General features: G+C 44.4%; 39 protein-coding genes and 1 tRNA gene. 20 read left to right on the top strand and 20 right to left on the bottom strand.

Going from position 1 to position 48487, the window contains the following annotated elements; translation table 11 throughout:
- Positions 1 to 209 precede the first annotated feature (209 nt).
- The 7 genes from ileS to M0Q51_11560 all read left to right on the top strand — a co-directional run bounded on the left by ileS (position 210) and on the right by M0Q51_11560 (position 9870).
- Complete coding sequence (gene ileS / locus M0Q51_11590; protein ID MCK9400619.1) at positions 210 to 3569, top strand: isoleucine--tRNA ligase; 3360 nt, start codon at positions 210 to 212, stop codon at positions 3567 to 3569.
- Positions 3570 to 3608: 39 nt separating this feature from the next.
- Positions 3609 to 4025: a TraR/DksA family transcriptional regulator gene (locus M0Q51_11585; GenBank protein ID MCK9400618.1), complete on the top strand. Its 417-nt coding sequence runs from the start codon at positions 3609 to 3611 to the stop codon at positions 4023 to 4025.
- The gene (locus M0Q51_11580; GenBank protein ID MCK9400617.1) at positions 4022 to 4678 is read left to right on the top strand and encodes a lipoprotein signal peptidase; all 657 of its coding nucleotides are present in this window, start codon (positions 4022 to 4024) and stop codon (positions 4676 to 4678) included. The genes M0Q51_11585 and M0Q51_11580 overlap by 4 nt, the downstream gene beginning before the upstream one ends.
- Before the next feature lie 132 nt (positions 4679 to 4810).
- Complete coding sequence (locus M0Q51_11575; protein MCK9400616.1) at positions 4811 to 5638, top strand: glycogen/starch synthase; 828 nt, start codon at positions 4811 to 4813, stop codon at positions 5636 to 5638.
- Positions 5639 to 5684: 46 nt separating this feature from the next.
- A complete protein-coding gene (locus M0Q51_11570; GenBank protein ID MCK9400615.1) occupies positions 5685 to 7013 on the top strand; it encodes a DUF4270 domain-containing protein in 1329 nt (442 codons plus the stop codon).
- A gap of 101 nt (positions 7014 to 7114) precedes the next feature.
- A complete protein-coding gene (gene glmS, locus M0Q51_11565; GenBank protein ID MCK9400614.1) occupies positions 7115 to 8953 on the top strand; it encodes a glutamine--fructose-6-phosphate transaminase (isomerizing) in 1839 nt (612 codons plus the stop codon).
- A gap of 332 nt (positions 8954 to 9285) precedes the next feature.
- On the top strand, positions 9286 to 9870 hold the full coding sequence (locus M0Q51_11560) for a T9SS type A sorting domain-containing protein (GenBank protein ID MCK9400613.1): 585 nt from the start codon (positions 9286 to 9288) through the stop codon (positions 9868 to 9870).
- Between the two features lie 58 nt (positions 9871 to 9928).
- Here the strand turns inward: M0Q51_11560 and M0Q51_11555 are convergent, their stop codons facing one another.
- From M0Q51_11555 to M0Q51_11545, 3 genes are all read right to left on the bottom strand, one after another.
- Positions 9929 to 10300: a four helix bundle protein gene (locus M0Q51_11555; GenBank protein ID MCK9400612.1), complete on the bottom strand. Its 372-nt coding sequence runs from the start codon at positions 10298 to 10300 to the stop codon at positions 9929 to 9931.
- Between the two features lie 195 nt (positions 10301 to 10495).
- Positions 10496 to 11071, bottom strand: coding sequence for a superoxide dismutase (locus M0Q51_11550; GenBank protein ID MCK9400611.1), 576 nt, complete (start codon positions 11069 to 11071; stop codon positions 10496 to 10498).
- 89 nt (positions 11072 to 11160) lie between these two features.
- Complete coding sequence (locus tag M0Q51_11545) at positions 11161 to 12774, bottom strand: S41 family peptidase (GenBank protein ID MCK9400610.1); 1614 nt, start codon at positions 12772 to 12774, stop codon at positions 11161 to 11163.
- Positions 12775 to 13022: 248 nt separating this feature from the next.
- On the opposite strand from M0Q51_11545, the gene M0Q51_11540 reads away from it, so the two are divergent.
- Complete coding sequence (locus M0Q51_11540) at positions 13023 to 13697, top strand: DUF4143 domain-containing protein (protein ID MCK9400609.1); 675 nt, start codon at positions 13023 to 13025, stop codon at positions 13695 to 13697.
- A 65-nt stretch (positions 13698 to 13762) separates the two neighbouring features.
- Here the strand turns inward: M0Q51_11540 and M0Q51_11535 are convergent, their stop codons facing one another.
- From M0Q51_11535 to M0Q51_11515, 5 genes are all read right to left on the bottom strand, one after another.
- Complete coding sequence (locus M0Q51_11535) at positions 13763 to 15838, bottom strand: T9SS type A sorting domain-containing protein (protein MCK9400608.1); 2076 nt, start codon at positions 15836 to 15838, stop codon at positions 13763 to 13765.
- Between the two features lie 54 nt (positions 15839 to 15892).
- A complete protein-coding gene (porV, locus tag M0Q51_11530) occupies positions 15893 to 17080 on the bottom strand; it encodes a type IX secretion system outer membrane channel protein PorV (GenBank protein ID MCK9400607.1) in 1188 nt (395 codons plus the stop codon).
- Positions 17081 to 17473: 393 nt separating this feature from the next.
- Positions 17474 to 17752: a DUF2442 domain-containing protein gene (locus M0Q51_11525; GenBank protein ID MCK9400606.1), complete on the bottom strand. Its 279-nt coding sequence runs from the start codon at positions 17750 to 17752 to the stop codon at positions 17474 to 17476.
- Complete coding sequence (locus M0Q51_11520; GenBank protein ID MCK9400605.1) at positions 17749 to 18054, bottom strand: DUF4160 domain-containing protein; 306 nt, start codon at positions 18052 to 18054, stop codon at positions 17749 to 17751. The genes M0Q51_11525 and M0Q51_11520 overlap by 4 nt, the downstream gene beginning before the upstream one ends.
- Positions 18055 to 18253: 199 nt before the next feature.
- Positions 18254 to 18337, bottom strand: a tRNA-Leu gene (locus M0Q51_11515).
- Positions 18338 to 18475: 138 nt separating this feature from the next.
- On the opposite strand from M0Q51_11515, the gene M0Q51_11510 reads away from it, so the two are divergent.
- The 3 genes from M0Q51_11510 to pth all read left to right on the top strand — a co-directional run bounded on the left by M0Q51_11510 (position 18476) and on the right by pth (position 20713).
- The gene (locus tag M0Q51_11510; GenBank protein MCK9400604.1) at positions 18476 to 19435 is read left to right on the top strand and encodes a ribose-phosphate pyrophosphokinase; all 960 of its coding nucleotides are present in this window, start codon (positions 18476 to 18478) and stop codon (positions 19433 to 19435) included.
- Positions 19436 to 19513: 78 nt separating this feature from the next.
- Positions 19514 to 20125: a 50S ribosomal protein L25 gene (locus tag M0Q51_11505; GenBank protein MCK9400603.1), complete on the top strand. Its 612-nt coding sequence runs from the start codon at positions 19514 to 19516 to the stop codon at positions 20123 to 20125.
- A gap of 21 nt (positions 20126 to 20146) precedes the next feature.
- Entirely contained in the window at positions 20147 to 20713 is a 567-nt protein-coding gene (gene pth / locus M0Q51_11500; protein ID MCK9400602.1) for an aminoacyl-tRNA hydrolase, read from the top strand.
- Positions 20714 to 20766: 53 nt separating this feature from the next.
- Here pth and M0Q51_11495 read toward each other — a convergent pair whose 3' ends face one another.
- The 5 genes from M0Q51_11495 to M0Q51_11475 form a co-directional block, all read right to left on the bottom strand.
- Entirely contained in the window at positions 20767 to 22290 is a 1524-nt protein-coding gene (locus tag M0Q51_11495; protein ID MCK9400601.1) for a glycine--tRNA ligase, read from the bottom strand.
- 124 nt (positions 22291 to 22414) lie between these two features.
- Positions 22415 to 22825: a methylmalonyl-CoA epimerase gene (gene mce / locus M0Q51_11490; protein ID MCK9400600.1), complete on the bottom strand. Its 411-nt coding sequence runs from the start codon at positions 22823 to 22825 to the stop codon at positions 22415 to 22417.
- Positions 22826 to 22897: 72 nt separating this feature from the next.
- Positions 22898 to 23134 carry an ATP synthase F1 subunit epsilon gene (gene atpC, locus M0Q51_11485; protein ID MCK9400599.1) on the bottom strand — a complete coding sequence of 79 codons (237 nt, stop codon included), beginning with the start codon at positions 23132 to 23134 and terminating at the stop codon, positions 22898 to 22900.
- A gap of 88 nt (positions 23135 to 23222) precedes the next feature.
- Positions 23223 to 24731 carry a F0F1 ATP synthase subunit beta gene (gene atpD, locus M0Q51_11480; GenBank protein ID MCK9400598.1) on the bottom strand — a complete coding sequence of 503 codons (1509 nt, stop codon included), beginning with the start codon at positions 24729 to 24731 and terminating at the stop codon, positions 23223 to 23225.
- A gap of 55 nt (positions 24732 to 24786) precedes the next feature.
- On the bottom strand, positions 24787 to 25698 hold the full coding sequence (locus M0Q51_11475) for a proline dehydrogenase family protein (GenBank protein ID MCK9400597.1): 912 nt from the start codon (positions 25696 to 25698) through the stop codon (positions 24787 to 24789).
- A gap of 180 nt (positions 25699 to 25878) precedes the next feature.
- Between M0Q51_11475 and M0Q51_11470 the strand changes: the two genes are divergently transcribed.
- Genes M0Q51_11470 through M0Q51_11455 form a run of 4 tightly spaced genes read left to right on the top strand, consistent with a single transcriptional unit; the run spans position 25879 to position 28615 of the window.
- Positions 25879 to 26403 carry a DUF177 domain-containing protein gene (locus M0Q51_11470; GenBank protein MCK9400596.1) on the top strand — a complete coding sequence of 175 codons (525 nt, stop codon included), beginning with the start codon at positions 25879 to 25881 and terminating at the stop codon, positions 26401 to 26403.
- A 20-nt stretch (positions 26404 to 26423) separates the two neighbouring features.
- Entirely contained in the window at positions 26424 to 26612 is a 189-nt protein-coding gene (rpmF, locus tag M0Q51_11465; protein ID MCK9400595.1) for a 50S ribosomal protein L32, read from the top strand.
- A gap of 31 nt (positions 26613 to 26643) precedes the next feature.
- On the top strand, positions 26644 to 27606 hold the full coding sequence (gene plsX, locus M0Q51_11460) for a phosphate acyltransferase PlsX (protein MCK9400594.1): 963 nt from the start codon (positions 26644 to 26646) through the stop codon (positions 27604 to 27606).
- 10 nt (positions 27607 to 27616) lie between these two features.
- Positions 27617 to 28615, top strand: coding sequence for a ketoacyl-ACP synthase III (locus M0Q51_11455; GenBank protein MCK9400593.1), 999 nt, complete (start codon positions 27617 to 27619; stop codon positions 28613 to 28615).
- Positions 28616 to 28839: 224 nt separating this feature from the next.
- Here M0Q51_11455 and M0Q51_11450 read toward each other — a convergent pair whose 3' ends face one another.
- Positions 28840 to 30114, bottom strand: coding sequence for a U32 family peptidase (locus M0Q51_11450; GenBank protein MCK9400592.1), 1275 nt, complete (start codon positions 30112 to 30114; stop codon positions 28840 to 28842).
- 84 nt (positions 30115 to 30198) lie between these two features.
- Between M0Q51_11450 and M0Q51_11445 the strand changes: the two genes are divergently transcribed.
- A complete protein-coding gene (locus M0Q51_11445) occupies positions 30199 to 31656 on the top strand; it encodes an alkaline phosphatase (protein ID MCK9400591.1) in 1458 nt (485 codons plus the stop codon).
- A gap of 36 nt (positions 31657 to 31692) precedes the next feature.
- Here M0Q51_11445 and aspS read toward each other — a convergent pair whose 3' ends face one another.
- The 3 genes from aspS to M0Q51_11430 all read right to left on the bottom strand — a co-directional run bounded on the left by aspS (position 31693) and on the right by M0Q51_11430 (position 35331).
- A complete protein-coding gene (aspS, locus tag M0Q51_11440) occupies positions 31693 to 33462 on the bottom strand; it encodes an aspartate--tRNA ligase (GenBank protein MCK9400590.1) in 1770 nt (589 codons plus the stop codon).
- A gap of 182 nt (positions 33463 to 33644) precedes the next feature.
- Entirely contained in the window at positions 33645 to 34337 is a 693-nt protein-coding gene (locus M0Q51_11435) for a hypothetical protein (GenBank protein ID MCK9400589.1), read from the bottom strand.
- The gene (locus tag M0Q51_11430) at positions 34321 to 35331 is read right to left on the bottom strand and encodes a radical SAM protein (GenBank protein ID MCK9400588.1); all 1011 of its coding nucleotides are present in this window, start codon (positions 35329 to 35331) and stop codon (positions 34321 to 34323) included. The genes M0Q51_11435 and M0Q51_11430 overlap by 17 nt, the downstream gene beginning before the upstream one ends.
- A gap of 261 nt (positions 35332 to 35592) precedes the next feature.
- Here M0Q51_11430 and M0Q51_11425 point away from each other — a divergent pair, with 261 nt between their 5' ends.
- From M0Q51_11425 to M0Q51_11415, 3 genes are all read left to right on the top strand, one after another.
- A complete protein-coding gene (locus M0Q51_11425) occupies positions 35593 to 36003 on the top strand; it encodes a GxxExxY protein (GenBank protein MCK9400587.1) in 411 nt (136 codons plus the stop codon).
- Between the two features lie 183 nt (positions 36004 to 36186).
- Positions 36187 to 36786 carry a hypothetical protein gene (locus M0Q51_11420; protein ID MCK9400586.1) on the top strand — a complete coding sequence of 200 codons (600 nt, stop codon included), beginning with the start codon at positions 36187 to 36189 and terminating at the stop codon, positions 36784 to 36786.
- A gap of 353 nt (positions 36787 to 37139) precedes the next feature.
- Entirely contained in the window at positions 37140 to 38243 is a 1104-nt protein-coding gene (locus tag M0Q51_11415) for a Fic family protein (GenBank protein MCK9400585.1), read from the top strand.
- A gap of 5 nt (positions 38244 to 38248) precedes the next feature.
- On the opposite strand, the gene M0Q51_11410 is transcribed toward M0Q51_11415, so the two are convergent.
- Genes M0Q51_11410 through leuS form a run of 3 tightly spaced genes read right to left on the bottom strand, consistent with a single transcriptional unit; the run spans position 38249 to position 47905 of the window.
- Positions 38249 to 44266, bottom strand: a complete 6018-nt coding sequence (locus tag M0Q51_11410; GenBank protein ID MCK9400584.1) for an MG2 domain-containing protein — start codon at positions 44264 to 44266, stop codon at positions 38249 to 38251.
- 31 nt (positions 44267 to 44297) lie between these two features.
- Complete coding sequence (locus M0Q51_11405; protein MCK9400583.1) at positions 44298 to 45104, bottom strand: DUF3108 domain-containing protein; 807 nt, start codon at positions 45102 to 45104, stop codon at positions 44298 to 44300.
- Complete coding sequence (gene leuS / locus M0Q51_11400) at positions 45101 to 47905, bottom strand: leucine--tRNA ligase (GenBank protein MCK9400582.1); 2805 nt, start codon at positions 47903 to 47905, stop codon at positions 45101 to 45103. Before leuS ends, M0Q51_11405 begins: the two co-directional genes overlap by 4 nt.
- Positions 47906 to 48000: 95 nt before the next feature.
- Here leuS and M0Q51_11395 point away from each other — a divergent pair.
- Positions 48001 to 48487: permease-like cell division protein FtsX (locus M0Q51_11395; GenBank protein MCK9400581.1), on the top strand; the 487-nt coding region annotated here is incomplete at its 3' end.

Raw genomic sequence — 48487 nt, 5'->3', positions numbered from 1 at the left:
AGACTAATGATTGATATCAAAGTATCATAAGTTGAACGGTCTACACTGCACGGGGCAACGCTTAAATTTAGTAAGTTATTCTTTGTACGGACTATATTGTTCTATATTTAGGGACTAATGACTAATGACTTCTATGCCTCATGTTGCTATGTCAGATAGTTATAATATCTTTGCACCCTCATTTTTAAAAATTGCAATCCCAAGGCTGCATGAAACGCAAATACAAGGAATACAAGGAGCTTAACCTGACTCGCATCGGCAAGGAGATCAACGCGTACTGGGAACAGCACCGGACCTTCGAAAAAAGCCTGCAGATCAGGGAAGGCCATAAGGAATTTGTATTTTACGAAGGGCCGCCATCTGCCAATGGCAAACCAGGGATCCACCATGTGATGGCCCGTGCCATTAAGGACATTTTCTGCCGCTATAAAACCCTCAAGGGATACCTCGTTCAGCGCAAAGCAGGCTGGGATACCCATGGCCTTCCGGTGGAAATCAGCGTCGAACAGACCCTGGGTATTACCAAGGAAGATATCGGGAAAAAGATATCTGTCGAAGAATATAACCGTACCTGCAAACAAGAGGTAATGAAATACAAGGACCTCTGGGACGACCTTACCATCAAAATGGGTTATTGGGTCGATCTCGATGATCCTTACATTACCTTCGACAACAAGTATATCGAGTCGGTATGGTGGCTGCTGAAACAATTGTACGACAAAGACCTGCTGTATGAAGGCTACACTATCCAGCCTTACTCCCCTGCCGCCGGTACAGGGTTGAGCTCACATGAGTTAAACCTGCCCGGAGTCTATAAGGAAGTGAAAGACCTGACTGTTACAACACAGTTTAAAGTTGTCCGCAACCCGGATTCTGAATTCCTTTTTAAAGATGCCCATGGCGATGTTTTCTTCCTGGCCTGGACCACCACACCGTGGACCCTGCCATCCAATACCGCCCTGGCCGTTGGAAAAGATATTGAATACGTCAGGGTTAAATCGTTTAACCCTTATACAAGTCTGCCTATTACCGTTATCCTGGCAAAAGACCTGGTCCATAATTTCTTCCCGGAAAAAAATGCAGGCCTTAAACTGGAAGATTACCAGGAAGGCCAGAAAGCTATTCCTTTCGAAGTTTCCGGATCTTTTAAAGGGTCAAGGCTAGCAGGGCTACGCTACGAGCAGCTTCTCCCTTACGCCCAGCCTGAAACAGGAGATTCTTTCATAGTCGTAACCGGTGATTTCGTTACTACGGAAGATGGCGCAGGCATCGTCCATATTGCTCCCAGCTTTGGCGCGGACGACTTCAAAGTAGCCAGGGAAAATGGCATCGGCTCCCTTACGATGGTCGACAAGCAGGGAAAATTCATCGAAACTATGGGTGAATTTGCAGGCAGGTTCGTCAAAACAGAATACGATCCGAATTTTGTACCTGGGGATGAAAGTGTTGATGTCGACATCGTTGTAAAGCTGAAAAAGGAAAACAGGGCCTTTAAGACCGAAAAGTACGAGCACTCATATCCGCATTGCTGGCGCACGGACAAACCAATCCTTTATTACCCGCTTGATTCCTGGTTTATAAGAACAACCGCTTACAAGGACCAGATGATCGAGCTGAACAAGACGATCAACTGGAAACCGGTTTCGACCGGCATAGGCCGGTTTGGCAACTGGTTGGAAAACCTTGTCGACTGGAACCTTTCCCGTTCCCGTTACTGGGGTACACCGCTTCCTATCTGGGTTAGTGAAGATCGTTCTGAATTCAAGTGCATCGGCTCAGTTTCAGAATTGAAAATTGAAATTGGAAAATCGGTTACAGTCGGTTTTATGACACAAAATCCGCTTGAGAAATATATCCCGGGGAATAATTCGGCAGAGAATTACCATTCTTTCGACTTGCACCGTCCTTATGTAGATGATATTTTCCTTGTTTCTGAGAAGGGCAGAAAGATGACCAGGGAACTCGACCTGATCGATGTTTGGTTTGATTCCGGGGCCATGCCTTATGCCCAGTTCCATTACCCGTTTGAGAACAAGGAGCTGGAGCATTATTTTCCCGCCGATTTCATTGCGGAAGGCGTTGACCAGACAAGGGGATGGTTCTTTACCCTGCATGCCATCGCTGTTATGCTTTTCGATTCTGTTTCTTTCAAAACCTGTGTTTCCAATGGCCTGGTGCTCGACAAAGATGGCAACAAAATGTCGAAAAGGCTTGGTAATGCGGCCGATCCGTTTGAAACCATCGGCAAATTCGGCCCTGATGCCACCCGCTGGTATATGATGACCAACTCACAGCCCTGGGATAACCTGAAATTCGATCTCGACAGCATCGCTGAAGTTCAACGAAAATTCTTCGGTACCCTGTATAACACTTATGCCTTCTTTGCCCTGTATGCCAATATCGACGGGTTTACCAACGCCGAAAAGGAAATCCCTTTCGAAAAACGTCCCGAGATCGACTGCTGGATCCTGTCGGAACTAAATTCCCTGATCCGTAAGGTAGAAAGCTATTACGAAGATTTTGAGCCTACAAAAGCCGGACGGGCAATACAGGATTTCGCTATCGATCACCTCAGCAACTGGTATGTCCGGTTATCGCGGCGCCGTTTCTGGAAGGGAGATTATTCGGATGATAAAATTGCTGCTTACCAGACACTTTACCGTTGCCTTGAAGTAATAGCCCAGCTTGGGTCTCCTATCGCACCTTTCTTCATGGAACGTCTATTTACAGATCTGAATGAAGTTACGGGCCGGATAAAGGCCGATTCCGTTCACCTGACCGACTTCCCGGTGGCCGATGAGAGCCAGATCGACCTTGACCTTGAGGAAAGAATGGAACTGGCTCAAAAAATTTCTTCCATGATCCTGTCGCTGCGGAAACGTTCCAATATCCGCGTAAGGCAGCCACTGAACAAGATCATGATCCCCATCCTCAATGAGCACAACAGGGCCCAGCTAAAGGCTGTGGAGAACCTTATCCTTTCGGAAGTGAACGTAAAAGAGATCGACTACCTGACTGAAACAGCAGGTATCCTGGTAAAAAAGATCAAGCCAAATTTTAAAACCCTGGGCCCTCGTTTCGGAAAGCTGATGAAGCCTATTGCAGCCGCTATCACGTCCCTTACGCCCGTGCAGATAAGCCAGATGGAAGAGGAAGAGGTATTCAAGATGACTATTGAGGATGAATTAGTGGAAATAACCCTTCATGACGTTGAAATCACGACCGAAGACATCCCGGGCTGGCTGATCAGTTCGACCGGCGACCTGACGGTAGCCCTCGACATCAATATCACCGATGAACTGAAAAAGGAAGGCCTTGCAAGGGAACTTATCAACAGGATCCAGAACCTTCGAAAGGACAGGGATTTTGAAGTCACCGACAAGATTCGTGTCCAGGTCGAAAAAATGGAATACCTGGAAACGGCCATCCAAAATAATTTGTCGTATATTTGCGCGGAAATTTTAGCTGAGTCCCTTGATCTAGTTGATAAAATCAAAGGCGAAAACCAAGTCACCATTGAACTGACCGATGAATTCAGCACCAATGTCCGGATTGAAAAGACTAAATAATTTTTTATATTTTCATATTAATTGATAAAACTTCCAGCTATGACTGACACTAAAAAGCAGAAACTTGAATTACAGGAAAAGAACAGATATTCTGATGAAGAACTTGAGGAATTCAAGGAGCTAATCCTGAGTAAACTGGAAAAAGCCAATGAAGATTTGAAATTGCTGATGGAAGCTTACCATCTTGACGGTGAGCATGGCACAGATGATACTTCACCTACTTTTAAGATTCTTGAAGAGGGATACCAGGTTATGTCGAAAGAAGAAAACAGCCGGCTGGCTTCCAGGCAGCAAAAGTTTATCAATAATCTCGAAAATGCCCTCCTGAGGATCGAAAATAAGACTTTCGGAATCTGCCGGGTGACGGGGAAACTCATCTCCAAAGAAAGGCTGAAAAGCGTACCGCATGCAACCCTCAGCATCGAAGCCAAGCTTAACCAGCATGTAAAGTCTTGAAGAAATCCATTCTCATTGTCCTGTTGGTACTGATCCTGGACCAGGTATTAAAATTCTGGATCAAGACCCACATGACCCTGGGCCAGGAAATCAATGTGGCCGGGAATTGGTTCATCCTTCACTTTACTGAAAATGAAGGCATGGCATTCGGTTTTACTTTCGGAGGAGCAGCAGGTAAATTAATTCTCAGTATTTTCCGGATCATTGCCATCATCATTATAGGTTATTACATATATCGTTTACGAAAAAAATCCCCTCATCCGGGCTTGATTTTCAGCTTTTCACTTATCATGGCCGGTGCGCTTGGAAACATCATCGACAGCGCTTTTTACGGACTGATCTTCAATGAGAGCAGCTTTCACAGTGTTGCAACTCTTTTTCCTCCCGAAGGTGGTTACAGCGCCTTCCTGCACGGGAAAGTAGTCGATATGCTATATTTTCCTGTAATTGAAACAACCCTTCCCGATTGGGTCCCGTTATGGGGAGGGCAACCATTCACATTCTTCCGGCCTGTCTTCAATGTTGCAGATAGCTCTATCACAACCGGTGTACTTTTGTTGCTCATCTTTCAAAAAAAGTTTTTCGCTAAGAAAGAATCTCCTGAAAATACAACTGGAATTAATCCGGAAGGTGATTCATCTGCCACAATCTGACAGCCCACCACATCTCCAGTTAAAATTTTTTCATTATTTATCTTTTTAACAGTCGTGCCTATTGTATAAATCAATTAATTACTTAATATTTACTACCTTTGCATAACTTTTTAAAAATTCAAGCCGTCTGTTATGGAAAAAAAGAGAGTCCTCTTCGTATCTCAGGAAATAATGCCTTATATTGAAGAAACTCCCATCGGGCGAATCGGACGTTATCTTCCTCAGGGGATTCAGGAGAAAGGAAAAGAAATCCGGACTTTTATGCCTCGTTACGGAACCATCAACGAACGAAGAAACCAGTTGCATGAGGTGATCCGCTTATCGGGGATGAACCTGATCATTGACAATAATGACCACCCGCTGATTATAAAAGTAGCCTCCATACAGCAAGCCCGCATGCAGATCTATTTTATCGACAATGAAGATTATTTTCAGCGCAAAGCTAACCTTTACGATAAAAACGGTAAATTCTTTGATGATAATGATGAAAGGGCGATCTTCTTTGCAAGGGGTGTGTTGGAAACCGTTAAAAAATTAGGCTGGAGTCCGGATATTATCCATTGCCACGGCTGGTTTACCAGTCTTATCCCGCTTTATGTGAAAAAATCCTATCGCGATAATCCCCTGTTCAACGAAACAAAAGTTGTCATCTCAATTTATGATGATGATTTCAAGGAGGAAATGCATGCCGATATCAGTAAAAAAATTAAATACGACGGGGTGACAAAACAGGACCTTGCATACTACAAGAAGACTAATTTCGTTAATTTAATCAAAGCAGCGGTGCAATATTCCGATGGCGTAATCATCGGCAGCCGGAAGATCAATAAAGAACTCCTGGAATATGTTGGCAAATCAGGTAAACCTGTCCTTGATTATCAGGGAGAGGAACAATACCTGGAAGCTTTCTCGGATTTCTACGATAAGATTTTGATTGAGGAACCCGTTGTTTCGCGTTAATCATTCCGGATACTGTTATCTTTTTCAATTTAAACTTAACGTGACAATGCTTAAGAAGTTCAGCTGGTTTTCTGCAGGCCTTTTCCTGATCACAGCCCTCTTACTTACAACCTGTAAAAAAGAAAATAATGACCTTGGGCTTGAGATCCAGCCCCCCGGCGACAAACTCAATGTGCACTCCATCGATACAACCGCTGTAATCGCATATTCGCAGATTGTGGATTCTGTTAAAACTGATGAAACCTCTGTTTCCTTGCTTGGCAGCATGGTAGATCCTGTATTTGGCAGATCGACTGCCAGTTTTTACACTCAATTCAGGTTGTCAGAATCTGCCTATGACTTTGGGATAACTCCCTATCCTGATTCCCTGGTCCTTTCGCTGAAATATGATGGTTTTTATGGCGACTCAACTGCAGTCATGACTGTAAAGGTTTACGAGTTAGCCGGACAGATTCAATTGGATTCACTATATTATTCGAACCAGTCGGTAGCCGTTAAGGAAACATTACTTGGCCAAAAAACATTCACTCCTGATTTTTCCAGCAATGTTATTATCGGGGTAGATACACTGGATCCTCATCTTCGCATCCATCTGGGTTCACTGACTTCCACACTGGCTAGCAAACTTCTCACTGCCCCGGCTGACAGCATGGCCGACAATAAAAGTTTCCTGAATTATTTTTATGGCCTTTATGTTACTGCAGAGCCCGCCAATAGTGGAGGTTCAATAATCTACCTCGACCTTTTATCGTCCGTTTCGGAAATGACGCTTTATTACCATAATGGCACAGATGACTCCCTGAAATTTGAATATCTGATCAACAGCAACTGCGCCCGCTTTGGCAATTTTACCCATGATTACAGCCTCGGGGACCCTGCATTCAAGGCACAGGTTATTGATAAAGATACGACGTTGGGTAAAAGCATTTGTTATGTGCAGGCTCTTGGCGGTGTTAAAACCTTTGTGCGCTTTCCTTACATTAAGAATTATTATGCCAATGGAAATATCGCTGTGAATGAGGCCCGCTTATTTCTCAGTTGCTATGAGCCGGATCCGGGGCTGGACGTCGCCAGTACGCTGGTTTTAGTCAAAAGAAAAGCAGAAGGAGGATATTCTATAACGGATGACCAGCTGGAAGGGGAAGGTTATTTTGGAGGATATTATGATAAAAACAATCATGGTTACTGGTTCAGGATTACCAATACTATCCAGGAATTGATGCGATCTGCTGATCCTGATTACGGCCTTGAGGTATATGTCTCCGGGGGAGCTGTCAATGCGCAACGTGTCCTCCTGAGCGGAAAAAGTCCTCAATTACCTATTGCTCCTGAAGACAGAATGAAACTGATCATTACTTATACTACTCTTAACTAGTTAATTCTGCAAGGCTTCTCCATTTGGTAGTTTCAGCAATCATTTGAGGTCAGGATTACATTATTGATTAAGTTTGTCTGATAAATTGAAATCCTAAGCTTATGTGCGGAATTATTGCTTATCTGGGGCCAAAAGAAGCTTATCCGATCCTTATGAAAGGATTATACCGGTTGGAATACCGGGGGTACGACAGTGCCGGCCTGGCCATCCTGAATGATAGCCTCAAGGTTTTTAAGACTAAGGGTAAAGTTGCGGACCTTGAGGAGCTTACAAAAAAAATGGACTTAACAGGTACCGTCGGTATTGCCCACACACGCTGGGCAACGCATGGGGAGCCTAATGATATCAATGCCCATCCTCATTATTCCCAGTCGAAAAATCTGGCGATCATTCACAATGGAATTATCGAGAATTACCTGACGTTGAAAAAAGAGCTGATCAACCGGGGATATGTTTTTACGAGTAACACTGATACGGAAGCCCTGGTCCATCTTATCGAGGATATACAGGTACATGAAAATGTTGACCTGGTGGAGGCCGTGCGGATTGCCCTTAACCAGGTTATCGGAGCTTATGCGATCGTGGTCATCTCTAAAAATCATCCCGATATGCTCATCGCGGCGCGGAAAAGCTCGCCGCTGGTCGTCGGGATCGGCATCGACGAATTCTTCATTGCCTCAGATGCAACGCCAATTGTGGAGTATACCAAGGATGTGGTTTATCTGAACGATGAGGAACTTGCTATCTTGAGAAGAAGGAAACCGCTCAAGATCTTAACCATTAAGAATAAGGAGAAAACTCCTTATATCCAGAAGCTTGAGCTTAACCTTACTGCTTTGGAAAAAGGTGGCTATAAGCATTTCATGCTGAAAGAGATCTTCGAACAGCCCCGCTCCATACGCGACAGCATGCGGGGAAGGCTCAGGTTGCAGGAGGGCATAGTTTCACTGGGCGGAATTGTGGATTATGAGCAGAAACTAGTGAATGCCGAGCGGATCATTATAGTGGCCTGCGGCACTTCCTGGCATGCCGCCCTGGTCGGGGAATATCTGATCGAGGATCTGGCCAGGATCCCTGTGGAAGTGGAATATGCCTCTGAGTTCCGGTACCGCAACCCAATCCTTTGTGAAAAAGATGTGGTTATTGCTATCTCCCAATCCGGTGAAACTGCCGATACCCTGGCGGCCATCGACCTGGCCAAGGGCCGTGGTGCAACTATCCTTGGCATCTGTAATGTTGTCGGGTCATCCATTGCACGAGCCACGGATGCCGGTTCTTACACGCATGCCGGGCCTGAGATCGGGGTAGCCTCCACCAAGGCTTTCACTTCACAGGTAACCGTACTTATTTTGCTGGCGCTGACTATTGCGCAGAAGAAAGGAAGCGTTCCGAAATCACGATTCATCCGTATCCTCCATGAACTCGACCAGATACCGGAAAAAGTCGCAAAAACCCTTCTCGTTGATCCGGTCGTTAAGAAAATTGCGGGATTATACAAAGACCACCGGAATTTCCTCTATTTAGGCCGCGGGTATAATTTTCCGGTTGCCCTGGAAGGTGCCCTTAAGTTGAAGGAAATCTCGTATATTCATGCTGAAGGTTATCCCGCCGCTGAGATGAAGCACGGGCCCATTGCCCTTATCGACGAAGAGATGCCTGTAGTATTCATCGCCACTAATAAAGGCACTTACGAGAAGGCTCTCAGTAACATCCAGGAAGTGAAAGCCAGAAAGGGTAAAGTAATCGCGATTGTGACCGAAAATGATGAACTGGTGCGTGACCTTGCTGATCACATTATCGAGATTCCCGAAACAGAAGAATTATTGGTCCCTCTCCTGGCAACCATTCCGCTCCAGCTATTATCCTACCATATAGCCGTAATGCGCGGTTGTAATGTAGACCAGCCAAGGAACCTGGCGAAGTCGGTGACGGTTGAGTAGGACTGTAAGACGGTAAGACTGTAAGACAATCTAATACGCACAAAACTTGCCCTTTTTCAAATCTTTGTAAGTTTTTATGCAACTATTCAACACAGATAGGATGCACTGTGCCTATAAAGGTGAACGTTTCCAGACGTTTATACGCGCCACTGACCACAGGAGAAAAATAGTCACAGGCTATTTGCCGCGAATTTAAAGCACAACACTATTACGCAGCCATTCGTAATATATCTTGCCTATCCGTATGTTTTTAATTATATTTACAGGCTATTAATAGTCTTGGCGCTTATATCTGCCATAAGGGAATGATAAACACCGTAATACGTTGTATAATGAAAAAAGTGTTTATTCTCTTGGTCATTTTAATGTACTTAATAGTACCCATTTATGCTCAAAACCCACAATGGGTGCAATATACCAATGGGGATGAAGTTACTGCTTTAGCAGAAGAAGGCAATAATATGTGGGTAGGTACAACGGGCGGTTTAGTGAAAATTGACAAAAGCACGGGTATTCAAACTTTTTACAACAATGCAAATTCGGGCCTGCCCGATAACTATGTACTAATAATCGCAATAGACACAAGCGGGTCGGAATGGCTTGGGACTAATTATGGATTGGCAGTTTATAATGAAAACGGTATTCCTGTTTCAATTATAGAAAATATTACTTCGGAAACCCACATCACCATTTACCCCAACCCTACAACCACCATCATCACCATAGCACTGCCTTCCACCACGCACGTCAATAACACAACCCTTGCCATATACAACGTTAACGCCCAGCAGGTCATATCCCGCCGCATAACGGAACCAATAACCGTTATTGATATCAGCACACTGCCCCGTGGCGTTTATTTCGTGCGGATCACCAATGACGCCACGGTGTTGGTGAACAAGTTCATGAAGCTGTGAAGGGGAGGACTGTAAGACTGTAAGACTATAAGATTGTAAGACTTTAGGACGGTATGATTTACAGCTTCCATTTCTCGGCTTGATTGCTCATTGTAATCAATTTCCCAATAATATTAGCATAATCATCACGAAGTTTATGATTCAGTTCGGAATGTAAATAATTACATTTTAGAGAAAACTCCAGCCAAACAATAGTTTCTCCACCTTCAGCAATTGCATCAGAAAGATGTGATGAAAAATTCTTTGGATATTTTCTTCTGTAAAAAGCCTCTGCAATATTCGCACAAACAGATCGTGAAGATCGCCTGATTTGATCGGTTAATGAATATTTTTCCTCTTTGGGAAAAGATAAGGATACCTCAAAAATCATCATGGCTGCATTAAAAGCCAGATGATAAACCTCTAAATCTTCATGTTTTGTGAATTTCATTTGAAATGGGATTTAATTTTCATGTTTATCCGAAAATCAATCCCATTATACCTGTCCTGTTAATAACTTCTATCCTAAAATGATGAATTTAAAACTGTAAGACTGTAAGAGTTTAAGAATGTAAGAGTTTAAGAATGTAAGAATGTAGAAATGTATTAGAAACCAAAAATCCTACCGTCTTATGGTCCTACAGTCTTATAGTCTTATTTCTGCTGCTTTCCAATCCACCAGCTTCCAGAAGTCAGAAATGTAATCCGGTCTGCGGTTCTGCTTGTCAAGGTAATAGGCATGTTCCCATACATCACAGGTGAGAATGGGTTTCAGGCCACTTTTTAGCGGGTTTCCGGCATTGCTTTCCTGTGTGATGACCAGCTTTCCATTGGCATCCAATGAAAGCCAGGCCCAGCCTGAGCCGAAGAGGGTGGCGGCAGCCTGGGTGAAATGTTCCTTGAATCCATCGAAAGTACCAAAATCCCGGTCGATAAGGCCGATCAGTTTTCCTGCCGGAAGGCCACCACCGTAAGGACTAAGGCAGTGCCAGTAAAAAGTGTGGTTCCAGACCTGGGCGGCATTGTTGAAAATCCCGCCACCGGATTTTTGGATGATCTCCTCAAGCGTTGCCTGTTCAAATCCCGAACCGGGCAGTAACTTGTTCAGGTTGTTCACATAAGCCTGGTGGTGTTTTCCATAATGGAATTCCAGGGTTGTCTTTGAAATAAATGGCTCCAGCGCATTCAGCGCGAAAGGCAATGTTGGTAATTCGAATGACATAATAACTTGGCTTAGTTCAAAGTTCATAGTTCAAAGTTCAAAGTTAAATACAAAAACCACACTTTGCACTTTGAACTTTGCACTTTGAACTATTTTCTGATTGTATCAAGCGCCACCTGGAATATTTTGTCCACATCGTGGTAGATCGGGTAAAAAGCCTGGTCGTCAAGCAGGTTGCGGCCGATATAAGCTTTCAGAAGGGTCTTGATCTTCTTTTCTGAATAACGGACTTCTTTAGCGGTGAATATAAGGCCCTGTTTACGGGCATTATCGATTAATCCATTAAAAAGCTGGTCATCGACCCGGAAATTATCCCTGAAGTCTTCAACCGTCCTGAAATGCTGGAGTGTGGCCCGCTCTCTGTCGGTATAATCAAATGCATATTGGAAGATCAGGTTCTGATGGATCATGCGGTTATAAAGATTATCTTTTTCATCTGCCTTCATGGCCACATAAACATCGGGCATTATCCCTCCGCCACCATACACGACTTTTCCGGCCGGAGTATAGTATTTGATTGTATCGCTGAAGGCAATGCTATCCGGATTTTCCATCTCACCAGTGGCGTAGCGGTGATAAAGTTCTTCATAATATTCTTTGTTCCCATTTGTATAAGGACGCTGGATACATCTTCCTGAAGGGGTATGATAGCGTGCAACGGTCAGGCGGATCGCTGAACCGTCAGGAAAGGTGAGTTGCTCCTGCACCAGTCCTTTTCCAAACGACCTTCTGCCGATGATAAAGCCACGGTCATTATCCTGTATGGCCCCGGCGACAATTTCACTGGCCGAAGCGGAAGACTCGTCAATTAATACCACGAGGTCACTTTCCTCAAAAATCCCTTTTCTGGTGGCATAAGCATAGTTATTTGGCCTGCTGTTGCCTTCAGTGTAAACGATAAGTTTTTTATCGGAGAGAAATTCATCGGAGATATTAATGGAAGCCTGGAGGAAACCACCATAATTTCCCCGGAGGTCGAGGATCAGCCTGGTCATCCCCTGCTCCATAAGCATTTTCAGTGCGCTTAACAATTCTTCATAAGTATTGGCGGCGAAACGGCTGAGCTTTATATAACCGATTGAATCATCGACCATATAAGATATATCAATACTGTAAGTCGGGATGACGTCCCGGACCAGGCTAAAATCGATCAGGTCGGCAAGACTTCGGCGATGTATGCTCACCTTTACCTGAGATCCCCGTTTACCTTTAAGCTGCCTGACTGCATCCCTGTCGGTCACACCAATTCCTGCAACAATTGAATCATTGATCTTCACGATGCGGTCGCCGGCCAATAATCCCGCTTTTTCCGAAGGTCCGCCCGGGATTGTCTGGATCACCATGATTGTGTCTTTTTCAATACGGAACTGTATGCCAATCCCTTCAAAATTGCTGTTTAGCTGGTCCTCTACTTCAGTAAAATCTTCCGAGGGAATATATTGTGAATGCGGGTCGAGCTTATCGAGGACTCCTTCGATCGCATTGTCGGTCAGATCCTCACGGCTTACTGAATCAACATAGTCCTGCTGAACATAATTGATCAGGTCGGTTACTTTATCGTGATGGGCCGGTTTGACAAAGAGGGCATTATCTGATTTATCGTTTCTGACAAACGACAGTTTACTGCCGAGCCAGATGCCAAGTATCAGCACAACAGCCAGTATAATAGGGAGATAAATTGTAAAACGGTGGCGGTTTTCCATGGATAGAAAATATGATTAGAGGCTGTAAAGATAGTGGTTATTAGTTAGTGGTCATTGGTCATTGGTCATTAGTCATTGTCATTAGGTTGTCATTTACTGTCGACTCACGTTTAGTAACTTCTGTGCTTTTATAGGGATAAGTTTTAAGTCAAAAATTTTCAGAATAAATTTGTCAAGTATAACAATCAAATTATTGCTTTGATGGAAAAATATATCTACTCCCGGATCTTGATGGAGAAAATCCAGCCATGGCTATTCCAGGGGAAAGTAATCATTATCTACGGCCCGCGACAGGTGGGGAAGACCACACTTGCAAAAGACATTCTAGCCTGTTCTCCCGGCTCGCTATACCTGAACTGCTGAGGTTTGGTTCCTATCCGGATATAGTGGACCGCAGTGAAAATGAAAAAATACAATTGCTGGAATCTCTGACAAGCGATTATTTGTTCAGGGAGCTTTCCGGTTTGTTAAAGATATCAGTGGCTACAGTACAAAGATACCTCCAGTTATTCGAAAAATCATTCGTTCTGTTCTCACTGCCTTCCTTCAGCAGAAATCTTCGGAAAGAACCCGGCAGAAGCAGGAAATACTATTTCTATGATTTGGGCATCAGGAATAGTTTGATCAATAATTTCAATTCGCCCGAAATCCGCAATGATACCGGTCAACTTTGGGAAAACTTTTGCTTTATGGACCGCATCAAGCGCAACCAGGCGATGGGTAGAATAGTAAATTACTATTTCTGGCGAACTTATGACCAAAAAGAGATTGACCTTATCGAAGAATCAGAAGGAAAGCTCATGGCCTTCGAATTTAAATGGAAACCACAAAAGATAAAACCTCCTGCAGATTTTTTGGAAGCTTATCCCGGCTCGGATTTTAAAGTGGTGCACAAAGAGAATTACAGGGATTTTTTAATATAATGGAACTTGAGTGTTGCAGCGACGTAACGATATAGCAATGTAATCCGTTCGAAAAGGCCCATTTTTTATCTCACCTTGATAATCTTCCCTGTAGTTGCGTTATGACCGGTTGAAAAATGGTAAATGTATATGTCGGGAGGCAGTCTTTCCGCGTTCCATATAACCCGGTAATCGCCTTTATTCAGCGATTCATCCAGGATGGTGGCAACGACCTGTCCAAAATTGTTACATACTAACAGTTTCACATCTGCCGGTTCCTGTAGCCGAATATTGAAAGTTGTCTGGCCGGTAAAAGGATTTGGATAAACAGTACAATAGTCTGAAGTAAAATTCTCCTTCAATCCGACACCACATGCTAATTCCACCTCTTCCTGGCTGTTGCAACCGGTGTCGTTGTCAATGATTTCGATGAATCCTCCCGGGTCGGCAAGGTAATCACAAACGCTTTGGACGTTACAATTGCTCAGGATATTATTATGAGAGATATGAAGATAAGTGATAAGGTCAGCATCAACATTTGCAATGCCGTTGATCGAAAATAATGCCGGGTTATCTTTTACAGAAAGACTGCCATCAACATTGATCAAGCCCTGGAGGCCGTTCAGGTTCAACAATGAATAATTTTCTGAGATATAGACTGAACCGGCTGAAATCAGGTTGTTCATCCCATGCAGGTTTTTTAGTGATACATTATGCATTACCGATAATCCGGATCCAATATCGGATAATGCATCTAGTCCTGATAAGGTCAATAATCCAGGATTATACATGATGAGCATTTCATTACCTACTGAAATCAGGTTATTTAGTCCCTCAAGATTAGTCAATTCATTATTTCCGGAGCATTCTATCCATCCAATCCATAGATCTCCTTGAATAATCCTTACATTATTAAGGCCGTTTAAGCTGGATAAATTCTCATTTCCACAAATAAACAAAGTCCCATTTATTGTATCTACTCCCGATAAACTGTCCAGATGAGTTATATCCTCACCCTGAATCCCGACAAATCCTTCTAATTGATCACAATCAGAATAATATGACGGGAAACTGTCAATCTCTGCCTGGCTGTAGAAAAGATAGTTTCCGAAAGGCAAACAGGAAAGGGTGATCCCGCAGTTATCCGCGATTTCATGCGGATTGTCACACCCGATTGCATTTCTATAAATATTGATCTGACCATTTGGATCAGCTAAATAATCACAGATACTCTGGATGTTACAATCTGAAAGATTTTGATTGTTGTATATCCAAATGCTGCTGATTGATTCAGCGCTGATATTGTCCAGGCCCTCCAGGCTTGTCAGTGAATAGTTGTCTTTAATCCAAAGTTCACCTCCGATTGAAGTCAACCCTTCCAATCCTGTTAAATTGGGCAGCAATTCATTATATATCAGAGCCATATCACCACCGATGGAATCCATTCCTTCCAGTCCCGATAACGAGGTCAAAGATTCGTTGTATTCAATAGACAAATCACCTACAGAAGATAAATTCTCCAACCCGGTTAAAGAAGTCAATACTAAGTTTCCCCATATATCGACTCTTCCGGCTACAGTTGTCAAATTGTCTAATCCTACCAGATTTATCAGCCCTTCGTTAGAATAGAAAGCAAGACTTCCACCAATATATTTCAGATTGTTGAGACCGGTTAAATTCAATAATTGATCATTAATCTGAAGATTAAGGTTTCCATATAAAGAATCAATACCTTCAAGCCCCGTCAAACTGATTAAATTATCATTACTTATATAAATACCCTCTTCAACCTTAACCAATCCTGATAATCCCTGAATATTGACCAGGTTATCATTATTGTTTAACAATAAAGTACCACCAATGTAGGCTAAGTTTTCGAGTCCGTCCAGGTTATTCAAATTTGGATTGTTGCCTTTCCAGTTGGATCCTATTGTAAGGTTACCGAATATGGAATCCAGAACGCTGATTCCTTCCAGATCTGAAATATCATTTCCGGAAATCTTAACACCTCCTTCAATGGTTGTACATCCGGGAAAGTCAGACTGAAAATTGTCAATCTGGGCTTGTGTAGTAAAATTGATGCCATCAGGCAGGCAGGACTGCGAATATGCTTTCACCTGAATAATAATCAGGATAAAAACCACAAGAGATAATTGTTTCATGGCTGAAAGATTGGCAGGATAATATTGACCAAGCCAAGATACGAAAAAAAAGGATTATTTCTTCCGTCTTCCAATATCAAGCATGATGGATGATCGTAAATTGAATGCATTGAAAGCGTTCTCTTCGAATGGGATGAGGATGCCCGTATCAAACCCAAAATAGCCAAACCTGATGCCAATGCCTGTTGTAAAATACCTCCTCGTTCCCTTGGTCTTATCTTCATGATAAATACCGGCCCTGGCCGAAAAATTGCTCCTAAACCAATATTCTGCACCTATTCCAAATGACCATTCCTTCATTTCCTCCTCAAAGCCACCGGGAGCATCATACCATGACTGGAACATCCCCCGTAAAACTGATACATTCGGATCCATTCCTTTTGAAATGACCCGGTTATTCTCGTCATCATAAACCGGATAGCCAAGTGAATCGCGCAGATAGACCGGTGGAGTTGGAACAAGAAGTTTATTGAAATCAGCTAAGAAAGTCAATGAATTAGATGCATTGAACTTTGTTGTAAAACCAATTCCTGCTCTAAGATTGGTAGGAATGAAATCCTTATTGACAGCTGTTTCTGAATAGGAAATTTTCGAGCCTATGTTGCTGATATTGACTCCCCAGGCAATACTACCTTCATAACTTCCAAGAGAAATGCCTTTTTGATAATACATGGAAATATCCATGGCGACAGAGACACCTGCAGAAGTTTCAGCGCCCTGAACAAATTGTCCCCGGGTAAGATCCGAATAGATCAGTCTTCCGGCCAGCCCTAATGATAAAACTTCGCTGATCCTGTAAGAGAAAGAAATATCATTATAAAAGTCATAAGGCTTATAGGTTCCCAGATCATTCCCAAATTCATCTATAAAAGTAACTTCTCCGAATGAATAATATACCATTGATGTCGCAATTGCCATCCTGTCCTTAATCTTGAAAAAAAGATTGAATGCATGATAGCCAAATGAAAGATCCAAAGGGTCATAATCCTGAATCAATAACCAGTACCAGGGTGTATAGGAAACTGCAACTCCGAATCTTTTATCAGTGAATGCATATTTTGCGGGATTCCAATGCATGGAAAATGCATCAGGGTTTGATGCGGCTCCGAGAGTGCCTAACGCAGTACCCCTGGAATCAGGCGCAAAAAGAAGATATGGCACGGCAGTTAGAATGGCCCTGCTTTGCGCAAGTAATCCCTGGGAAAACAAGATCATCACGATAATAGTCAGTATTACTTTCATGACATTTCATGGTTTGGTTTACGGTTAACTTCTCTATCGTATCCTACCTCATTATAGTATTCTTCCTAAATCAGATATCTCTTCTCAAATTTATACATTATTCATTAAAGGTAATAAACAGAAGATCTAAATCAAGGAAAACGATATCCCGGGCAATTTGTTTATTCCGTCACCCCAGCCGTCACCTGGAAAAGATAAACCCCTTCAAGAGCAATTCCTGCAAAGCTTAAAATTTCCCCAACTCAAAACTCAACACTCAAAACTTAAAACTCAAAAACCAACACCCAAAGGGCCTTGGTTTTTGCTGGTACCCGGGGTCGGGATCGAACCGGCACGAGCTCTCGCTCACAGGTTTTTGAGACTAGCGCGTCTACCAGTTCCGCCTAATTTTTTTTATAATATTCCTTCGTATAAGTCTTCAATTGGGAAAATCAAATCATAATCATTCCAATTAAGATTTCCATCAACAATCTGATAGTCCTTAAACATTACTTCATCTAAATATTTTCGAATTGAAGGGTGTAAGGAAGATTCTAAGAATGGTCTAAAATCAACTAGTCTGCCAAATCCATCGCTAAAAAATACTCTTATTGCATAATCTCCAATATACCGGGCAGATATAATTTCGATGATATCAACATTGTAATCAATATATTCTTCTGTAATTTTCACTTGATTCGGGTATTAATTTTCTCGAATTCGACATCCTTATGATAAACAAAGTAGTCAATCCATTTTTGAACTATTCTATCTGCATATTTTTCTAAAAATTCTTTAAAATCATTGAGTTTACTGCCTGTCAATGGCCTCAAGCCTTTTAGGGACTTAATTTTAATCTCAACAATCTTGCCATCGACTATATAAAACTCCGCCTTACTTTCAAATCCATCATATTTGCCATGCACATGAATCGGCTCATGCTCATTGGAATAGAAAAATATCAGAATCCCTAAATATTCGAAAATCTTTGGCATCACCTCATTTTTTCACAAATTTAATCATTATTTAGAAATGAAGCAATATGTCATAAGTGTATAATATAGAAGCCTCTATTAGTATTTTATCGGTGAGAGGAGGGGATTTTCAATTATTTCAAGATTCCCCAACTCAAAACTCAACACTCAAAACTTAAAACTTAAAAACCAACGCCCAAAGGGCATTGGTTTTTACATGTACCCGGAGCCGGGATCGAACCGGCACGAGCTCTCGCTCACAGGTTTTTGAGACCAGCGCGTCTACCTGTTCCGCCACCCGGGCGAGATGGGTGTGAGTTTGGGTGTGCAAGTGAAGTGTGGGTGTGATATTAAATTGGGAGCGCAAAGATAATAGAAATTTGGACAATCTGCCAGATTATCTTACCTTTGCAGCCCCGGAAAACGGAAAATCCTTTTTATTATGCCTACAAAGAAAGATCTGGTAAGTATTTTCGGTTGCAGAGCTACTTTCGACCTGGCCGAAAAAATAGCTAAAAGCTATGGTTGTAAGTTGGGACAATCTACCGTTTTCCCATTTTCTGACGGCGAATTCCAACCTGCTTTTGAAGAAAATATCCGTGGGCGACATGTATTTATCGTACAATCTACTTCCCCCCCTGCCGATAACCTGCTGGAACTTATGATGATGATCGATGCAGCGCGCCGGGCCTCGGCCAAGAATATTGTGGCAGTGATCCCTTATTTCGGGCTCGCCAGGCAAGACCGCAAAGATCGTCCCAGGGTATCCATTGCCTCCAAACTGGTGGCTAACCTGTTAACGGCAGCCGGAGTGCAACGGGTTGTCACCCTCGACCTCCATGCTGACCAGATCCAGGGCTTTTTCGATGTTCCGGTGGATCACCTGTTCGCGTCCTCTATTTTCCGCAGCTATATTGAAACACTCAATCTCCCAAATCTTACGATGGCTTCGCCGGACACGGGAGGTACACGCCGTGCCGCATCTTATGCCAAAGCATTGCATACCGACTTTGTAATCTGTTACAAGCAACGGTCCAAACCTGGTGAGGTTTCTAAAATGGCGCTGGTGGGAGATGTCAAGGGGAGAGATATTATCCTGGTTGATGATATCATCGATACAGGAGGATCTATCACAAAGGCTGCCCAACTTATGATGGACAAAGGGGCCAATAGTGTGCGGGCTTTCTGCACCCACCCGGTGTTCTCCGGCCAGGCTTATGAAAAAATCGAAAATTCAGTTATTACTGAAGTCGTCGTTACCGATACTATCCCACTTAAGCAGAAAAGTGAGATGATCACTGTCCTCACCACGGCTGAACTATTTGCCGAAGTGATCAAACGGATTGAAAACTTTGAATCAATCAATTCGCTGTTCATTATGGATGATAGTGATAAGAAATAGTCGTTAGTCTTTAGTCATTGGTCATTGGTTATTAGTTTTTTATTGTATTATAATTTAAAATTTAAAATTTAAAATTTCATGAAAACAGTATCTATGAGCGGCTCTCTGCGTGAGAGCGTAGGGAAAAAAGATGCTAAACTCCAGCGTTCGGAGGGGCGTATCCCATGTGTGCTTTATGGTGGCAAGGAACAAATCAAATTTGTGGCAGATGAGAAATCATTCACGCAAATTGTTTTTACACCTGATTCTCATTTTATCAAGCTTACCATTGATGGTAAAAGCCATAACTGCGTGTTGAAAGATATCCAGTACCACCCGGTCAGCGATACCATCCTGCATGCTGATTTTATTGAATTCGAAATGGATAAACCTCTCACCATGAGTGTCCCTGTGAAGTTTACAGGAAACGCACCCGGTCTGATCAAAGGAGGCGAGCTGGTGAAAAAATTCAGGAAACTGAATGTCCGCGCTCTTCCTGCTGAAATGCCCGAAGCCGTAGTGATCGATATCAGTAACCTCGACATTGACCAGAAAATCATCATTGGTGAAGTACCCCAGGAAAAATTCAAGATCCTCGAAAAACCTGAAAGATACATTATAGCCATCCGGCCTACACGTGTCACCGTTACTGTCGAGCCTGGAGCTGAAGGCGCAGCAGCACCAGCACCAGCACCTGCGCCTGCAAAATAAGGCCCCTGACAGGTCTGAGTTATGAAATACCTGATAGCAGGACTGGGCAACATCGGTGATGAATATGCCAATACCAGGCACAACATCGGATTCACTGTTTTAGACACCCTTGCCCGGTTATCAGGTGTTTCTTTTCAAAGCGGACGATATGCCGATGTTGCCCGTATGAGGATAAAAAACAGGTCACTGGTCCTGATCAAGCCTTCCACTTATATGAATCTGAGCGGAAAAGCGGTCCGCTATTGGCTGGAAACTGAAAAAATCCCAATGGAAAACCTTCTGGTCGTGGTGGATGATATCGCTCTTCCTCCAGGACAGTTGCGTTTGAAACTAAAAGGAGGTGATGGCGGCCATAACGGGCTTATCAGCATCATTGAAATTCTGGAAACACAAGATTTTTCCAGGCTCCGTTTCGGGATCGGCAACGATTTCGCAAAAGGCTATCAAACTGATTATGTACTTGGAAAGTGGACTGCAAAGGAGGAAGAGATACTTGTCCCCCGGTTACCTGAAGCAGTGGAAATGATCCGGTCTTTTGTCACTGTGGGGCCGGGGTTGACAATGACGAACTTCAATCAAAAGAATTAAAATTTACACTTTACAATTTACAATCTAAGATCTTAATTTGTAAATTGTAAATCCTAGATTTTCTTGATTCTTCCCCTGATTATTGATGCAACCCGGTCAAATGGAATCCTATCCTGCATCATGCTGTCGCGTTCCCGAATCGTCACGGTATTATCCTGCAAGGTCTGGTGATCGACGGTAATGCAGTAAGGGGTGCCGATGGCATCCTGCCGGCGGTAACGTCGGCCGATAGAGTCTTTCTCATCGTACTGGCACATGTAATCATACTTCAAACCGTCGAAAATCTCCAGGGCTTTCTCCGGTAATCCGTCTTTTTTAATCAATGGCAAAACAGCTGCTTTGACAGGTGCAAGAAATGGCGGGAATTTCAGCACTACGCGTTCCGTGCCGTCTTCCAGTTTTTCTTCGTTAAATGAGTAACTCAATACAGCAAGGAAAGTACGGTCAAGGCCGATGGATGTTTCGATGACATAAGGAACGTAGCTCTGGTTCAGATCCGTGTCAAAATATTGCAGCTTTTTGCCGGAATATTGCTGGTGCGATGACAGGTCGAAATCGGTGCGGGAATGGATGCCTTCCAACTCCTTAAAACCGATGGGGAAGTCAAATTCAATGTCGAAAGCGGCATTGGCGTAATGTGCGAGCTTGTCGTGCTCATGGAAACGGTATTTCTCAGCGGGGATTCCCATTCCCAGGTGCCAGTTCATCCGCTGTTCCTTCCAGTAGTTGAACCATTTCATCTCTTCACCGGGCTGGACAAAGAACTGCATTTCCATCTGCTCGAACTCCCGCATCCGGAAAATGAACTGCCGGGCGACGATCTCGTTGCGAAAAGCCTTGCCGGTCTGAGCAATGCCAAAAGGAACCTTCATCCTGCCCGTTTTCATCACGTTCAGGAAGTTGACAAATATTCCTTGTGCCGTTTCAGGGCGAAGGTAGATCACATTGGTATCTTCGGCCAACGAACCCATTTGCGTGGCAAACATCAGGTTGAACTGACGCACATCGGTCCAGTTGCGGGTCCCTGAAACCGGGTCGGCTATTTCCAGGTCGATGATGAGCTGACGAAAAGCGGCGAGGTCATTGGACTCCATTGCTGAATAGAGCCTTTTCGCTGCTTCATCTATCTTCTGCTTATACTCCTGGATACGAGGATTTGTTTCCAGGTATAAGGCTTCATCAAAGCTTGCACCGAATCTCTTCCTGGCTTTCTCCACCTCCTGGTCGATCTTTGTCTGCTGCTTTGCCATGTAATCCTCTACCAGCGTATCGGCGCGGTAGCGTTTCTTGGAGTCTTTATTGTCAATCAGCGGGTCACTGAATGCATCCAAGTGGCCTGAAGCTTTCCAGACGGTGGGGTGCATAAAAATGGCAGAATCGAGCCCTACGATGTTTTCATGATATTGCACCATCGACTTCCACCAATATTCCCGGATATTGTTCTTCAATTCGACACCATACTGGCCGTAATCATAAACGGCGCTTAATCCGTCATAAATCTCGCTGGAAGGAAATACAAACCCGTATTCTTTAGCGTGAGAGATTATTTTTTTGAATAGGTCTTCGTTGTTGGGCATCACTATTTAGTTCAAAGTTCAAAGTTCAAAGGGCAAAAGGCAAAGGGCAAAGATTTACCTGCAAAACTATGAAAATAATGGTTTGAGAAGACGAGAACCCTCAGCAAGCTCCCTTAAGGAGTTGTTAATGGTTTTTATTTTCGCAAAATTCAGTAAGTACGCCTGCAGTTGATTTCGGGTGCAAAAAGGCGATATGCAATCCTTCCGCACCTTTCCTGGGTTGCTGGTCGATCAGCCGGACGCCTTTGGTTTCCATTTCCTTAAGACAATTCTCCAGGTTTTCAACGGCATAAGCCATGTGATGGACCCCCTCCCCCCGGTTGGCAATGAATTTGCCAATTGGTCCTTCCGGGTCTGTTGATTCCAGCAATTCGATCTTGGTTTGACCAACCATGAAGAAAGCGGTCTTGACTTTTTGATCTTTAACTTCTTCGATGGCGTAACATTTCAGTCCGAGCACCTGTTCATAGAAAGGAATAGCTTCATCCAGACTTTTAACGGCAATTCCAATGTGCTCAATATGAGATATTTTCATTACAATGAGTTTATTGTTAATTCATTCACAAAGGTAGAAAAAAATCTTAGACGAGTTGAGATGACATCTCAGTTATTCAGCCAGCAACAGAACCTTATTGTGAAGCACTTCCACCACCCCACCTTTGATATCGAAATACTGAAGTTGTTTCTGGGCATCCTGTATCTTGACTTTGCCGCTGGCAAGAACTGAAATCAGCGGAGCATGATCATTCAGGATCTCAAATGATCCGTCGATGCCGGGAAGTTGCACCAGGCTGACTTCGCCGGAATAGAGCGTTTGTTCAGGTGTGATGATTTCGAGTTTCATATTTTTAATTAAGAATACAGAAGTCAGAATACAGAATACAGAAGACTAAAAGCAAACTGCCGACTGTCAACTTTCAACTGCCTACTTTTTATTGGTTTTCTGCCAAAATCCTCTTTCCTTTCTCAATCGCTTCCTCAATGGTTCCAACCAGGTTAAAGGCTGCTTCGGGATATTCATCAACCTCGCCATCCATGATCATTTTGAACCCTTTGATAGTATCTTCAATTGGTACAATGGTTCCGGGGATGCCGGTAAACTGCTCAGCCACATGGAAAGGCTGCGACAGGAAACGCTGCACACGGCGAGCGCGGTTTACAACCATTTTATCTTCGTCGGAAAGTTCATCCATCCCGAGGATGGCAATGATATCCTGGAGTTCCTTATAACGTTGCAGGATCTGCTTTACGCGCTGAGCGGTTCGGTAATGCTCCTCGCCGACAATTTCAGCGCTAAGAATGCGGGAAGTTGAATCCAGCGGATCAACTGCCGGGTAAATCCCGATTTCAAAAATCTTTCTGTTCAATACCGTTGTGGCGTCAAGGTGGGCAAAAGTAGTGGCCGGAGCAGGGTCGGTAAGGTCATCGGCAGGAACATAAACTGCCTGCACGGACGTGATGGATCCCCGCTTGGTTGAAGTGATGCGTTCCTGCATGATACCCATTTCCGTGGCCAATGTTGGCTGGTAACCAACGGCTGAAGGCATACGTCCCAGCAAGGCTGATACTTCAGAACCAGCCTGGGTGAAACGGAAAATATTATCGATAAAGAAAAGGATATCCCTTCCGCCGGATTTTTCATCCCCGTCGCGGAAATATTCTGCAAGGGTCAAGCCCGACAAAGCCACGCGGGCACGAGCGCCGGGAGGTTCATTCATCTGGCCGAACACCAGCGTGATATTGGAATCTTTAAGTTTATTGCGGTCAACTTTAGAAAGGTCCCAGCCCCCGTTCTCCATATCTTTCAAAAATTCTTCACCATACTGGATAACACCGGACTCGATCATTTCCCGCAGCAGGTCATTGCCTTCACGGGTTCTTTCACCGACGCCACCGAACACCGACATACCGGAATAAACTTTCGCGATATTGTTGATCAGCTCCATGATGATGACCGTCTTTCCTACACCGGCACCACCAAATAAACCGATTTTACCGCCTTTGGCATAAGGTTCGATCAGGTCGATAACTTTAATACCGGTATAGAGCACTTCCTGGCGGGTAGTCAGGTTTTCGAATGTTGGCGGATCCCGGTGGATCGGGTATAATCTTTCTCTTGAAACTTCACCCAACCCGTCGATAGGCTGACCGATCACATTGAACAACCGCCCCCGGATCTCTTCTGTAGCCGGCATGGAAATTGGTTTTCCTGTAGAAATTACATCCATTCCCCTGCGCATCCCGTCAGTAGAGTCCATAGCAACTGTGCGGATCGTATTTTCGCCGATGTCCTGCTGACACTCAAGGACGATAACTTCTCCCTTGTCGTTGGTCACCTCGAGGGAATCGTAAATATTCGGCAGGTCAGCTTCATTTTCAAAAGAAACGTCAACTACCGGCCCGATGATCTGGGCAATTTTTCCGATCGTTTTTTTCTCCATGAGTATTTTTCAAAATTTGGCGCAAAGATAGGATAACTTGGTTAATTTTCAATAATCATCCTCTGAAAAACAACGCCTTGATGATCAGCATGGCCATTTTAGGATTTTCTTTTAGCCGGCGGGTGGAATAAGCAAACCATTGTTCGCCGAAAGGAACGTAAACACGCATGTTATGGCCTCTGTCAAGGATGGATTTCCTGAGCTCCGGCGTCACGCCGTAAAGCATCTGGAACTCATACATGTTCTTTTGGACTTTATATTTTTCGATTAGCTTATAAGCGCCTTCAACGAGTGGCTTGTCATGGGTGGCTATGCCGGGATAAATCCCATGTTTGAAGATGAATTCAAGATCTTCAAGGAAATGCCTGTTGATCTCTTCGTACTTATTGTAAGCGATTTCAGGTGATTCCACATAAATGCCCTTGCAAATCCTGTAATTGACCGGGTTTTCCTTAGAATTAATGTCGAGTAAATCCTCAATGTCCTTCAGGGTCCTTTTCAAGTAAGCCTGGAATACCAGACCGACACTTTCAGGAAATTCTGCTTTCAGTTTCCTGAAGAGTTCAATTTCAAGATCCACACACTGGGAATCTTCCATATCTATCTTGATGAAGTTTTGATAGGAGGCTGCTCTCTGAACGATTTCCTGAATGTTTTTATAGCAGACATCCTTATCGATCAACAGGCCGAACATGGTGGGCTTCAGGGAAAAATTACCATCGATCTTTTCTTTGACGAAAGTATCGATGATATTGAGGTATTCTATCTTATTCTTTTCAGCTTCACTAAGTTTGGTGATGAATTCCCCGAGCAGGTCTACTGTCACCCTGATCCCCTGGCCGTTTAATTCTTTTGATACCCGGATGGCATCTCCAATCTTTTTTCCGGCAATATATCTTTTAGAAAATATCCAGACGAAGTTTTTAGGCATATGCGGCAGCATGGACGCGATCATCTTGTTGATCATCTTTATTAATTTTAGTTAATTTAGTTTGATGATAAATCTCTAATCTTAAAATCGATCTGCAAAATTAACCTTTTGTTAATTATTTCACATAATGGGACGAAATTTTGATATTCAAATTATTCTTTTGTATTTCAAAATAATATCTTTAAATTTGCACCCCAATTTTCAAGAGGGATTTCGGTGAATTACCTTAAACATTTCATTATCCCTTTCAGTGGGTTAAAGTTAGGAAATCACACTTTTAACTTTGAGATTGAAGACAAGTTCTTTGAGCATTTTGAATACTCGGAGATCAAAAAGGGAAGACTTCATGTGGATTGCCTGCTTGATAAGCAGGTGCGGATGATGGTCCTTTACTTCGCCATTGCCGGTACGGTCAGGATTCCCTGCGACAAGTGTGCTGAAGAATTTGATCAGCCTATAAACGGTAAGCAAAAACTGATCGTGAAGTTTGGTGTTGATCACCATGAGGAATCGGAAGATATTCTGGTCATAACAGAAAAAGAGCATGAACTTGATGTCAGCCAATTTCTTTATGAATACATTCATCTTATGCTTCCTTTTAAGAAGGTTCACGGCACTGATGAGAACGGTATCAGCCTTTGCAATTCTGAAGTGACCCGGTATATCATTGAAAAAGAAGAATATCCGATCGATCCCCGATGGGAAGCACTTCAGAAATTGAAAGATCATTATAATGAATAGGAAAATTAATACTTACAAATATGCCACATCCTAAAAGAAAACATTCTAAAACCAGAAGGGATAAGAGAAGGACGCATGACAAGATTGAAAAGCCAACACTGGCCACTTGTCCTGTAACAGGAGCAATACATGTTTACCACCGTGCTTATTATGTTGACGGAGACCTTTATTATAAGGGTAAGCTGGTGATAAGTAAAGCCGGGGAGTAATCCACAATAACTTACACAAGCTCTCGTACTGATGAGAATAGGACTTGACGTCATGGGGGGGGATTTTGCCCCAAAAGCCACCATTGAAGGTGCGTGCTTAGCCCTAAATGAAATTTCTCCCAACGACCAGATCGTATTAATCGGGTCGGAAAAAGTTATTTTGGAAGAACTCAAGCTGGCCGGCATTGGCCCAGACGCCTTCAGCATCATAGATGCCCCCGAAGTGATTGGAATGGGAGAACACCCTACCCGTGCTATTGTCCAAAAACCTAAGTCCAGCATTTCCATTGGTTTTCAAATGCTCAAGAACGGGGACCTGGATGCGTTTTCCAGTGCAGGCAATAGCGGAGCCATGGTAGTCGGTTCGATGTATAGTGTAAATACTATCCAGGGTATCATCCGTCCGTGTACTTATGCTATTGTCCCAAAAGAAAACGGCAGTATATCCATTTTGCTGGATGTGGGCACTATCACTGACACTAAGCCCGATGTAATGTATCAATTCGGCATATTGGGTTCACTCTATGCAGAGAATATTTACAAGGTCGAAAATCCACGGGTTGCCCTGCTCAATCTCGGAACTGAGGCAGAAAAAGGTAACCTGCTTTGCCAATCATCCTTTGCCCTGATGAAAGACTCAAAAGATTTCAATTTCATCGGGAACATTGAAGGGCGTGATATCTTAAAAGACAAAGCCGATGTGATCGTTTGTGACGGCTTTACCGGCAATGTGGTCCTCAAACTGATGGAATCCGTTTACAGGATGCTGGTCAAGAGAGGATTACGTGATGAATACATTGACCGGATGAATTACGAAAATTACGGCGGTACACCGTTGCTCGGCATTAATTCCACCGTCATTGTTGGTCATGGCATCTCCAACAACATCGCCATAAAAAATATGATCCTTCTTTCCAAAGAAGTACACGATGTGAAGCTTAATTCTAAAATCCAAAAAGCTTTGCAGAAGTTTTCACTCAACAACAAAGACTAACCTTGTCGACATGCAAAAATTGAGAGCAGCCATAACCGGTATTCACGGTTGGGTGCCTGATTATATCCTGACCAATAATGAACTGGGAAAAATGGTTGATACCAACGATGAGTGGATAATGATCCGCACTGGTGTTAAAGAAAGAAGAATCATGCGGGAACCGGGAAAAGGGACATCTGACATTGGTGCTCCTGCTGTTACGGGCTTGCTCGAAAAAACAGGCACACGCCCGGAAGAGATAGACCTGCTGATCTGCGCCACGGTAACACCTGATTATGCTTTTCCAGCCACTGCTAATATAATCAGTGATAAGTGCGGCTTGAAGAATGCCTGGAGTTTTGATATCAACGCCGCCTGTTCAGGCTTTGTATTTGCCCTTCATACCGCCGCCCAGTTCATTGAAGCTGGAACCCATAAAAAAATCATTGTTGTCGGGGCAGAAAAAATGTCGATGATGACTGATTACACTGACCGGACAACCTGCGTGCTTTTTGGTGACGGAGCCGGGGCGGTTTTACTTGAACCGACCATGGAAGACTACGGTATTATGGATGCCATCATGAAAACTGACGGTATAGGCAGATCTTTCCTGCATCAAAAAGGCGGCGGAGCTGTGAAGCCCGCGTCACAGGAAACAATTGATCTTCGGGAACATTATGTATACCAGGAAGGGCAGTCTGTTTTTAAATTTGCGGTTGTTGGAATGGCTGATGTTTCCGTAGAGATCATGGAAAGAAATAATCTCAAATCGGAAGACATTGCCTGGCTTGTCCCTCATCAGGCCAACCTGCGGATCATTGATGCTACAGCCAGAAGAATGGGCCTCCCTAAAGAAAAAGTGATGATCAATATTGAAAAATACGGTAACACTACATCAGCTACTATCCCGCTTTGTTTATGGGAATGGGAAAACCAGCTCAAAAAAGGCGACAACCTGATCATCTCTGCTTTTGGAGGCGGTTTTACCTGGGGAGCCATCTGGATCAGATGGGGCTACGACCCAAAATAATTACCCCGCATTCATGGCGGATATCACATATTCTTCAGGATCTCCCGAGCCGTCACAAAAATTGGAGTGGGTATGCAGGTTAAACAAAGACCACATAAAAATTACAATAAAAAGTATTACAAAATTGTAATAAGTGGATTAATGCATGTTAGAATATCTAATTCTCTCCTTAAGGTTTGGCAAAACTGGTCACTGCCCCGGCTATTTCCCGGGGCAGTTTCTTTTTAATCAGCCTGTGCCCGTACTTCTTTTGAATCGATCCATTTATAAAGTTTATCCGACGGCCTGAGAAATGTCCCTACCGGGAGGGTGCACAGATCCCCTTTGACGGTTTTATCGACCATTTTCTCATGCAGCCATATCTCCCTGACTTTATCTTCGCAAACACCAGTGGTAGGCCCGATTATAAGTATCTCATCCCCGACCCTGAGAGGCTGCGCTTCTACCTTAACCTCCGCGATCCCGGGTTTGGAATAATAATTCATGATCTTTCCCACATAAACTTTTTTTCTGGTCGCCTGGGAACCATATTGCCCGGCCCATTCCCCCATCTTTCTACCCAGGTAATAACCATCCCAGAAACCACGGTTGTAAACCTTCTCCAAATCCAGGTTCCATTGCCTGATTTTATCTGCATTATAAGTACCTTTAAAATAAGCATCTACTGCCTCTCTATAACAACGGGTGACCGTTTTAACATATTCCGGTGAACGGCCGCGGCCTTCAATCTTCAGGACTTTAACGCCAGCACCGAGTATCTTATCAATAAAATCAATAGTTTTCAAGTCCTTAGGCGACATGATGTATTGATTGTCGATCTCCAACTCAATTTCCCCATCCCGGTCAAAAACCTTGTAAGGCCTGCGACAGACCTGCAGGCATGCGCCCCGGTTGGCCGATGAATTCAGGTTATCGAGGCTCAGGTAGCATTTCCCTGATACTGCCATACATAAGGCCCCATGAGCAAAAATTTCAATTTTCACCAACTGCCCGTCAGGCCCTTTGATCTGCTCCTTTTCAACTGTTGCCGTTATAGCTTTGACCTGATCCAGGTTCAGCTCACGAGCTGTGACCATAACATCAGCATATTTTGCATAGTAGCGGACTGCTTCGATGTTGGTGATATTGGTTTGGGTAGACATATGGACCTCCATTCCAACCTTTGCGGCATATTGGATAGCAGCCTGGTCGGAAGCGATAATAGCAGTGATCCCGGTATTTTTTGCCTCCCCGATAATTGCCCGCATGATGTCCAGTTCTTCGTCGAATATCACGGAATTAAGGGTGATATAAGAGCGGATATGGTTTTCACGGCATATTTCTGATATGGATTTAAGGTCTTCAGAAGTAAAATTCAGGGTAGATTTGGAACGCATGTTCAGCTGCCCGATGCCGAAATAAACAGAATCCGCTCTTCCCTGAATGGCAGCCGCCAGGGATTCATAAGAACCCACCGGTGCCATGATCTCAATATCCCTTGAATTCAGCTTTTGATCCATGGCGGCAAAGTTACACCGATTTTTTGATGGGTTGGAAACCCTTTTTCTTAGTATTTTTGCGGTTCATCGACTGAAATTTAATTTATGAAAAGAAGAATTTTCCTTATCCGTCTCCTCATCGTCTTCCTCACGGTTTTTGCCCTGAATTCAAGGGTTTTTGCCATATTACCTTCCGGCGATGATCCTCAAAAAGTAAAATATGTGTTTTTATTTATTGGTGATGGAATGGGACTGGCCCAGGTAAATTTAACAGAAGCTTATCTGGCAGCTCTTGAAGACAAGATTGGTTTCGAGCACCTGAATTTCACGAAATTTCCACAGGTTGGATTAGTAAGCACGTATGCCAATAACCAGATGATTACCTGTTCAGCGGCCGCAGGAACGGCGCTGGCCACAGGCCATAAAACCAATATTGGCCGCATATCCATGGATCCTTCGGGGTCTTTGCCTTATGAATCCATTGCCACCAAAGCCAAAAGAGACGGTTATAAAGTGGGCGTTGTGACCAGTACATCGATTGATCATGCCACCCCTTCAGTTTTCTACGCCCATCAGCCTGACCGTGATATGTACTTCGAAATCGGGGTAGAGCTGACCCAGAGCAATTTTGATTTTTTTGCCGGCGGTGGTTTCCTGAACCCGGAAGGCACCTGGCAGGGGAAAGAGGTCAAGCTGGTCCAGCTTGCCAGGGAAAATGGCTTTAATGTTGTCAATACGCGTGAAGGATTTGAAAAGCTGGCGCCGGGAGGTGGCAAGACTTTGGTTTTGTCACCCAGGCCGGCCAGTGAAGGATCGTTACCCTTTTCACTGGATATGGAGCCTGGTGATTTTACCTTAGCTGATTACACCTCGAAAGCTATCAGCATGCTGGATAATGAAAAAGGGTTTTTCATGATGGTTGAAGGCGGAAAGATCGACTGGGCGGGCCATAAGAATGATGGTGCTGCCGTCATCCAGGAAGTAATAGCTTTTGATAAGGCCATCGGGAATGCAGTAGCTTTTTATGAGAAACACCCTGATGAAACCTTGATCATCGTGACCGCAGATCACGAAACCGGCGGCCTGGCATTAGGCAACGTGGAAACAGGCTATGAGTCTCATTTCGGATTGCTGAAATACCAGAAATCATCGGTGGAGGAATTGAACAAGATCGTCGCCCAGTTCAGGGTGAACAAATCCGGGGATTCCGAGGCAGATTTCAACAAAATGCTGAAGGTCCTGGAAAGTGATATGGGTTTGAACAGTCGCCAGCGTAATACACTCCTCACTGAAAATGAAATTTCACAACTTAAAAAGTCCTTTGTTGAAAGTGTTTATCATACAGTTGCGGAAAAAGGCATTTATGGTGAAGCTGAGCCATTTATGGATATTGCAGTCGGGATCCTTGATAAAAAAGCAGGTATCGCATGGTCTTCTAATGCCCATACTTGTGTGAATGTGCCGGTTTATACGATCGGTACCGGAGCTGAAAGGTTTTCGGGATATATTGATAATACTGATATCCCGAGATTGATCAGGGAGCTAATGGGAATTTGGGATTAACCGATGCATGAAACACGATCCATGATTAATGAAGAACTATTGACCGCCGACCGCCGACCGCCGACCACTGACTTCAATACCAAGCTCCTTAAGCTGTTCGGCTGAAATTTCCGCAGGTGAATCAATCATCATATCCTGGCCTGCATTGTTCTTCGGAAAAGCAATGACGTCCCGGATGGAATCCACGCCGCTGAACATGGCCACCCAACGGTCAAAACCGAAAGCAATACCTCCATGCGGCGGGGCTCCGTATTCGAAGGCATTCATCAGGAAACCAAACTGGTTCTGGGCATCCTCATCAGTGAAACCGAGGATCTGGAACATTTTCTTCTGAAGCTCCTTGTTATGGATACGGATAGATCCTCCGCCGATCTCCACGCCATTGATGACCAGATCGTAAGCATTGGCCCGTACTTTGCCGGAGTCGGTATCCAGCAAGGGAATGTCTTCCGGTTTCGGGGAAGTGAAGGGATGGTGCATGGCGTAAAAGCGCAGGCTTTCCTCATTCCATTCGAGCAATGGGAAATCGACCACCCAGAGCGGTTTATAAGTATTCGGATCACGCAGGCCAAGGCGGCTTCCCATCTCCAGCCGAAGTTCATTAAGAGCCTTGCGGGTTTTGTGAGCTTCGCCAGCCAGGATCAGGATCAAATCATTTGGCTTTGCATCAAAGGCTTTGGCGATTTTTTGCAGTTCTTCCGGGGAATAGAACTTATCTACCGAAGATTTATAAGTCCCATCTTGTTTGTATTGAAGATAGATCATCCCTTTAGCCCCTGTCTGCGGACGTTTCACGAAGTCTGTAAGCTCGTCGAGCTGCTTGCGGGAGTATTCCGCACAACCTGCAGCACAAATCCCCACCACCAATTCGGCATCATCAAATACCAGAAAGCCTTTTTCCTTAACCAGGTCACTCAGTTCGACAAATTTCATCTCAAAGCGGATATCGGGTTTATCCGAGCCATAGTATTTCATGGCATCGGCAAACGTTATCCTGGGGAAAGGTCCTGTTTCAAAGCCCTTAATCTTCATGAACAGATGTTTGGCCAGGCCTTCGAAAGTCGATAAAATATCTTCCTGGGTAACAAAAGCCATTTCACAGTCGATCTGGGTAAATTCCGGCTGGCGGTCGGCGCGAAGGTCCTCATCGCGGAAGCACCGGACGATCTGGTAGTAGCGGTCGTATCCTGCCACCATCAGGATCTGTTTGAAGGTCTGGGGCGATTGCGGCAATGCATAAAACTCGCCATTGTGCACCCTTGAAGGTACCACAAAATCCCTTGCCCCTTCCGGGGTGGATTTGATCAGGAAAGGCGTTTCAATTTCCAGGAATCCCTGCGAATCCATATAGTTACGGGTCTCGATAGCCATCCGGTGGCGCAGCTCCAAATTACGGCGCAGCGGTGCACGTCGCAGGTCGAGGTAACGGTAACGCATCCGCAGCTCTTCGCCACCGTCGGTCTCATTCTCAATGGTAAACGGCGGCACTTTGGAAGTATTCAGCACTTCCAGCTTTTCGACAAAAATCTCGATCTCGCCCGTAGGGATCTTCAGGTTTTTGCTGCTTCTTTCGATGACTTTTCCGGAGGCGAGAATCACAAATTCCCGTCCTAATTTCCGGGCCATAAGGCAGAGCTCTGAATTGGATTCCATGTTAAAAGCCAGTTGCGTCAGGCCATAGCGGTCGCGCAGGTCTATGAAAGTCATACCGCCGAGGTCGCGGGAGCGTTGCACCCAGCCGGTCAGGGTCACGGTTTTGCCGGCATCAGAGAGGCGGAGTTCGCCACAGGTATGCGTTCTGAGCATAATTCAGGTTGTTAATGAATTGAAGATGCGAAGATAGGGAAAAGTTGGCAGTTGGCAGTTGACAGTTGGACAGTAGATTCGCCTGTAGGGTTCACCGGCCGGTGAACCCTACAACTACCTAAAAACTACCAATGACCATTGACTAATGACAACCTAATGACCACTTTATGACCACTTTATGACTACTTTATGACAAAAAATATACTCCCGCAATCTTCCAAAGGACCATCATATAATTCAACGATCTCGTAACCCAAATTCCCAAGATAATTCCGTACTTTCTCCCTTTCCTGGAAATGATTCAGACTCCCGTTCACAAAAACCTTATCCTCCCAAACTCCGCAACATCCGCCGAAAAATCCATTAGGAAAGCCTTCGAGGTGAATGCCTTCGGGGGAAACATATAGCACATCCATGTTATTTCGCGATAAAACCTTGTATATCCCTTCATCAGACGTAATGAAATGATCGTCTTTCAAAGGCAGCAAATTACAGCGGCAGTAGCCCTGGTCGACATGGATAGGACGCAAATCTTCCAGTGTTCTTGTGATCATGAAATCGGTATGACGGAAGTTATGGATAAGATGATTTGGGGTGACTACGGCATTATAACGGGATGTGGCCGGATATTCTTTTCCGACAGGGAATTCACCGGTAATCACATCAGGAAAATAGCTTTTAAGTTTTGTAAGATATTCTTCCGGGAGATTGGGGGCAACGATTAACTTTCCGGCAGATTGGCAGATAAAAATATCCGGGTGATCCGAAATGGCCGGGTAGGTGATGCCTTCGGTCTTCAATTCAAGCAATTCCCCGTAAAACGAAAGCTTTTCCTTCGCCACAGACGATATCTTATGATCAATAATAATCAACATGAAACTTGTTTTCTTTAAGTAGTGGATTTTTTTGGAAGATGACTTCCGGGAAATGATTCATCAGGCGTTTCCTGTTTTTCCCGTAATACCCGATGGCAAAATTATATTGTGAAGGATGAACAGAAATGCTGATTTTGTTTTTCTTTTCTTCGTGAAGAAGGACATTCAGCCGGTCCCACCAAACTTCGGTCATCGCCAATTCGCGGAAGGAGGTGTGAAATGGGCCTGCCACCAGTTCTTTACCGGACAGCAGTCCGGTTGAAGAATGAAGCCCCACCCGGCTAACCTCTACGCCGGCTTCTTCAAAAAGAGGCAGGATCGTTTTCACCCAAAAGATGGCCTCTTCCATGGGAAGTGGCTTGTAACTCCCCTGGTTGTACCATTCTTCCATCTTCGTCCCTTTTATCACCAAAGCGGGATAGATCCTGGTTTCTTTTGCCCCGAGACTGATGATCTTTCGCGCTGTATAAATGGCTTTCTCCAGCGTATCTCCCGGCAGGCCAACCATCATCTGTAATCCAAGCCTGAAACCCGCTGAAATGATCCTCCGGGAGGCCTTTTCAACATCCTCTGCCGTATGCCCCCGGGCTGATTGTATCAATACATCATTATCCATCGATTGCGCACCAAGTTCGATCGTCGTTACGTCATACTTTTTCAGAAGCCCAAGGACTTTTTCATCGATATAATCAGGGCGTGTGGAAAGGCGCAAACCGCCGACAATCCTTTGTTCCAGGTAAGGCTGTGCCACCTGCAGATATTTTTCCTGGTCTTCAATGGGTATTCCGGTGAAATTTCCCCCGAAGAAACCAATTTCAATATGCTTGTTTCCTTTTGGAAAGGTCGAAAGATGCTCATCTATGATTGACCGCACTTCATTCACATCCGGAATATGTCCCCTGCTGGTGATCTTTTCCTGGTTGCAGAACACACACTGGAACGGGCAGGCAAGCTGCGGGATAAAGATCGGGATGGTGTAGTGCCGGATTTTCAAATTTCAGATTTAAATCGTGCTTCTTGTTTTTCCATATGTTATTGAGACGGCATCTTAAAATTCCGTTCAATTCATATAGAATCATTATATGACAAAGGTTTCAGGGCAAAATTAGCTTGAATTGAGTTGGCATCTCAAGTACTTTTGATTTTTATTAACAAGGGCGGGTATATTTGGAGGGAATATGTAATTAATAGTGTATGGTGCGATTGCATTTTTTTAACCACTAAGGCATTAAGAACACTTAGAAACACTAAGGAAATGATTACGCAAAAATATATTAACGATATTGCTTACAAAATTGTGGGCTGGGCTATTGAAGTGCACAAAAATCTGGGTCCGGGGCTATTAGAATCTGTGTATCAAACATGTCTGATCGAAGAATTATCAGATTCCGGTCTGATTGTTCAATCTCAGCTATACGTATCGATAAAATATAAAGGAAAAGTTCTAGGCGGTCCGTTAAAGCTTGATCTCTTGGTCAATGACCTGATTATTATTGAATTAAGAGCTGTTGATGTAATGATTCCGTTATATAAAGCACAACTACTATCTTATTTGAAACTAACAGGTAAACCGAAAGGGTTATTACTCAACTTTCATTGTGAAAATATCGTAGAGCAAATGATTCCGCTTGTTACAGCAGAATTTTCCAAACTACCCAAATCCTAGTGTACCTGAGTGTTCTTAGTGCCTTAGTTAGTGGTTAATGATGTGTTGTATTAAAATAAAATTGAAAGCACATATAATAGCAAACGGTTTTTAAAGATATTTAGATGATTATCAAAGAATTCCAAAATGATGCTACTTTTGTTTATATGAACAATAAGTCGCGATAATTTTATCCGGACTGAAATGAAGCACATTACTATTTTATCGAAAATAATAGTACTAATTATTTCAACTTTATTGTCATTATTGGCTCATGCACAACCATCTATGGAACTCATATTTAATTCCCGAAACCATGATGAAGTATGCGGACCCATAGCTTGTACCCCGGAAGGAGAAATATTTTTTATTCTCTGGAAGGCAGAAAAGCCCAACTGGACATTTAATAATGGTAGTTCTAATTTATACAAGATTACCAATGACGGTGATACCTTGCGTTGGAATTACCAAAAACCGGATACTTTGCTATACTACTTAGCTTTGCTATATGACAATGCAGGAAACCTCGTTATCGGTGGTGATGCCTGGAGCCTTGACACCGCTGGTAATAAAACCAGTAAGTTTCAATGGTTCTGCAAATTAACGACTGATTTTGAAATTATTTGGCAAAAGGTATATAGAATTCAGACAACCGGCACATATCGCCAAAACCAAAGTATCTTGGTAGATTTACCTGATAACCATTACCTATATGCAAATTCTATCATACCTGATTGTAAATTTCAATTCAATTATATACCACCATTTCAGTTAAAGAGCATATCACTTTTCAAAAATAATTAATTTAAAAATCAGTTGTATTAGTGTTGAAGCAGAAATGCCTGTCAGTTCTTTTGAGATGTATAATTCTCTGGGATTCAATGTCTATTCTGTTAAAAATCCCGGGCAGATATTCGATATTCAAACTTCTTTTTTGAAGAATTCATTTTATTGTTATGTGGTTAAATTTGAGAATTCCCGGATAGTCACCGGAATTTGGATTAAAAATTGATAATTCTGATCAATTATAAATGATTTTCGCGGATTTGTTTCGTGCATTTGGCTGATAAATTTAATGAAAGTGCGGAGAATAATTATCTTATTCACCGCAGATATTGCGGAGATTATCATTATATTTGCCGCATATTTTGCGTAGAATGAGCACTTACATTTATCAACAACAAGACTGGCCAAATTTTACCTGGAATTATGAGCGAATATCCGGCATACTGGGAACGGTCAGAAACCTGCAAGGGAAACTAATGGGGAAAATGGAGGTTTTGGGCTTTTCATTAAGAGAAGAAGCCTTACTGGAAACCCTGACACTTGACGTGTTGAAATCTACTGAAATAGAGGGCGTTATATTGCCATCCGACCAGGTACGCTCATCGATTGCAAGGCACCTGGGAATGGATGTTGCAGGTTTGGATCCATCAGACAGGTATGTGGAAGGTGTGGTTCAAATGACGCTGGACGCAACACAGCACGCTGAACAACCACTCACACCAGCTCGGCTGTTCAACTGGCAAGCTGCTTTGTTTCCGACCGGCAGAAGCGGAATTTATAAGATCACCGTCGGTGACTGGAGGAAAGACGAATCGGGACCAATGCAGGTTGTTTCCGGGGCATACGGAAAAGAAAGGGTGCATTACCAGGCTCCTGCTGCTGTCGACCTTGATAAAGAAATGAAGGCTTTCCTGGATTGGTTTAACACGGCTGAAACCCTTGATCCGGTGATCAAAGCAGGCATTGCGCATGTGTGGTTTGTTATAGTCCATCCATTTGACGATGGAAACGGAAGAATTGCCCGGGCAATTGCCGACATGCAGCTTGCACGGGCCGATGGTAGCAAACAGCGGTTTTACAGCATGTCAGCCCAGATCAGGCATGAGCAGAAGGCTTATTACAATATTCTTGAAAAGACCCAAAAGGGCGGCTTGGATGTGACCGAATGGTTGCATTGGTTTCTGTATTGCCTGAATAATGCTTTATCGGCCACCGATACAACCCTTTCGAAGGTATTATTCAAAGCAAAGTTCTGGGAAAGCAACAGATCAGTGATCATGAATGAGAGGCAGCGGCTGATGATCAATAAGTTGCTTGAAGGGTTTGAAGGTAAGCTTACCTCTTCCAAATGGGCTATTATCAATAAATGTTCTGCTGATACAGCGTTGCGCGATATGACAGACCTGATTTCAAAGGGTATCCTTCGAAAAGAAGCCGCAGGAGGAAGAAGCACAGGCTATGAGTTGAATGGTTAGATCAATCATTCCACCGTCACCCTCAACCCTTCCGAATGAGCGCTGAACTCCGGCGCATAAAGGCACTGGATGGAGGTGATGCCGTTGGAAAACTCGCCTTTCTGCGTCACATTCAGCGGGTATTCAAAGACATATGTCCCTTTTCTCAGGTAATCGAAATAGAAATTTACCGAAGCATCTTTGATGGACTCATAATATCCAAGACCTCCCTGGTAGCGATAACCTGACAGTACATCGACGGGCTCAAAAGCCGCGGCACGCATATCTTTCATGTGGACATATTCCATGTCTCTGTCAACGCGGATTATTATCCTTGCTTTGACCTTATCACCCGTTTTCAGGATGCTGTTCTCGAAAACCGGCTCCAGGACCGGGCCGGAAGCGGTGTTGCGTTCGACATACAATTCCCTTTCAAGGTTTAACGGGGTTTTAGCCGGTGTAATCTTATCGAGATTTTCGAAATACTGCCAGTAAACTGCTCCCCAGGCGATGCCCTCATCTTTCTTGACCACTTTGACATTGCCCATTTCCGGCCTGATCTCAGTTCCGGTCTTGCTGACCTGGAAATATCCTGTTCCGGCCTGCACTTCAACGCCATCCATCGTTAACGGGTCGATCTTTTCATTTCCCATCGTGACTTCCACAAGCTGGTTACTGGCTAAAAGGTCAACACCGCGAAGCAGCAAGGCGTAAACCGCATCGGCCGTAGCCCTCGAGGTCTTCCAGTCCTGTGTCTGCTTTTGCTTGAGCAGCCACATCTTCATCTGCTCCACTGCAACCTGGTCATTGGTTACCTCCGAAAAAGCTTCGATCAGCATCGCCTGCCTTTCCACCGGCGCTTCCTGCCAGTAATATCCCTCCACATCACGCCAGTACATACCCATCTCTTCCGAAAACAGCGCATTCTCCTTCAATGAGTTGACGATTCCGGTCGGTGTATCCGCAAATCCCATCCGGTTCAGGGCAATCGCTATCATCCCCTGGATATATTTATTCTGGTCAATCCAGTATTGTGCCGCCTGGCCTTTGAAATACTCAAAAGCATCCTTGCTTGCAGAATTGATTTCAACAAAATCTCTCAGGTAACTGTAAGCATACAAATACTGAACCTGCGTGCAGCCGAGATGATTCTCATTCAACTTGTCTTTATCATGCTCGACGATATAATTGTAGTCCTCTTTTATCCGCTCGTCCAGGTAAGAGAAAGCCCGCTGGATTATATTAACCAGGTTTGGTTCCCGTTTCAGGTCAATCACTTGCAGCTGTTGCAGTTTGCCAAAGCCTGTAACGATAAGCTGGGTAATATAGCGGTTATCGGGCATGCCTTCAAACCATGACCAGCCACCATTGGGAGATTGCATCTGCCGGAGCTTTTCAAGGGAAGCCTGCTGTTCATTGGCCATCCGGTTGAGGTCAAAGAGCAGGGCGATGCGCTTCTTGCGTTCCGTTTCATTCCTGGCTTCCATCACCCAGGGGGTTTCGGCAATAAGGACAGCTTTCAGCTCCTGGTTTTTCTCCAGGTTTGAAAGCAGGGCATCCGGCGTGAGGTTCTTCCAGTTTTCAAAGACCTGTCTGATCTTTGGATTGGAATTAGCAATGAAAGCAGCCAGGGAATTGGCATAATATCGCGAAAACAGGCCATCTGAACTCTCGTGAGGGTTTTCGACCAGGTACGGTAATGCCTGTACCGCGTACCAGGCGGGGTTTGAAGTAAACTCCAGTGTTAACCTGTAACTCTTTATGGTGTTTGATTTGCCCGATTCTGCCAGTTTGCTGAATTTAAAGTTCTTCGTTCCTTTTCCGCTAATAGGCAATGGCAGGGTTTCAGTGACCAGCATACGGTTCGGCAATACCGGCACGACTATCTCTTCGCCGTCCGCGAAATCGCCTGCTGTTGCTTTTACGCGGCATACGATGGCTTCAACGCCATCGGGTATGCTGATATCCCAACGGTAAACCCCGCTGTTGCCTGTCTCGACTGAAAAGTCCCTGCTTTTAAGCAGGTTTCCCATCAATGTATCGATCAATTTCATTGTATAGGCATCGAAAAATTCAGCCTGCACCTGTCCCTGCAGCTTGATATCCGCCATGCTGACCACTTTGGCCGAGAAAGCGATCCGGTCGCCTTCCCGGAAGAAGCGGGGGGCATTGGTCATCACCATAAGATCTTTTCGGGTGACAATTTCTTTTTCCAACTGGCCAATTTTCAGATCTTTAGTATAGGCCAGGGCCATCATTTTCCAGGCTGTCAGGGATTCTGGGACGGTGAATTTTAAAATGACATCACCATTCTCATCTGTCCTTAATGCCGGGAAAAAGAATGCCGTTTCTGCAAAATTTCTCCGGATGGGCACTTCCGGGGTTTTCACGGTTACTTTTACCGGCTCTTCAGGTTTTTCCTGGCCTGTAATAGGTATTATTGCTTCTGCAACATTTTTTTCTACCTTGCCATCCATTCCGGGCACTGCCATGGCCGACCTCAGCTGCATTCCGTCAATGTACCGCGGATAAGGCCCACCATAATAGTTAAAGCCAAACCAATTGAGGTGATCATAAGACTGGATAGCCGGTGAAAGATCGAGCCGGGGCTTTTGGGAAACCAAATGGCTGTTAGCCTGCGTGAAAGCATCCATAACATTCCAGCCACCTGAGCTGTTCCGGAACGGGTAGAGCTCAAATATCCATTGATGCTCCCTGAAAGCATCGAGTGAAGCGTCGTACATCGAAGCGAGCAGTTCGGCGGCCACTTTTTCACCTTTCATCCCCGTTATCCGCAGTTTCCATTCCTCTTCCTGCCCGGGCGTCAGCTTATCGCGGAATGTTTCTGTGGTGATTTTCAGCTCCTTATCAGTAAAAGGTACGGTGATCTTTTCCGTAAGCTGGTAACTGTGGTTACCTCTTACAAAGGCCAGGTTCACAAAGAAATTACCCCGGTATTCTTCCCGGATGGGTATTTCCAGCCTTGTTTTTTCCTGGTTAAGGTCCAGCCATTTCCGGCTGATCAATTTGCCATTATTCACAACCTCATAAAGCAGCTTTACATTTTTTTCTGCCGTTCCAACGATAAATGAGGCCGTATCGCCCGGCTCGCCGCTGTTCTTCAGCATGGCATGCCAGAATGGCCGGTTTGATGGCATTTGCTTGTTTTCCGGGTTGAATGCCGTGAAATATTTTTTTACCTCCACTTTTTCCCCGAAAGCATCTGTAGCTTCTATGATCAGCAAATATTCGCCTTCCATCCAGTCACCCAGGTTTTCAATCGTGAAAACGGAGTCTTTCCCCGAATTTAAAGCTTTGTCCAATAAGATGTCTTTTCGCTTCCAGGTATCCGGATCATTCTCATTATCATATAATGTATAAGGAAATTCTTTCAGAAATTCATCCCTGCTCATGACAAACACATCCGGCCTTCCCCATGATCTCTCCCGGATCAGCCTGGCAGGGGCATCAAGCGGATAAACGGTAATCTTTACATCTGTGGTAACAGGTTGATTGTTAAGGTTTGTCACCGTCATTCTGAATGATTTATTTTTGCTGATGTCCAGTTTTTCCGGGATATTCAGATCCATCAACAAGGACTGATATCCAACCGAAAGGCTTTCTTCCGCGGAGCGAACTTCACCTGTCATATCGGTAACATCGGTATAAACCGTATAATTAAAAACGGGCTGGAATTTCTTATCAACCTGCAGGTCAGGGATTGCATTGAACGACACACGGAAAGACCCATCAGCAACAGTAACCGTTTTGCCGTTCGTGATCTCCACTTCCGGAACAGCCGGGAACCAGTTCCACCAGCTACGCCAGACGGGGAACCTGGCGGTCCGGACCACCCGGTAAGTCACCTCAGCCTGGTCTACTGCACTGCCGGCATAGGTCATTGCTTTACCGGTAACATTCACCACTTCGTTCAGTTTATAGCTCCCTTCCAGCGGATCTATTTCTACCCTGAAACGCGGCCTTTTATATTCTTCAACAGAAAAACTCACATTTCCTGATTCGCTTCGGATGCTCATTTCACCTGTAAGACCCCCGGAAGGTGCCGTAAAAGTTCCGTTAAAAGAGCCGAATTCGTTGGTTGTCATGGCTAATTCGGAAACTTTCTGGTTATTGACATCATAGAAAGTCACAACCGTAGTGAAATCAGGTTTGATCTCACTTTTCGCACCGGTATTTTCAAGGACAATGCCTTTAAAGTAAATCGTTTGCCCTGGCCTGTATATCGAACGGTCAGTGAAGAAATGGGTGGTCACCCTTGTTTTCTCCTCATTGTGAGGCGGATAGAGATGAAAATAGTTTTCGGTGTAGAAGAGTTCGTCACCTTGAGTAAATTCCAGATAAAAAGACTTGGAAACACTTGCATAAGATGGAATCGAGAAATAACCCTTATCATCCGAATAAAAGAAATTGAACGCTTTATTGTTGTATGACCTTGATAGGTAATCATACTCCCTGACAAAGGCCTGTGCTTTAACTTCCTTAAGGGGTGTTCCCTTATCCCTGTCGAGCACAAAAAATTCCATTTTGCCGTCCGGCTGATTGCCCTCACTTATATAGCTGATACTGGTAATCCAGCAAGATGTATAAGCGACTGACTTCCCATCAATAGAAAAATCCTGGTTATCCGAAATAAGGATAACGTAATATCCCTTGGGAAGGGCCGGAATCCTGATCTGTGTGTTATGTGCCTGAAAATCACCTTCTTCGGGTAATTTCAGTGTCCATTCTTTAACAGGCCTGATTGACTTGTATTTTGAGATGATGGTTTCGCCACGCTCCTTTTGACGAAGGTCCCGGTCTTCCTCCGGACTGATCCTGATCACCCTGAAAAACAATGTTGAAGTGTTTTTGAAAGTAAGGGAACCTAAAAAGGGAAGATCAGGCAGATTGGCATAATTAACAGTAAAAGCCAGGGATGGCTCAGTAATCTGGCTGAGCAGTATCGAACAGTTCTGAGCCCCGTCGCTGCCGGGAAAATTGCTTATAGTTTTTTCACAGGTTTCTTTCGCACTTTTTATTGCCCAGCGGTTATTATCAGATAAATGCGGGTTATATTCAGCACCTCTTCTATTGTATTCGAGGGCAATCTCATAAGCTACGCCGGCGGAATGCGGGTCGGTTGGATAACTGCTTTGAAGGTTTTGCAATGCTTTCAGGTATAGATCATGATGATTGGGCAACACCGAATATTGATCCGCAAATTTTATCCTGAGCAGGTCAACATCAATCAAGGCGGCAGGATCTTTATCATTCAGGTGGAAACGGATCAATTCCTGGAAAACCGACAATGCCTGCCATTTCAGGTCATCCTTCCCTGCCGGATTCAATTCATATGCAGCAAAATCCGCGGCCGGGGCAAAGAATACTTCCTGATCGAGATAGAATCCTGCAGCAGGTTTGATAACCGCAGGCTCTTCATTCATGAAATATTCGAGTGCGCGATGCGCCAGAAAATCATAAAGGGTCGGCCGGTAAATTTTGGAACCTTTTTCCGTCTGTAGGATAGGATCAAATTCATCAAGTTTGATCTTCTTTAATTGTTCTGCATCATTAATTGAAGCCAGATAGTTTTGGGAAACCGCATTCACCATCGTCTGTAGATCCCAGGTTTTGATTTCTTTCGGGTCAGGGTTGGAAATCCTTGTACGTTCCATGAATTTATACCTGTTACCCTGGTAATAACGCCAATAAAGTTCAGCCTGCACAGAATACAGGATCTGCCTGGCCGGGGAATTGCTGTTTTCCAGTTCCTGCCCGATCTGCTCCAGGCTGCTTTCCATGAAGTCCTCCTGGTAATCCGATCTCAGTTTGATCTGGTACAAGGCCGCTTTGAGGAATTGCGGGGCATTGTTGCCGGTTTTGGCCTGGAGATAAATGGAATCGACAATTTTCAGGGCCGACTGCGGAAGGCCTTTACGGACCAATGATTCCACTTCTTTCCATTCGTTTTCGTAAGAATTTTGTCCTAATGAAGACGACAAGCTGAATCCCAGGAGAAGCAGCATTAATATGGATTTTTGCATAATTATGAGGTTTGTATTTTAATGATATGAATCAATTTGAACTGTTTTCTCCGAAAGGATACCGCAACCCCCGGTACTCCACCAGTTCGATCTTTACCGAGCCGATGAAAACCGCTGAGCGCATCAGGACTGGAATCTTGTTGCGGTCATCGCTTACCCAGAGCTCCATCGGGTAAGGATCCTGGAAGATTTCCCCCACGGCCACACGGGGCTTGAATTTCATGCACTGGATCGCTCCGTATTCAGTATCAACCAATTCTCTTCCCATGAAAACAATTTCGCTGTGGTAAAGGGAGTCATCCAGAAAAAAATCGAGGTAATATTTATCATCCACTTCAGCCGTATCAAAATTCAATGTCCGCACAAAATAAAAGGCCGAAACGATGTCCTGCACATAAGGTGTTATCTCTTTTATGGCACGCTTGCTCCGTGCTGTTTTCAGGTTGTGGTCAAATAATACTTCATCATCCTTTTTATAACTCCCTTCACGGGTGCGGCGGACAAACTTCAGGGGCATCATGCCTTCCCGGTCAATGAAGGTTTCAAAACGGTCGCGGACCTTGTAAAACAAATTGAACAGGCCGGCGGAATTACCTGTCACGGTGATATGATATGTTTCCCGGCCGTTTGTTTTCACAAACTCAGGATCAATCTCCATCGTACCATAACCCGCCGTCACAGAATATGTTATCCAGGAATCATAAAAAACCCTGTATTTCAGGAATTCACCAGGCAAAAAGGTCTCGTTTTCTACCTTTCTGAATTCATTCTGCCCGAAGATCATCAGTGATAGCAAGAAGAAGAGCAGGAAATTTGAAATTTGAAATTTGAAATTCATATTACTACATTGATAATCTTCTTTGGCACAAAAATCACCTTCTTAGGCGGGTTCCCGCCCAGCCACTTTTGTGACTCAGGTGCGGTGATTACCGCGGCTTCAGCTTCCTGCAGAGTGATACCTACAGGAAGTTCAAGCTGGAACCTTAGCTTACCATTAAACGACACAGGATAGTTAAACGTATTTTCCCGGATAAATTCTTCGTTGAATTCAGGGAAACCTGCGAAAGTTATGCTTTCGGTATAACCCAGGCAAGACCAGAGTTCCTCGGCTATATGAGGGGCAAAGGAAGATATCAGGATATTCAGCGGTTCCAGGATTTCGCGCTTGTTACATTTCACGTCTGTCAGCTCATTCACGCAGATCATGAAGTTGGAAACAGCGGTATTGAATGAAAAACGTTCAATATCTTCCCTGATCCTCAAAATGGTTTTATGAAGAATTTTAAGCTCAGCGGGAGTTGGCTGATCACCGGAAACAGCAAAATCACCTTTTTCATCATAAAACATGCGCCAGTATTTCTTCAGAAACCTGAAAACGCCTTCAATTCCTTTCGTATCCCAGGGTTTGGAGAGTTCGACAGGCCCAAGGAACATTTCATACATCCTAAGCGTATCTGCCCCGTATTTCGCGATCATGTCATCCGGGCTTTGCACATTATGCTTGGATTTCGACATTTTTTCGATCTCCCATCCGCAGATATATTTTCCATCTTCCAGGATGAATTCTGAGTGTTTATATTCAGAGCGCCATTTCCTGAAAGCATCGATATCAAGGATATCATTGTCAACCATTTCGATATCGACATGGAGGCTTGATGTTTCGTAATTGTCTTTGAGGTTATAAGAAACGAAAGTATTGGTCCCGTTGATGCGGTAAACGAAACTTGACCTGCCCTGGATCTTTCCCTGGTTGATCAGTTTTTTAAAAGGTTCTTCCCGGCAGACCAGCCCTATATCATACAGGAACATATTCCAGAAGCGGGAATAAATCAGGTGGCCGGTCCCGTGCTCATCGCCACCGACGTACAGGTCGATATCCTGCCAATATTCATTGGCTTCCCTTGAAAAATAAGCTTTGTCGTTCCACGGATCCATATATCGCAGGTAATACCCGCTGGAGCCGGCAAACCCGGGCATGGTATTCGTTTCGAGCGGCCAGCCTTCAGGGGTTTTCCAATCCTTTGCCCTTGCCAGCGGCGGTTCCCCGGTTTCGGTGGGGAGATACTTGTCAACTGCCGGCAGTTCCAGCGGCAGCTTGCTTATATCCAGCGGGTAAGGCATCCCATCCTTGTAGTAAACCGGGAATGGTTCTCCCCAATAACGCTGGCGGCTGAAAATAGCATCCCTCAGCCGGTAATTCACCGTACCGTAACCGGCGCCCAGCTCCCCGATCCTGCGAATGGTCGCTTTGATGGCTTCCGTGACTTTCATCCCGTTGATGAATCCGGAATTGATCATAATGCCCTCTTTGGCATCATAAGATTCTGACCATTGGCTGGTGTCAACCGGAACTTCATCTTCCTTGCGGACTACCTGTATGATAGGAAGCCCGAAATGACGTGCAAAGGCAAAGTCGCGGCTGTCATGCGCCGGCACTGCCATGATGGCGCCTGTTCCGTAACCCGAAAGGACGTAATCCGCCACCCAGATCGGGATTTCCTTCCCGGTCAACGGGTTGATTCCGTAAGCCCCGGTAAATTCACCGGTGATGCGCTTCACTTCCGTCATCCGGTCGCGTTCGGAGCGGTTTTTCGCCAATTCGATATAGCCGTTCACCTGCTCTTTTCGATCAGATGTCGTAATTTGTCCGACAAGTTCGTGTTCCGGGGCCATTACCATGAAAGTAGCGCCAAACAAGGTATCGGGCCTGGTGGTGAATACTTCAATGGTGGTTCCGGCAAGATTACTGTTAAGGTTCCTCGTGGAAAGCTTAAAACGCACCGAAGCCCCTTCCGACCTGCCGATCCAGTTTCGCTGCACTTCTTTCAGTGACTCCGTCCATTCGAGTTTCTCGAGCCCGTCTAGCAGCCGCTGGGCATACGCTGAAATTCGCAGCGACCATTGTTTCATCTGTTTACGCTCCACCGGGTGGCCCCCACGTTCCGAGAATCCATCTTTCACTTCATCATTGGCCAAAACGGTTCCCAGCGCCGGGCACCAGTTCACCCAGGTATCTGACAAATAAGCGAGGCGGTAATTCATTAAAACCTGCTGCTGTTCCTTTTCGGTCATTGCTTTCCAATCGGCCGCCGTGAAACTTTCCACAGGATCACAAACAGCTTTCACATCTGCGTTGCCATGGCTTTCAAATACAGTGATAAGCTGTTCCACAGGCTCCGCCCGGTTTGTCGCCTGGTTATACCAGTGCCTGAAAAGCTGGATGAAAGTCCATTGTGTCCATTTGTAATAAAACGGATCGCTGGTCACCACTTCACGGTCCCAATCGAACGAAAAGCCGATCTGATCTAGTTGTTCACGGTAACGGACAATGTTTTTAGCTGTGGTTTCGGCCGGATGGGTGCCGGTCTGTATGGCATACTGCTCTGCCGGCAGGCCATAGGCATCAAATCCCATCGGGTGGAGTACGTTAAATCCCTGCAAACGCTTGTAACGGGTGTAAATATCGGAAGCTATATAACCCAGCGGATGTCCCACATGCAATCCTGCCCCGGATGGATATGGAAACATGTCGAGCACATAATATTTGGGCTTGTCAGAAGTATTGAAAGCCTTGAATGTTTTGTGCTCCCGCCAATATTGCTGCCATTTCTTTTCGATCTCGTTGAAATTATACTCCATAAATGGTTCAGGATGTTGGTTCTGTAATCTTTGAGGCTGCGAAGTTAGGAAAATTTAAGGAAGGTCTGTTTTAGAATATTTGGTATCTTCGTGCCATGACGAGCATGGAAGAAAAATATTCCCGCAGACGATACCATTCAAGTGTGGCCACCACGGTAGTGAGTATAACACTTGTTCTGCTAATGCTGGGTTTGCTGGCCCTGACCGTTTTTCACGCCAAAAAACTTTCTGATTATGTCAGGGAGAATATTGGTTTCAGGGTTTATATCAAAGAAGATGCCCCGGTTGAAGATATTATCCTGCTCCAGAAACGTCTCAATGCCAAGGCTTTTGTCAAAACTTCAGAATATATTTCCCCTGAACAGGCTGCCAGAGAACTTACGGCAGAGTTGGGCGAGGATTTTATCGATTTCCTCGGCTACAACCCGCTCCCTCCATCCATTGACCTGAGAGTAAGGGCAGTCTATGCCAACGTCGATAGCCTGGAGCTGATCGAAAGCACCCTCATGCAGGAGCCGGTCGTTAAAGAAGTTTTCTACCAGAAATCACTGGTTCAGCTTATCAATAAAAATATCCGGAGGA

Source organism: Bacteroidales bacterium, from assembly GCA_023229505.1.
Classification (GTDB): Bacteria; Bacteroidota; Bacteroidia; order Bacteroidales; family JAGOPY01; genus JAGOPY01.
Note: the sequence above shows the minus strand (reverse complement) of the source record. Positions and strands in the feature narration are given on the sequence as shown.

Coding starts and splice junctions, on each gene's coding strand:
- pth (MCK9400602.1), top strand. CDS start 20,147: ATGAAATACCTGATAGCAGGACTGGGCAACATCGGTGATGAATATGCC.
- M0Q51_11455 (MCK9400593.1), top strand. CDS start 27,617: ATGCAAAAATTGAGAGCAGCCATAACCGGTATTCACGGTTGGGTGCCT.
- atpC (MCK9400599.1), bottom strand. CDS start 23,134: ATGAAACTCGAAATCATCACACCTGAACAAACGCTCTATTCCGGCGAA.
- porV (MCK9400607.1), bottom strand. CDS start 17,080: ATGAAAGTAATACTGACTATTATCGTGATGATCTTGTTTTCCCAGGGA.
- mce (MCK9400600.1), bottom strand. CDS start 22,825: ATGAAAATATCTCATATTGAGCACATTGGAATTGCCGTTAAAAGTCTG.
- M0Q51_11540 (MCK9400609.1), top strand. CDS start 13,023: ATGGCTATTCCAGGGGAAAGTAATCATTATCTACGGCCCGCGACAGGT.
- M0Q51_11545 (MCK9400610.1), bottom strand. CDS start 12,774: ATGGAAAACCGCCACCGTTTTACAATTTATCTCCCTATTATACTGGCT.
- M0Q51_11420 (MCK9400586.1), top strand. CDS start 36,187: ATGAAGCACATTACTATTTTATCGAAAATAATAGTACTAATTATTTCA.
- glmS (MCK9400614.1), top strand. CDS start 7,115: ATGTGCGGAATTATTGCTTATCTGGGGCCAAAAGAAGCTTATCCGATC.
- M0Q51_11570 (MCK9400615.1), top strand. CDS start 5,685: ATGCTTAAGAAGTTCAGCTGGTTTTCTGCAGGCCTTTTCCTGATCACA.
- ileS (MCK9400619.1), top strand. CDS start 210: ATGAAACGCAAATACAAGGAATACAAGGAGCTTAACCTGACTCGCATC.
- atpD (MCK9400598.1), bottom strand. CDS start 24,731: ATGGAGAAAAAAACGATCGGAAAAATTGCCCAGATCATCGGGCCGGTA.
- M0Q51_11505 (MCK9400603.1), top strand. CDS start 19,514: ATGAAAACAGTATCTATGAGCGGCTCTCTGCGTGAGAGCGTAGGGAAA.
- M0Q51_11445 (MCK9400591.1), top strand. CDS start 30,199: ATGAAAAGAAGAATTTTCCTTATCCGTCTCCTCATCGTCTTCCTCACG.
- M0Q51_11510 (MCK9400604.1), top strand. CDS start 18,476: ATGCCTACAAAGAAAGATCTGGTAAGTATTTTCGGTTGCAGAGCTACT.
- M0Q51_11585 (MCK9400618.1), top strand. CDS start 3,609: ATGACTGACACTAAAAAGCAGAAACTTGAATTACAGGAAAAGAACAGA.
- M0Q51_11425 (MCK9400587.1), top strand. CDS start 35,593: ATGATTACGCAAAAATATATTAACGATATTGCTTACAAAATTGTGGGC.
- M0Q51_11410 (MCK9400584.1), bottom strand. CDS start 44,266: ATGCAAAAATCCATATTAATGCTGCTTCTCCTGGGATTCAGCTTGTCG.
- rpmF (MCK9400595.1), top strand. CDS start 26,424: ATGCCACATCCTAAAAGAAAACATTCTAAAACCAGAAGGGATAAGAGA.
- M0Q51_11550 (MCK9400611.1), bottom strand. CDS start 11,071: ATGTCATTCGAATTACCAACATTGCCTTTCGCGCTGAATGCGCTGGAG.
- M0Q51_11560 (MCK9400613.1), top strand. CDS start 9,286: ATGAAAAAAGTGTTTATTCTCTTGGTCATTTTAATGTACTTAATAGTA.
- M0Q51_11575 (MCK9400616.1), top strand. CDS start 4,811: ATGGAAAAAAAGAGAGTCCTCTTCGTATCTCAGGAAATAATGCCTTAT.
- M0Q51_11475 (MCK9400597.1), bottom strand. CDS start 25,698: ATGATCAACAAGATGATCGCGTCCATGCTGCCGCATATGCCTAAAAAC.
- plsX (MCK9400594.1), top strand. CDS start 26,644: ATGAGAATAGGACTTGACGTCATGGGGGGGGATTTTGCCCCAAAAGCC.
- M0Q51_11450 (MCK9400592.1), bottom strand. CDS start 30,114: ATGGATCAAAAGCTGAATTCAAGGGATATTGAGATCATGGCACCGGTG.
- M0Q51_11415 (MCK9400585.1), top strand. CDS start 37,140: ATGAGCACTTACATTTATCAACAACAAGACTGGCCAAATTTTACCTGG.
- M0Q51_11535 (MCK9400608.1), bottom strand. CDS start 15,838: ATGAAACAATTATCTCTTGTGGTTTTTATCCTGATTATTATTCAGGTG.
- M0Q51_11405 (MCK9400583.1), bottom strand. CDS start 45,104: ATGAATTTCAAATTTCAAATTTCAAATTTCCTGCTCTTCTTCTTGCTA.
- M0Q51_11520 (MCK9400605.1), bottom strand. CDS start 18,054: ATGCCAAAGATTTTCGAATATTTAGGGATTCTGATATTTTTCTATTCC.
- aspS (MCK9400590.1), bottom strand. CDS start 33,462: ATGCTCAGAACGCATACCTGTGGCGAACTCCGCCTCTCTGATGCCGGC.
- leuS (MCK9400582.1), bottom strand. CDS start 47,905: ATGGAGTATAATTTCAACGAGATCGAAAAGAAATGGCAGCAATATTGG.
- M0Q51_11495 (MCK9400601.1), bottom strand. CDS start 22,290: ATGCCCAACAACGAAGACCTATTCAAAAAAATAATCTCTCACGCTAAA.
- M0Q51_11435 (MCK9400589.1), bottom strand. CDS start 34,337: ATGTTGATTATTATTGATCATAAGATATCGTCTGTGGCGAAGGAAAAG.
- M0Q51_11555 (MCK9400612.1), bottom strand. CDS start 10,300: ATGAAATTCACAAAACATGAAGATTTAGAGGTTTATCATCTGGCTTTT.